This window comes from Sedimenticola hydrogenitrophicus (genome assembly GCF_029017505.1).
Taxonomy (GTDB): domain Bacteria; phylum Pseudomonadota; class Gammaproteobacteria; order Chromatiales; family Chromatiaceae; genus Sedimenticola; species Sedimenticola hydrogenitrophicus_A.
Genome location: NZ_JAQGEI010000038.1, coordinates 1 through 54,667, shown reverse-complemented (window position 1 = coordinate 54,667; position 54,667 = coordinate 1). Strand labels below are relative to the sequence as shown.

At 62.0% G+C, this 54,667-nt stretch carries 50 protein-coding genes and 1 pseudogene; 29 read left to right on the top strand and 22 right to left on the bottom strand.

The window, feature by feature from the left end:
- Positions 1-209 (top strand): DUF2283 domain-containing protein (locus O9K64_RS19695; RefSeq protein ID WP_275099815.1); only part of this gene is annotated, 209 nt, incomplete at its 5' end.
- 18 nt (positions 210-227) lie between these two features.
- Positions 228-638: a VanZ family protein gene (locus O9K64_RS19690; RefSeq protein ID WP_335342323.1), complete on the top strand. Its 411-nt coding sequence runs from the start codon at positions 228-230 to the stop codon at positions 636-638.
- A 39-nt stretch (positions 639-677) separates the two neighbouring features.
- Here O9K64_RS19690 and O9K64_RS19685 read toward each other — a convergent pair whose 3' ends face one another.
- Positions 678-1,175 (bottom strand): MOSC domain-containing protein, encoded by a 498-nt coding sequence (locus O9K64_RS19685; protein ID WP_275099814.1) that lies wholly within the window; start codon positions 1,173-1,175, stop codon positions 678-680.
- 146 nt (positions 1,176-1,321) lie between these two features.
- Positions 1,322-1,543, bottom strand: a complete 222-nt coding sequence (locus O9K64_RS19680) for a DUF1127 domain-containing protein (RefSeq protein ID WP_275099813.1) — start codon at positions 1,541-1,543, stop codon at positions 1,322-1,324.
- A 157-nt stretch (positions 1,544-1,700) separates the two neighbouring features.
- On the opposite strand from O9K64_RS19680, the gene O9K64_RS19675 reads away from it, so the two are divergent.
- Entirely contained in the window at positions 1,701-2,618 is a 918-nt protein-coding gene (locus O9K64_RS19675) for a LysR family transcriptional regulator (RefSeq protein ID WP_275099812.1), read from the top strand.
- Positions 2,619-3,164: 546 nt separating this feature from the next.
- Here the strand turns inward: O9K64_RS19675 and O9K64_RS19670 are convergent.
- The 11 genes from O9K64_RS19670 to had form a co-directional block, all read right to left on the bottom strand.
- Positions 3,165-4,358, bottom strand: a complete 1,194-nt coding sequence (locus O9K64_RS19670; RefSeq protein ID WP_275099811.1) for an acyl-CoA dehydrogenase — start codon at positions 4,356-4,358, stop codon at positions 3,165-3,167.
- Positions 4,359-4,810: 452 nt separating this feature from the next.
- On the bottom strand, positions 4,811-5,518 hold the full coding sequence (fabG, locus tag O9K64_RS19665; protein WP_275099810.1) for a 3-oxoacyl-ACP reductase FabG: 708 nt from the start codon (positions 5,516-5,518) through the stop codon (positions 4,811-4,813).
- Positions 5,519-5,528: 10 nt separating this feature from the next.
- Positions 5,529-6,443, bottom strand: a complete 915-nt coding sequence (locus tag O9K64_RS19660; protein ID WP_275099809.1) for a GNAT family N-acetyltransferase — start codon at positions 6,441-6,443, stop codon at positions 5,529-5,531.
- Positions 6,444-6,695: 252 nt separating this feature from the next.
- Entirely contained in the window at positions 6,696-6,938 is a 243-nt protein-coding gene (locus O9K64_RS19655; RefSeq protein ID WP_260295244.1) for a YfhL family 4Fe-4S dicluster ferredoxin, read from the bottom strand.
- A 26-nt stretch (positions 6,939-6,964) separates the two neighbouring features.
- Positions 6,965-7,807, bottom strand: a complete 843-nt coding sequence (gene bcrD, locus O9K64_RS19650) for a benzoyl-CoA reductase subunit D (protein WP_260295246.1) — start codon at positions 7,805-7,807, stop codon at positions 6,965-6,967.
- Positions 7,808-7,809: 2 nt separating this feature from the next.
- Complete coding sequence (gene bcrA / locus O9K64_RS19645) at positions 7,810-9,129, bottom strand: benzoyl-CoA reductase subunit A (protein WP_275099808.1); 1,320 nt, start codon at positions 9,127-9,129, stop codon at positions 7,810-7,812.
- 11 nt (positions 9,130-9,140) lie between these two features.
- The gene (gene bcrB / locus O9K64_RS19640; protein ID WP_275099807.1) at positions 9,141-10,433 is read right to left on the bottom strand and encodes a benzoyl-CoA reductase subunit B; all 1,293 of its coding nucleotides are present in this window, start codon (positions 10,431-10,433) and stop codon (positions 9,141-9,143) included.
- Positions 10,434-10,440: 7 nt separating this feature from the next.
- On the bottom strand, positions 10,441-11,601 hold the full coding sequence (gene bcrC, locus O9K64_RS19635; RefSeq protein ID WP_275099806.1) for a benzoyl-CoA reductase subunit C: 1,161 nt from the start codon (positions 11,599-11,601) through the stop codon (positions 10,441-10,443).
- 2 nt (positions 11,602-11,603) lie between these two features.
- Positions 11,604-12,374: a cyclohexa-1,5-dienecarbonyl-CoA hydratase gene (locus O9K64_RS19630; protein ID WP_275099805.1), complete on the bottom strand. Its 771-nt coding sequence runs from the start codon at positions 12,372-12,374 to the stop codon at positions 11,604-11,606.
- A gap of 3 nt (positions 12,375-12,377) precedes the next feature.
- Positions 12,378-13,514: a 6-oxocyclohex-1-ene-1-carbonyl-CoA hydratase gene (gene oah, locus O9K64_RS19625; RefSeq protein WP_275099804.1), complete on the bottom strand. Its 1,137-nt coding sequence runs from the start codon at positions 13,512-13,514 to the stop codon at positions 12,378-12,380.
- Positions 13,515-13,527: 13 nt separating this feature from the next.
- Positions 13,528-14,601 carry a 6-hydroxycyclohex-1-ene-1-carbonyl-CoA dehydrogenase gene (gene had / locus O9K64_RS19620; protein ID WP_275099803.1) on the bottom strand — a complete coding sequence of 358 codons (1,074 nt, stop codon included), beginning with the start codon at positions 14,599-14,601 and terminating at the stop codon, positions 13,528-13,530.
- A 206-nt stretch (positions 14,602-14,807) separates the two neighbouring features.
- Between had and O9K64_RS19615 the strand changes: the two genes are divergently transcribed.
- The 20 genes from O9K64_RS19615 (at position 14,808) to O9K64_RS19520 (ending at position 38,473) form a co-directional block, all read left to right on the top strand.
- Positions 14,808-16,571, top strand: coding sequence for a 2-oxoacid:acceptor oxidoreductase subunit alpha (locus O9K64_RS19615; protein WP_275099802.1), 1,764 nt, complete (start codon positions 14,808-14,810; stop codon positions 16,569-16,571).
- Positions 16,571-17,410: a 2-oxoacid:ferredoxin oxidoreductase subunit beta gene (locus tag O9K64_RS19610; protein WP_275099801.1), complete on the top strand. Its 840-nt coding sequence runs from the start codon at positions 16,571-16,573 to the stop codon at positions 17,408-17,410. The genes O9K64_RS19615 and O9K64_RS19610 overlap by 1 nt, the downstream gene beginning before the upstream one ends.
- Positions 17,407-17,925, top strand: coding sequence for a hypothetical protein (locus tag O9K64_RS19605; RefSeq protein ID WP_275099800.1), 519 nt, complete (start codon positions 17,407-17,409; stop codon positions 17,923-17,925). Before O9K64_RS19610 ends, O9K64_RS19605 begins: the two co-directional genes overlap by 4 nt.
- A 794-nt stretch (positions 17,926-18,719) precedes the next feature.
- Positions 18,720-19,124: a thioesterase family protein gene (locus O9K64_RS19600; RefSeq protein ID WP_275099799.1), complete on the top strand. Its 405-nt coding sequence runs from the start codon at positions 18,720-18,722 to the stop codon at positions 19,122-19,124.
- Positions 19,125-19,136: 12 nt separating this feature from the next.
- A complete protein-coding gene (locus tag O9K64_RS19595) occupies positions 19,137-21,875 on the top strand; it encodes a molybdopterin-dependent oxidoreductase (RefSeq protein WP_275099798.1) in 2,739 nt (912 codons plus the stop codon).
- Positions 21,872-22,525 carry a 4Fe-4S dicluster domain-containing protein gene (locus O9K64_RS19590; RefSeq protein ID WP_275099797.1) on the top strand — a complete coding sequence of 218 codons (654 nt, stop codon included), beginning with the start codon at positions 21,872-21,874 and terminating at the stop codon, positions 22,523-22,525. Before O9K64_RS19595 ends, O9K64_RS19590 begins: the two co-directional genes overlap by 4 nt.
- Complete coding sequence (locus tag O9K64_RS19585; RefSeq protein ID WP_275099796.1) at positions 22,522-23,421, top strand: hypothetical protein; 900 nt, start codon at positions 22,522-22,524, stop codon at positions 23,419-23,421. Before O9K64_RS19590 ends, O9K64_RS19585 begins: the two co-directional genes overlap by 4 nt.
- On the top strand, positions 23,418-24,017 hold the full coding sequence (gene padE, locus O9K64_RS19580) for an NADH-dependent phenylglyoxylate dehydrogenase subunit gamma (RefSeq protein ID WP_275099795.1): 600 nt from the start codon (positions 23,418-23,420) through the stop codon (positions 24,015-24,017). Before O9K64_RS19585 ends, padE begins: the two co-directional genes overlap by 4 nt.
- On the top strand, positions 24,014-24,307 hold the full coding sequence (gene padF / locus O9K64_RS19575; protein WP_275099794.1) for an NADH-dependent phenylglyoxylate dehydrogenase subunit delta: 294 nt from the start codon (positions 24,014-24,016) through the stop codon (positions 24,305-24,307). Before padE ends, padF begins: the two co-directional genes overlap by 4 nt.
- A complete protein-coding gene (gene padG / locus O9K64_RS19570) occupies positions 24,307-25,545 on the top strand; it encodes an NADH-dependent phenylglyoxylate dehydrogenase subunit alpha (protein WP_275099792.1) in 1,239 nt (412 codons plus the stop codon). The genes padF and padG overlap by 1 nt, the downstream gene beginning before the upstream one ends.
- A gap of 10 nt (positions 25,546-25,555) precedes the next feature.
- Complete coding sequence (gene padH / locus O9K64_RS19565) at positions 25,556-26,809, top strand: NADH-dependent phenylglyoxylate dehydrogenase subunit epsilon (protein WP_275099791.1); 1,254 nt, start codon at positions 25,556-25,558, stop codon at positions 26,807-26,809.
- A gap of 15 nt (positions 26,810-26,824) precedes the next feature.
- Entirely contained in the window at positions 26,825-28,153 is a 1,329-nt protein-coding gene (gene padI, locus O9K64_RS19560) for an NADH-dependent phenylglyoxylate dehydrogenase subunit beta (RefSeq protein ID WP_275099790.1), read from the top strand.
- A 195-nt stretch (positions 28,154-28,348) separates the two neighbouring features.
- Complete coding sequence (locus O9K64_RS19555; protein ID WP_275099789.1) at positions 28,349-29,659, top strand: phenylacetate--CoA ligase family protein; 1,311 nt, start codon at positions 28,349-28,351, stop codon at positions 29,657-29,659.
- Positions 29,660-29,669: 10 nt separating this feature from the next.
- Positions 29,670-29,876, top strand: coding sequence for a hypothetical protein (locus tag O9K64_RS19550; RefSeq protein ID WP_275099788.1), 207 nt, complete (start codon positions 29,670-29,672; stop codon positions 29,874-29,876).
- Between the two features lie 213 nt (positions 29,877-30,089).
- Positions 30,090-32,414: an aldehyde ferredoxin oxidoreductase C-terminal domain-containing protein gene (locus O9K64_RS19545; RefSeq protein WP_275099787.1), complete on the top strand. Its 2,325-nt coding sequence runs from the start codon at positions 30,090-30,092 to the stop codon at positions 32,412-32,414.
- Positions 32,415-32,668: 254 nt separating this feature from the next.
- Positions 32,669-33,562, top strand: a complete 894-nt coding sequence (locus O9K64_RS19540; RefSeq protein WP_260295286.1) for a helix-turn-helix transcriptional regulator — start codon at positions 32,669-32,671, stop codon at positions 33,560-33,562.
- 428 nt (positions 33,563-33,990) lie between these two features.
- Positions 33,991-35,196, top strand: a complete 1,206-nt coding sequence (gene pcaF / locus O9K64_RS19535; protein WP_275099786.1) for a 3-oxoadipyl-CoA thiolase — start codon at positions 33,991-33,993, stop codon at positions 35,194-35,196.
- A gap of 427 nt (positions 35,197-35,623) precedes the next feature.
- Positions 35,624-37,690 carry a CoA-binding protein gene (locus O9K64_RS19530; protein ID WP_275099785.1) on the top strand — a complete coding sequence of 689 codons (2,067 nt, stop codon included), beginning with the start codon at positions 35,624-35,626 and terminating at the stop codon, positions 37,688-37,690.
- Positions 37,691-37,839: 149 nt separating this feature from the next.
- Entirely contained in the window at positions 37,840-38,142 is a 303-nt protein-coding gene (locus tag O9K64_RS19525; protein ID WP_275099784.1) for a nucleotidyltransferase family protein, read from the top strand.
- Positions 38,143-38,164: 22 nt separating this feature from the next.
- On the top strand, positions 38,165-38,473 hold the full coding sequence (locus tag O9K64_RS19520) for a DUF86 domain-containing protein (protein WP_275099783.1): 309 nt from the start codon (positions 38,165-38,167) through the stop codon (positions 38,471-38,473).
- 388 nt (positions 38,474-38,861) lie between these two features.
- On the opposite strand, the pseudogene O9K64_RS19515 reads toward O9K64_RS19520, so the two are convergent.
- Positions 38,862-40,181, bottom strand: a pseudogene (locus O9K64_RS19515) (IS1380 family transposase); the annotation flags it as partial.
- A gap of 39 nt (positions 40,182-40,220) precedes the next feature.
- On the opposite strand from O9K64_RS19515, the gene O9K64_RS19510 reads away from it, so the two are divergent.
- From O9K64_RS19510 to O9K64_RS19495, 4 genes are all read left to right on the top strand, one after another.
- Positions 40,221-41,468, top strand: coding sequence for a CynX/NimT family MFS transporter (locus tag O9K64_RS19510; RefSeq protein WP_275099782.1), 1,248 nt, complete (start codon positions 40,221-40,223; stop codon positions 41,466-41,468).
- Positions 41,469-41,627: 159 nt separating this feature from the next.
- Complete coding sequence (locus O9K64_RS19505) at positions 41,628-42,488, top strand: flagellar motor protein MotA (RefSeq protein ID WP_275099781.1); 861 nt, start codon at positions 41,628-41,630, stop codon at positions 42,486-42,488.
- An 8-nt stretch (positions 42,489-42,496) separates the two neighbouring features.
- Positions 42,497-43,774 (top strand): peptidoglycan-binding protein, encoded by a 1,278-nt coding sequence (locus O9K64_RS19500; RefSeq protein WP_275099780.1) that lies wholly within the window; start codon positions 42,497-42,499, stop codon positions 43,772-43,774.
- A 253-nt stretch (positions 43,775-44,027) separates the two neighbouring features.
- Positions 44,028-45,005, top strand: coding sequence for an alpha/beta hydrolase (locus O9K64_RS19495; RefSeq protein ID WP_275099779.1), 978 nt, complete (start codon positions 44,028-44,030; stop codon positions 45,003-45,005).
- 40 nt (positions 45,006-45,045) lie between these two features.
- Here the strand turns inward: O9K64_RS19495 and O9K64_RS19490 are convergent, their stop codons facing one another.
- Positions 45,046-46,077: a patatin-like phospholipase family protein gene (locus O9K64_RS19490; protein ID WP_275099778.1), complete on the bottom strand. Its 1,032-nt coding sequence runs from the start codon at positions 46,075-46,077 to the stop codon at positions 45,046-45,048.
- 417 nt (positions 46,078-46,494) lie between these two features.
- Here O9K64_RS19490 and O9K64_RS19485 point away from each other — a divergent pair, with 417 nt between their 5' ends.
- On the top strand, positions 46,495-46,965 hold the full coding sequence (locus O9K64_RS19485) for a hypothetical protein (protein ID WP_275099777.1): 471 nt from the start codon (positions 46,495-46,497) through the stop codon (positions 46,963-46,965).
- A 251-nt stretch (positions 46,966-47,216) separates the two neighbouring features.
- Positions 47,217-47,543 carry a hypothetical protein gene (locus O9K64_RS19480; protein WP_275099776.1) on the top strand — a complete coding sequence of 109 codons (327 nt, stop codon included), beginning with the start codon at positions 47,217-47,219 and terminating at the stop codon, positions 47,541-47,543.
- 18 nt (positions 47,544-47,561) lie between these two features.
- Here O9K64_RS19480 and O9K64_RS19475 read toward each other — a convergent pair whose 3' ends face one another.
- The 7 genes from O9K64_RS19475 to coxB all read right to left on the bottom strand — a co-directional run bounded on the left by O9K64_RS19475 (position 47,562) and on the right by coxB (position 54,209).
- Positions 47,562-48,335 carry a ferredoxin--NADP reductase gene (locus tag O9K64_RS19475; RefSeq protein WP_275099775.1) on the bottom strand — a complete coding sequence of 258 codons (774 nt, stop codon included), beginning with the start codon at positions 48,333-48,335 and terminating at the stop codon, positions 47,562-47,564.
- A 190-nt stretch (positions 48,336-48,525) separates the two neighbouring features.
- Complete coding sequence (locus O9K64_RS19470) at positions 48,526-49,011, bottom strand: DUF2244 domain-containing protein (RefSeq protein WP_275099774.1); 486 nt, start codon at positions 49,009-49,011, stop codon at positions 48,526-48,528.
- A 72-nt stretch (positions 49,012-49,083) separates the two neighbouring features.
- Positions 49,084-49,776 (bottom strand): SURF1 family protein, encoded by a 693-nt coding sequence (locus O9K64_RS19465; protein WP_275099773.1) that lies wholly within the window; start codon positions 49,774-49,776, stop codon positions 49,084-49,086.
- Between the two features lie 107 nt (positions 49,777-49,883).
- Positions 49,884-50,759 (bottom strand): cytochrome c oxidase subunit 3, encoded by an 876-nt coding sequence (locus O9K64_RS19460; RefSeq protein WP_275099772.1) that lies wholly within the window; start codon positions 50,757-50,759, stop codon positions 49,884-49,886.
- Between the two features lie 41 nt (positions 50,760-50,800).
- Positions 50,801-51,355, bottom strand: coding sequence for a cytochrome c oxidase assembly protein (locus tag O9K64_RS19455; protein WP_275099771.1), 555 nt, complete (start codon positions 51,353-51,355; stop codon positions 50,801-50,803).
- Positions 51,356-51,481: 126 nt separating this feature from the next.
- Positions 51,482-53,077 (bottom strand): cytochrome c oxidase subunit I, encoded by a 1,596-nt coding sequence (gene ctaD / locus O9K64_RS19450; protein WP_275099770.1) that lies wholly within the window; start codon positions 53,075-53,077, stop codon positions 51,482-51,484.
- A 10-nt stretch (positions 53,078-53,087) separates the two neighbouring features.
- Positions 53,088-54,209 carry a cytochrome c oxidase subunit II gene (gene coxB / locus O9K64_RS19445; RefSeq protein ID WP_335342322.1) on the bottom strand — a complete coding sequence of 374 codons (1,122 nt, stop codon included), beginning with the start codon at positions 54,207-54,209 and terminating at the stop codon, positions 53,088-53,090.
- Positions 54,210-54,667: the final 458 nt, after the last annotated feature.

The following is a 54,667-nucleotide window of genomic DNA, read 5'->3' as shown; positions in this document are numbered from 1 at the left end:
TTGAAGATACCGACACCCTGTATATAGAGTTCCGTGACAACAACATCGCGGAATCGAGAGACCTGGATGAAAACACCATTCTTGATGTCGACGCCAAGGGAGGCGTATGCGCAATAACATTTGAGCATGCAAGCCAGCGGACTGACGTAAGCCGTCTGATAGTGAAAGACATTGTGGCATATATACCTGAAACCCGTAGATTGGGGTGAGGAACGAACCCTAAAATCATGCCGCACATACATCATAACCCGACCAAAATGCTGACCCTGATAAAAACCAACTGGATTTTCCTTACCCTCTTCACCCTGGCCGCCATAACGGCCCTGTCCCTCTGGCCGCTGAAAAATCTACCCCCGATTCCGGGAACGGACAAAACCCACCACCTGATCGCCTACGCGGCGCTCATGTTTCCCGTGGCGTTGCGCAAGCCGGACCGGTGGATAGTGCTCGGCCTGTTGTTTATTGCCTACAGCGGGGTAATCGAACTGTTGCAACCCTATGTGAACCGGTATGGGGAGTGGCTGGATCTGGCGGCCAATACCACAGGTGTGATTTGTGGTCTTATTGTCGCGGAGTTGATTAATCGACTTGTTCCGGCCAGCAGGATGGAGGAGGTGGAGCGGAGGCCGTCACGCTAGATGCCACGTAAACACAAAAGGCGCGTCGACCCGATGACGCTATCCCAGTGCCTGGATACGCACCAAATCATCGAGGCGAACCAGGCCCGCCCGGCACACCCGTGCGGTAATGCCACCATGGCCGCGCATGGCGTTATACCCACCGGCACCGAGCAGGCGTTCCATTTTGCTGCAGGGGTGACAGAGACCGCTAAATTCCAGGATTGCCTCGCCGATATGAAAGGACTTGCCTTTCAGCGCCAGCAGGTTGATGCCGGAAACCACGATATTGCGCCGTAACAGCGCGGGCGGGATGGGTTCCCGGTGGAGGCAGGCGGCGATAACATCCAGATGTTCCTGCTGCATCAATGTCACTTGCCTGGGGCTTCCCGCGCTTCCGCTGAAACGATCACCCTCAAGCCCGTGATCAAGATCGATCGTAACGGCCTCCAGCGTGATCATCGGCGCACCGCGCGCCGGCCTGATCCCGATCCACTCCACGCGACCTACCTGGGGCAGCGTATCCAGCAGAACCTGTAGGGGATTCGATTCGGTCAAACGACCTTCTCCCATGCAGCCCAACCCAGCTATGGGAAAAACCGGGAAACTGCCATTTTTCCGGGCTCTCCCCGAGAATCAGCCAGTCACAGCGTGGGCACAAAAAGCGTGTCCACCCTGCGATACTGGCGCCTCAATCCCTAAGCTTACTCCTTCCAGAATGGTTTGCTGCCCTCACGCTCCACATCCGCCCGACTGACGCCGATATCACTCAGCATGCGGTCATCAAGCTTGAGCAACGCCTGGCGTTGGCGTTGTCGCTCATAGGCGGCGTACAGCCATTGAAAAAAGATGCTCACCCGTCGCCTTAACCCGATCGGGCGAGTAACCGAAATCACTGGATTGAGATGCCTGGTCTGCGTCGTCATGATCGCTCCTTATCCCGATTGCCTGGCGATCAAGCTACGTCTCCGCCGATAGCCGATCCAATCGTATGATCGGATACCGCCCTTCGGGAATTGTGATGACACCGCCCGCCCGATATCTGCTTTAATTACTCCTCACCAAGATCCCTGCGAGGAAGCCATGGAACTCTATCAGCTCAAGACCTTCGTGAAGGTCGCCGATGAAGGCAATCTCACGCGCGCGGCCGAGCAGTTGTTTACCAGCCAGCCGGCCATCAGCGCCCATATCAAGGCGCTGGAAGAGGAGTTGGGGGTCGAGCTGTTCCAGCGCACCCCCAAGGGGATGCTGCTCACCCCGTCGGGCGAGCTGCTGTACCGGAAGGCGGCAAGCATCCTGGTCTCGGCGGACGAGCTGAAATCGGCGGCCCAGTCGCTGCGAGACGAGTTGGTGGGCGAACTCAGGCTCGGCGTGCATACCGATTTCGAGTTTGTGCGCATTGCCTCCCTGTTGAAAAACTTCGCGAACAGACATCCCAGGGTGCAGCTGCATTTCCTGGCGGGCATGTCGGCCACCAACATCCCCGATGTGCGCAAGGGCAATCTGGATGGCGGGTTTTTCTTCGGTCCGGCGAAGAGCGCCGACCTGGCCATCCTGGAATTGGCCCAAGTGCCGATCAAGGTGGTGGCGCCGGCCGCCTGGCGAGAGCAGGTGGAACAGGCAACTCCCGAGGCATTGTGTGCCCTGCCCTGGATCTATACCTCGCAAAGCTGCCCCTTCTACGCCCTGCGCAATCAGATGTTCGGCGATTATTCGTGTATACCCAACAAGGTGGCCTTTGCGGACAGCGAGGACGCGGTCCGGGAACTGATCCGGGCCGGTTCCGGGATCGCCCTGCTGCGCCGGGACGACGCCGAACGGATGGAACGGGAGGGGGTGGGCTGCCGCTGGTCCGGTGAGGTCCCCTCCATTGCGCTCAGCTTCGCCGTGCAGAAGCGACGCAAAAACGAACCTCTGATTCAGGCGGCGATTAGCGAGATCGGTGCTCTCTGGGGCATCGAGTCGGGACCCTCGACCGAGATCATGATCGATTCGGCCTGAGCCGGTGACGGTGTGGGCGCAAAAGGCGTGCCCACCCCACGATAATGAATGAGACCTTGTTGGGGTTGGCAAGCTCATCCCAACCTACGAACTGGAATGCACCGCTGGTGAAGTCCATTATTGCACCCGTAGGAGCGGCGCCCCGCCGCGATTTCGGCCCGGGGGCGGGCCTCCTACAGGCCGATCTTTGCAATGATCGGGATAAGTCCCACCCAGTATAAAAATGGGATAGCTTGGTAGGGTGGGCACGCTTTTTGTGCCCACGCGGAAGGTACGGCACGGGGCAAAAAGGTGGGCACAGACTACGTGCCCACCCTACGCGACTGGAATGCACCGCTGGTGAAGTCCATTATTGCACCCGTAGGAGCAGCGCCCCGCCGCGATTTCGGCCCGGGGGCGGGCCTCCTACAGGCCGATCTTTGCAATGATCGGGATAAGTCCCACCCAGTATAAAAATGAGATAGGGCCCAAAAAAAGGCCCCGGGGAATGGGGCCAAAATGAGAGCAGGGAAATACGCGATTAAATGACCGGCGATTGGCGTAGCCTCATGGCGCGAACGCCTGGATTCCGGTCTGGGCACGGCCCAGGATCAGGGCATGCACATCGTGCGTGCCTTCGTAGGTATTGACCGCCTCCAGGTTCATGGCATGGCGGATCACATGGAACTCGTCGGAGATACCGTTACCGCCGTGCATGTCGCGGGCCATGCGGGCGATGTCCAGCGCCTTGCCGGCGTTGTTGCGCTTCATCAGCGAGATCGCTTCCGGTGCCGCCTGGCCGCTATCGAACAGGCGTCCGAGCTGCAGGCAGCCTTGCAATCCCAGGGTGATCTCGGTCTGCATGTTGGCCAGTTTCAGCTGGATCAGCTGATTGGCCGCCAGCGGCCGGCCGAACTGTTTCCGGTCCAGGGTGTAGGTGCGGGCACGATGCCAGCAATCTTCCGCCGCCCCCAGCACGCCCCAGGCGATGCCGTAACGGGCGCGGTTGAGGCAGCCGAAGGGGCCGGCAAGCCCCTTCACGTTGGGCAACAGGTTCTGCGCCGGGACGAACACCTCGTCCATCACGATCTCGCCGGTGATGGAGGCACGCAGCGAGAACTTGCCCTCGATCTTGGGGGCGGAGAGCCCCTTCATCCCCTTCTCCAGGATAAAGCCGCGAATCACACCCTCGTCGTCCTTGCCCCAGACGATGAAGACATCGGCGATGGGCGAGTTGGTGATCCACATCTTGGAACCGGAGAGGGAGTAGCCGCCATCCACCGTGCGGGCGCGGGTCTTCATCCCCGCCGGATCGGAGCCGTGATCCGGCTCGGTCAGGCCGAAACAGCCCACCAGCTCGCCGGCGGCCAGTTTCGGCAGGTATTTCTCGCGCTGCTCCTCGGTGCCGTAGGCATAGATCGGATGCATCACCAGGCTCGACTGCACGCTCATGGCCGAGCGGTAGCCCGAATCGACCCGCTCCACTTCGCGGGCGATCAGGCCGTAGGAGACGTAGTTGAGCCCGGCGCAGTCGTAACCGTCGATGGTGCAGCCCAGCAGGCCCAGTTCACCCATTTCGTTCATGATCTCGTGATCGAAATGTTCGTGGCGGTTGGCCTCAAGCACCCGCGGCATCAGCTGTTCCTGACAGTACTTGTAGGCGGTGTCCCGCACCATCCGCTCCTCCTCGCTCAGCTGCTGATCCAGGAGTAAGGGATCTTCCCATTTGAATGGGGCTCTTGCCTGTGTTTTTGAGTTCATAGCCACTTTTTCCGGTTGTCTGAGAATGGTGGATGCGCTTCGCTTATCCACCCTACGTCTGCATCAATTGTAGGTGGGACAGGCCACGGCCGCATCCACCGGTTCCGAGGGGTCAGAGTCATTCATAGTAACTACTCACCCGACCTACAGCGATTGGCCTGCCTTGGCGGCCGATCTTGATGGCGCCTCGAATCCGGCTCCTTTTTCAGATTCAAGCCTGCCCTTGTCTGAGCGAAGCGAGTTTTGTCCATGGATGGACTTATGCCGCGGAGGCCATGGATGGCCGGGAGCGGCTTGGGCAGGCGCTGAAAATGGGGCCGGATTCGAGGAGACAAGCCATCGTGTGAGGCCGGCAAGGCAGGCCAATCAACCCGTGAGTAGTTACTATTAAAAAATCAAGCCAATTTGACGCTGCCCCCAACATTTTCGCCATCATCCTACCACCCGCCCTGTTAAATATATTGACCGCTGTCGACCTTGATTACTTCACCGGTAATCATGCGTGCCGCATCGGAGAGCAGGAACAGCACCGCGTTGGCGATATCCTCCGGCGCGGCCAGCTCCTTCAGCACGGTCTCATCCAGCGCCTTCTGCAGGAACTCCTCCGGCAGCTTTTTCGCCATCTCGGTCAGCACCATGCCGGGGGCGACCGCATTCACCGTCACCCCTTTGCCGCCCAGTTCCCGGGCCGCCGTCTTGGTCAGGCCGATCATGCCCGCCTTGGCGGCACTGTAGTTGGCCTGGCCGAACTTGCCACGCATGCCGTTGATCGAGGTGATGTTGACAATCCGCCCATAGCACTGTTCGCGCATGCGTGGCGCCAGCGCCCGGATCAGGTAGAAGGCGCCCCCCAGATTGATATTGATCACCGAGTGCCACTCTTCATCGCTCATCTTGACCAAGCTGCGGTCGCGGGTGATGCCGGCGTTGTTCACCAGCAGGGTCACGTCCTCCGGCAATTCGTCAACCACCGCCTGGACGCTCTCCGGATCACCAATGTTGACCTGGTGAAAGATGCCGGGGAGGGAACCGCTGTCCCCCGCGTTCAGGTCGAAGATATGCACCTCGGCACCTGCCGCGTTCAGCATCTCGGCGATGGTACGGCCGATGCCGGAGGCACCCCCGGTAACCACCGCCTTTTTGCCCGAAAAATCCCACATAGTCATGGCCTCAGAGTGCGCAGGAGAGTGACAGCTCCTGGGCGGGACGGAAGCCCGAGCCGGCCAGGAAACGGTTCAGGTCGAAATTCTCCCACTCCACTTCGGTGCGCACATGCTCCACCTGCAGCGAGGCCAGGTTGTCCATCAGCTGTGCCATCAGCGCGGATCCGATGCCGCTGCCCTTGTACTCCGGCCCCACCCCAAGGGTATCCACCACGGCGGTGGACTCGGCACAACCGAAGCTGCCGTAGTCGACCCGCGCCATGACGAAGCCGGCCACCAGGCCATCCTGCTCGGCCACCATGGAGACGCGGATACCGCTGTCGGAGATCACCTCCGCCACCTTCTGCTGCAGGTAGTCGGCGCGATCCTCTCCGGTGATGTGCCGGTCGATGCGGCGGATCGAATCGAGATCCGACGCGGCCAGCGAGCGCACCGGACGCAGCTCGGTGGCATCCTCTTCAGCCAGTGTCAGTGGCCGGGTGTCCCGGGTCAGCACGTTGCGCGCGGCCAGGGAGAAGCCGGCATTGGCAAAGTAGGCCAGCAGCTCCTGCTGATGCCAGTTGGCCTCGGTGCGCAGACTGCCGCAGCCACGTTTCGCCGCCTCATCTTTAAGCGCGTTCATCAGCAGCATACCGACACCGGAACCCTGATCACCGGGCTGTACGCCGAGGGCGTCGATCACCGCCACCGGCTGCTGGGTGCCGAATTCGCCGCTCAGTACATTGGCGAACAGAAATCCGCACAGCTGGCCGTTCACACTGGCCACGAAGCTGATATAGGTTGATGGGGAGCGTCCCATCGCCTGCAGGCGTTTATGGAAAAACTCCGGGCGCGCACTGCCCCCGAGATTCTTGTCCAGTCCGATGACCTGCTCAATATCACCGTCCTGCAATGGCTGTATCTGGCAATTTCTTTCCAACATCTCAACCCACCTCCGGGTATTTTGTTAAGCGTGCGGATGCACCGATGTGCACCGCCTGACCGCGGCCCTCAGGGCTTTCGGGTGAGAGGATTCCAAGACCGTCGGCGGCAGGAGGAGTGGTACAGGGATGTACCGTTCACGCAGCCGAGGATGCATTGCCGCCGCCGAGCCCCCAGGGATGGGTTTACGGCGTGTCTTGGAATCCTTTCGCCCGGAAGCTTTCCGCGCAGCATCAGAATCTGACAAGTAGAATTAGTGCAGCGTATCGTACTTCGCCTGCAGTTCGTCCCGGGTCTCCTCGAAATCCGGATTGGGCACGATGCAGTCCGGCGGGCAGACCAGCTGGCACTGCGGCTCGTCCTCGGCGCCGACGCACTCGGTGCACTTCATCGGGTCGATAATGTACATCGGATCACCGGCGGTGATGGCGTCGTTGGGACACTCGGTCGGGCAGGCGTCACAGGCGGTGCAGTCTTCGTTGATCATAAGGGCCATAGTATTCTCCTTACGTAAACAGTGGGTTAGGAAGCGATGGCCAGTGAGCCCTGCTCAGCCAGCTTGTCGTAGCGATAGGCACCCCAGATGGCGGCACCGATGGCGCCGGCATAGGGTGAATCGGGGTGGTTCACCGCCTTGGTCGGAATCTTCATCTTGACCATGGAGGCGTTGATCGAATCCATCAGCCCCTCATCCAGCGCCAGGCCGCCACTGAGGAAGGTGACCCCTTCGTCAGCCTTGATCACGCGCAACAGCTTTACCAGCCGACCCGCCATGGAGTCGTGGATACCGCGCAGGATATTGGGTGCGGAGATGCCGCGCGACACCATGTTGATGACGTCGGTCTCGGCCAGCACCGCGCAGATGCTGGAGACGTTCTCTGGGTCGTCCGCCTGCTTGGACAACTCGCCGATCTCGTTCTGGGCGATGCCCAGGTAGCGCGAGATGTTCTCCAGGAACTGACCCGAGCCGGAGGCGCACTGGCTGGTCATGCGATAGGTCAGCACCTTGCCGTGCTCGTCCATCTTCACCGCGCGGCCGTTCAGGGCCCCCATGTCCAGCACCGAGCGGGACTCGGGGTTGAGGTAGATGGCGCCACGGGCGTGCGTGGTCATGGAGTAGAAGTGACCGGTCGAAAACTCAATGTTCTCGCCCTCGCCGGTGGTGGCGGTGTACTGGATATCGGCCTCGGTCAGACCGGCCTCCTCGATCACCTCTTCGTAGGCGCGCCGCGCCAGCTCCATCGGGTCGCGCTGGCGGATCTTGTCGTTGCGGCGGGCGATCCATTCGATGTTGTCGCCGTCGACCTTGAACAGCACGGTCTTGATACAACCGGTTCCCACATCTATGCCAATACTTGTCGTCATGGTTATGCCTCCTCAACGGCACGGCGGGCAAATTCCGCACCGCCCAGTGCACCGGTATAAATTGAATCCGGGTTGATATTGATCTGCACGTCGCCATAGTTCTCCTGAACCAGCTCGCGCAGCTGCTTGACCGCCGCCTCGTTCTTGGCCACGCCCCCGGTGAAGGTGAACTCGTCGGTAATACCACCGGAGCGCGAGATGATCGACATGGCGCGCAGGATGATGGCACGATGCAGTCCGGCCATGATGTCCTCGCGCTTCTCGCCCAGTGCCAGGCGGTCACGCAACTCGGCACCGGCAAACACGGTACAGGTGGAGTTGATGCGCACCGTCTTGGTCGCCTTCATCGCCATCGGCCCCAGTTCATGCAAGCCGAGGTTCATCTCGTCGGCGATGTAACCGAGATAGCGTCCGCAACCGGCGGCGCAGCGGTCGTTCATCTGGAAGTTGACCACGATACCCTTGTCATCGATCTGGATACCCTTGGTATCCTGTCCGCCTATATCCAGCACGGTACGGGTCTTGGGGTACATCAGGTGCGCGCCCAGGCCGTGACACAGAATCTCGGAACGGATGTGCTCCTTGGGGAACGGCAGGCGCACCCGGCCATAACCGGTACCGACCACATAGGTTTCCTCCAGGTCCATGTCCAGCACGCTCTTGATCGCCTTCATCACGTCATCCGAACTGACGCTGAGGTCGGTCTCTTCCGCCAGCACGTTGGTCAGTGCGCGAAGGAATTTGCCTTCCATGTCGTCGTTCGGCGGACGATTCTCCACCTCGATGATCGACTTGTCGTAGATGTTGATCAGGGTATCGAAATTCATACCCATCTCCTTCGCGGTCTGTTCGGCGATGTTCATATACTCGGAACCGGCCAGATCACGGAAGAAGTCCGACTTGCGCACCACGCCCGGCGCGAACAGCCCCTGCAGCTTTTCGCACAGGCGGGCAAAGGCTACATCCAGCACCGCGCAGATCTTCGCCTTCTGCCCCGGGTAACGCAGGTCACCGGCGTTACCCGCGCAGGTCTGGTGCAGATCTTCCAGCTGCTCCAGGAACAGCTCCAGGCGGAAGTGGCGCTCCAGGTTCAACAGCAAGCGGTCGATTTTCTCGCCCTCGAGGCCGGAGAGTCCCTCCAGCGCGCGATGAAACAGGGTCAGGCGTGTACTGATGAACGCCTCCAGTTTGGCCACGCGGCTGGCGGTATCGTAATTGGAGCGGGAGTTGGTGATACCGCGCCCCAGTACTTCGCCAAACTCATCCATCACCACGGCCTTGGTAGTGGTGGAACCCAGGTCAATGCCTATATAACACTTCATGCTCTGGCCCCTCAAGCTGTTCTGGTTGAACGACGTTTCTGGTCGACCATCTGGAAATAACTCTCCAGGCGGTTTTTGACGTTGGCCGCGGAGAAGTAACGCGGATCCACCAGATCGGTCTCGATAAAGGCACCCGGCTTGCCGGTGCGTTTCTCAATTTCATTCATCATCATCAGCTGGCCGGCGGAGAAGCTGTTGCAGCTCTTGATGGAGTTGATGAGCAGACCGTCGGCCTGGTACTCATTCATGTATTTCTCGATCAGGTCGACACGGCTGGGCATGTTGCGGTTGGTGTAACAGCCCAGGCAGTAATCGGCCAGCGACTCCAGCGGATTGGTCGGGTCATGGCGGAAACCTTCATCATACACACCGCCGACCTTGGTATAGGTGCTGGCCACGACCACGGCGCCCTCGTCATAGAACATCTTCCAGAACTCGCGGAAGCTGGTCCAGTTGGGCGGACCCTCCACCACCAGGCGGTATTTCTCTTCGCCCATATCGCCTTCCGGGGTGACCGGACCCAGACCATCTTGCATCCGCTTCTCGATCTCGCCGCGCAGCAGCTGATAGTACTCGATGGCATCCTGGGTGCCGCGGAAGGCGGTGAAGATCGGGCCGATGTAGTAGACGCCGCCGAAGTAGGCGTCGATCGGCGAGCGCACATTCTTGGCACTCTCCAGCACCCACACCAGGTCATCCTCCGCCTTCGCGGAACGGGCCATGTTTTCCCGCAGCCGGTCGATATCGAACTTCACACCGGAGGTCTTCTCCAGTGCCGGAATCACCTCTTCCTTCAACTGTTTGACCACGAAATTGCGCATGTTGTCGGTGATCACGCCATCGCCGGTGTAGGGCACCTGCAGCATCACCGTGTCGCAGTTGTACTCCTTGCGCAGCAGCTCGAACCACTTCATGAAGGTGAAGCAGCCGGTATAGGAGAGCAGCAACAGATTGGGCGGCGGCATCACCTTGCCGTTGGGCGCGATGTTGCCCTTGGACATCATGCCGATATCCGCCTTCACATAGGTACAGACATCCTCGGAGTGGCCGCTGCGCTCGGCGTCCATGATCATGGCGCCGCTCTGTTTGCGCATGCCGTTGTTGATCGCATTGATCTCCGGCAGGTTATTGAGCAGGCCGAAACTGTTGATCAGTTCGTTCAGGTTCCCCGGCACGAATGTGGAGACGATCTTCTTGCCGGTCTCGGGTGCGCTGGTCAGGGCATCGTAGTTGCGTGCGATCATCGCTTTCTGCTTGAGCATCGACGCGTCTTTGATGGCTTCTGGCTTGGTTGCGGTATTCATAATGGTGTTAGCTCCACAGTTTGATCGAGTCGGCAAAGGTACCTGCCTGTTCACGGATCGGCTGCATCTGACCCGAGTTCTCTGCATACTTGAAGGAGATGTGCGGTACGTTGTTTTCGCTCATCTTGGCCGACAGCAGGGGGCGTTCCAGCAGGGCCGGATCACAGAAACTGGGGGCGGCGAAGATCACACCCTCGGCCTTGTTCTTGATCACCGAGTCGAGCAGGTACTGACCCACCTTCTCCTGGGTGTCGCAGTACTTGGCCGAGGAGTCGGCCGAGTGATGCAGGAAGGCATCGGCCAGGCTCTTGATCGGGTCGCCGTCGGTCGGCACCTCTTCCATCAGCCAGCGGTTGACCAGCATGTAGTCGTCATCCACCACGTAGCAGCCGGCCATCTCGATCGACTTGATCATGTTCAGCGGCGGCTGCTCGCAGAACGAACCGCAGGTGATGATGCGGCATTTATCACGAATCGGCTTATCCTCTTTCACCACCGCTGCCAGGTACTCTTTCAGCATGACGATATGCTCCTCCACCGGAAGGACCTGCCCGGCACGCATCACCAGATAGACCTCTGAACTGGGCACCTTCCAGGGCTCGGCGGAACGCATGGCGTAGACATCGCGCACCAGTTGCCGGTGCTCGTTATAGATGGCAATGGAGTTGTTCAGCGCCTCATCGGTAATGGTGTTACCGGAGAGCTTCTCCATGTCGTGACGCAGTTCCTGCATCTCGTTCTGGTAGTACTCGCCGCCGATATCGTCGCGGTAGTTCTGGGGCACATCGAAGTACTTGGCGTAAACGCCCGGCTTCATCAGCTTCCACATACCGGAGAGGTTGCGGATCACGTCGCAGATGCTGGGAAACAGCATGCCGTCGACAAAATCCAGCCGCCCGGTCAGTCCCAGTTCGATGGTGGAGCGGGGGATGCGACAGATATAGCTCTGATAGAAGGCGTCGCCATGAATCACTTCCAGGTTGTCACCGCCACCCAGGATTCCCAATGGCAGCATGCCGGCGGCATGAATGATCTCCTCCGGGATATAGACCGGCATGAACCCAACCACCTTGCGGCCGGGCACCGCCTCTTTCCAGGCACGTGATGCGGCGAAGGTGGTATCTTCATACAACTCTTCACAGCGTGCGATAATCTCTGCAGTACTCATGCTTAACTGTCCTCCCATTTGGCTGGACGTTTCTCGATGAATGCATTCAAACCTTCTACAGCATCATGACTGGCCATCAGACCGTCCAGATAAAGGGCTTCAACGCTTGCCAGTTTGGCCTTGATACGCGCCACCATGTCGCTCCGTACCGCCTGCACCGCGAAGCGCAGCGAGGAGGCCGAATGGGGCGCCAGAAATTTATCGAAATAGGCGATCGCCGCCGCCTGCGGGTCTGCCGCCACCTGGTTGACCAGCCCCATGCGCAGGGCCTCGTCACTGTTCACGCTGCGACCGGAAAACAGCAGGTCCTCGGCCTGCGCCTGTCCGATGCGCTCGGGCAGCAGGCAGGAGGCAGCCGGGGCAAACACCGCCAACTGGATCTCCGGCTGGCCCAGGCGGGCGTCGCTCGCGGCAAACAGCTGGCTGCCGGCGGCGGCCACTTCCAGGCCGCCTCCCAGGCACTGGCCCTGGATGGCGACCAGGATCGGCAGCGGGAAATCCAGCATGGTCTCGATCAGCCGGTGCAGTGAACGCAACATTTCAGCGCAACTGCCGGGCAGGTGCTCCTCCACGCTGGCGCCGAAGCTGAAGTGGGGACCTTCAGCGTCCAGCAGCACAGCGCGCAGCGCGGCCTGCCCGGCATATTGCTCGAAGGCCGACTGCAGTGCGCCGATCATGGCGGCATCCACAATATTGGCCTTGGGTCGGTTGAGGCGCAGCCGCAGCAGCGCCCCGTCCCGGTCCATCCAAACCTTGAGCGGCGAATCGCTCATCTCTCAGTCCTCCCTGCCCGGCATCAGGCTCTCGATCAGCTCGGGAGTCCAGGGGGTCGCCTCGGCCAGGGCCTGGCGCAGGGCGACGAAGTCGATCTCGCGACCCACCTCGCGGTTGCCCTCATTGAAGGCGCGGAAGCCGGTGCGGGCCTCGTTCATCATGTTCAGGGCCAACCAGGCGCGGGAGTTCTCCTTGTTGCGGTTCCAGGCATCCAGCTTCGGCTTGCGCAGCTCTTCCAGACTCTTGGTCATGCACTCGGGGAAGGTCTCGAGCAGCTTGGCGCAGAGCTCCTCGACCGCCTGGTCGAGCAGGCTAAGATCGATCTCGCCCTGCTTGATCAGCGCCTTGGCCGCCTTGGCCGCTTCGCCGCTCTTGAATTCGCCATGCACGATGCGGCCGTACTCATCCAGCATCTGGTCGGTGACCGCCATCGGATTGGCGACAAACTTACCGTCCACTTTCAGCGCCGGCACGATCTGCGAGACAATGCCGAGGCGATACGCCTTGTGTGCCGAGAAGGGTTCGCACAGGGTGCCGGAGACCATCGCCTGCTCGCAGCCGATCATCACCGGCAGGAAGTCGGTGGCGCCGCCGATGGCCGCGGAACCGTGCTTGGGACCGGCCTGGCCGAAGTTGGCCAGATCCTGGACCACCGAGTAGTCCGCCGCCATGCCGATCTCCTGGCCGCCGCCGATACGCATACCATTGACCCGGCAGATCACCGGTTTGTCACAGCCCAGCATGGCGCTCACCATGTCGTTGAACAGGCGCATGTACTGGCGGTACTCCTGGGGATTGCCGGCGTAGTACTCGGCGTACTCCTTGGTGTTGCCGCCGGTGCAGAACGCCTTGTCGCCGGCGCCGGTGAACACCACGGCGTTGACGTCGCGGGCACAGCTGGCGGCGCGGAAGGCGAGGATCACACCCTTCACCATTTCGGTGGTGTAGGAGTTGTACTGGGCCGGATTGTTCAGGGTGATCCACAGGTTGTAGAGCCCTTCCGCCACGCTGCCGTCACGGCGTTTGGCCGGACGCTTCTCCACCAACAGGCCCTCGAAGCTGAGCTCCGGCACCAGGTTGTGGTCGACCACGGCGGCCGGCTTGGAATCGTTGATAATGCTGCGCGTTGAATCTCTCATGAAAACGTCCCCTTTAAAGATTCGGAACCAGAATGGCACGCTCGGTCAGAAGGTGGCCCTTGGCCGCTTCGAACACCGCGTTGATATCGTTGAGTGAGTGGAGTTTTACGAACGGCTTCATCTGGATCCTGTTCTGCAACACCAGATCCAGTGCCTTCGGGTAATATTCCGGCAGACAACCCCAGTTGCCCTGCAGGCGGGCGCTGAAGGCCATCAGGTTGGAGAGCCGCAGCTCCAGCTTGGCCATGGTGAAACCGACCACCGCCAGGTGCGATCCGTAGGTCAGCAGGCTGAAGGCGGTCTCCTGGCCGGGCGTCGAGCCGGAGCACTCGAAGATCCTCCACTCGGTGGCGCGCAGGCCGTTTGCCTTCACATGCGCCTTGATCAGTTGTTTAATGGCGCGGGCGTCATGCTCCTTTGCATTCAGGGTCAGCTCGGCACCGAAATCCTTCAGCTGGTCCAGCTTGGCCTGATCCACATCGATGGCCACCACGCGGGCGCCCATGGCGTGGGCGATCTGCACCGCGTAACCACCGACACCGCCGACACCGATCACGATGGCCAGGTCGCCCTCGTTGATCCCGGCCAGCAGCGCCGCCTGGTAGGGGGTGGTCACCGCATCCGCCAGCACCGCCACCTCGGCCAGGCTCATGCCGGCCGCCTCCAGCTGTTTCTCATCCACCGGGCAAAGTCCGCGGGCAGGCACGCTGATATGGCTGGCGAAGCCACCCTGGATATCGTTGCCGGGCATCTTCTGACCGCGGCACAGGGTGCCCAGACCGCGTTGGCAGAGGTCGCACTCGCCACAGGGCATCACCGCCGGGATCACCACCGCCTTGCCCAGCAGCCCCTCGGCGCCTTCGCCGCAGGCCACTACCCGGCCGCTGATCTCATGGCCCAGGGTGAGGGGCAGTTCATGATTGGTACGGACACCGTCATAAAGAAAACCGAGGTCGGTATGACAGACCCCACAACCGGCCACTTCCACCGTGACTTCACCGGCAACCGGCGTTTCGAAGCTGCAATCCTGTTTAACGAAAGGCGCACCCACTGCGGTCATCTGCCAACGGTATCCGTTAATACTCATAGTCTGTGGTCTCCAAAATTCTTATTTCACGCACTAACGCCGCGCTAATGAATTATATTTCACTTTCACCTCTTGTCAACTTAAATATATGTACTATATTTCCTTTGACATAGCCGATTCCATGAAATATGATTCATTTCACTTGCAACTAATCGGGTAATTCCCAGCAAAATCCTGCGATATATATCATATATAAGGTATATCTAATGAATGATTCTGCATCCAACCCACTAGCACCCCCCCAATCCAAAGGGGCGCCCCGCTCCCTCTCCATCGCCATGCTCGGCAGCGGCGGCTCCGGCGTCATGACCGCGGGGCAGCAGTTGCTGGATGCCGCGGGACAGGCCGGCTGGTACGGCATGATGACCCGCTCGTCGGGCCCGCAGATCCGCGGCGGCGAGGCCGCCGCGCTGCTGCGCCTCTCGCCCCAGCCGGTAGAGACCCACAAGGGCCGTTTCGATATCCTGCTGGCCATCGACTGGCTCAACGCCGACCGCTTCGTCGGCGAGATCACCCTGGACAGCAACAGCGTGGTGATCGGCGACGTGGGTGGCCAGGTGCCCGAGGCGATCAGCGCCATGGGCGGCCGTTATATGGAGCTGCCCCTGAGTGAACTGGCCAAGGGGATCAGCGGCGGGCGTCCCAACATGGTGGCGCTGGGCGCCCTGGCCCAGCTGATCGGCCTGCCGCTGGAGGCACTGGAAAAGGGATTGACCAAGTCGCTGGCGAAGAAGGGCGAGGCGGCCATCGCGGCCAGCATGGCCGGCGTACGGGCTGGTATCGAGCAGGCTTCGGCCATTCCCGACATCCCGCCATTTCGTATCGACGCCAACAGCCAGCGGGAGCGCTGGAGCATCACCGGCAATGAAGCGGCCGGCCTGGGCGCGATCCGCGGCGGCATCCGCTTCGTCGCCGCCTATCCCATCACCCCGGGCACCGAGGTACTGGAGTGGCTGGCGCCCAATCTGAAGAAGGTCGGTGGCGTGCTGGTGCAGGCGGAAGACGAGTTGGCCTCGATCAACCAACTGATCGGCGGCTCTTTCGGCGGCACCCCCTCACTCACCGCCACCTCCGGCCCCGGCCTGGCGCTGATGATCGAATCGATCGGTCTGGCCGTCGCCTCCGAGACCCCGGTGGTGATTGTCGACGTGATGCGTGGTGGCCCCTCCACCGGGATCCCCACCAAGTCCGAGCAGAGCGACCTCAATATCGCCCTCTACGGGCTGCACGGCGACGCCCCGCATATCGTGGTGGCGCCGATGTCGATCGGCGACTGCCTGTTCACCACCCAGTGGGCGACCCACCTGGCCGAGACCCTGCAGACCGCGGCCATCGTGCTCTCCGATCAGTCGCTCGGCCAGACCCGCGCCCTGATCGACCGCCCGGCGGACATCGCCTTTGTCTCCGGTGGCCGCAAGATCACCCGCCAGGCGGAGGATTTTCGCCGCTACGTGGTCAACGAGTCCGGCGTTTCGCCCATGTCCATCCCCGGCACACCCGGCTGCCAGTACACCGCCGACGGCCTGGAACACTCGCCCACCGGCACCCCGTCGAGCCGCGCCGAGGACCATATCCAGCAACTGAACAAGCGCAAGCGCAAGCTGGACCGGTTCGACTATGGCAGTCACTGGGCCAAGGTCGAGGGCGAGGGTGACATCGCGGTCCTCACCTGGGGTTCCAGCACCGGGCCGGTCAGCGAGGCGATCGACATGCTGGCGGCGGAAGGCCGCAAGGTCAGACTGGTCAGCATGCGCCTGCTGTTGCCGGCACAGCCGGAACGACTGGCCGCCGCCCTGGCCGGGGTGACGCGGACCCTGGTGGTCGAGCAGTGTCACGGCGCCCAGTTCTATCACTATCTGCGCGCCCATTACGACCTGCCCGGCGAACTCCGCTCCATGGCGATCCCGGGCCCCCTGATGATCCGTCCCGATGATGTCTACAGCGAACTCAAAGCGTGGGAGCACCCCTGATGGAAAACGCAAACAGCTGTCCCAGCCTGAAACCGAACGAGTACAAATCCGGCACCAAGCCCGTCTGGTGTCCGGGGTGTGGTGACTACAGTGTGCTGCTCTCCATCACCAAGGCGATGTCCGAGCTGAACCTGGAGCCGGAAAACGTCGCGCTGGTCTCCGGTATCGGCTGTTCCTCGCGCTTGCCGGCCTACCTCAATGTCTACGGATTCCATGCCGTGCACGGCCGCGCCCTGCCGGTGGCCACTGGCCTCAAGGTGTCGCGCCCCGATCTCACGGTACTGGCCGCGGGCGGTGACGGCGACGGTTTCTCCATCGGCGGCAACCACTTCATGCACGCCTGCCGGCGCAACGTGGACATGACCTATATCGTCATGGACAACCAGGTCTACGGCATGACCAAGGGCCAGGCCTCCCCCACCACCGATCCGGACTGGGACAAGAGCAAGCTGACCCCGGACGGCACCAAGATCAATCCCTACTATCCGCTGGTGATCGCGCTGGCCTCCGGCGCCAACTTTATCGCCCGCGCCTCCAGCACCGATCCCAACGGCGCGGCCAAGGTGCTGGTGGATGCCATCCGCCACCCCGGTTTCTCCTTCGTGCACATGCTCAGCCCCTGCGTCACCTTCCGTCCCGAGCAGAAGGAGTGGAAGAAGATGGTACGCCCGGCCCCGGTCGAGCCGACCACCGACGCGGCCGTCGCGGCCAAGCGGCTGATGACCGACGACAACTTCTTCCTCGGTACCCTGTACAAGGGCAACCGTCCGGCCTATCAGCCGGAGCTGAAGAGCACGGTGGAACACCTGTCGGAGCTGGAGCAGGGGTTCATCCTGTGACCGCGCTACGCATCGCCAACAAGCCGGAACTGCTGGCACGTACCCTGACCATGCTGTCGGAGACCGTGGAGCGCTACGACCTGTTTGCCGACCAGATGGAGGTGGTGAACAACCCGCAAGCGGCGGAGATCTTCCGCTGGCTGGAACAGAAGCAGCGCGAGCGCACCCAGGTGGTTCAGGATCTGAGCGAAGGCCTGGCGCTGCCGCACATCCCGCCCTGGGACTACCACTGGGATGATGCCATCAATATCGAGGTACCGGGCCATGCCAGTGCCCACTACATGATGACGCCCTATCACACCCTGACCCTGGCGATCGATGTGGAGCAGAGCGCCGCCGACCTGTTCGACAACATCGAACGTGACACGGAGTTGCCCGAGGTGCGGAAGCTGGCCCACGGCTTCGCCCGCGAGGCGAATGCTTTTTGCGATTACCTGAAACAGAAACGGGAACATTATCCACTGCCGCAGGCGGGCTGGGACGAGGACGAGGATCCACCCCAGTTTCTCGAATAGCGGAATAGATGGTTTCTTATGCAACATTTTTATTAGGTTGTTTATAACGTGACAGATGCAGAGGATTCGTTGGGTTACGCGGCGCTCGGGTATTGTCGTGTTCTGGAAGCGTGGTGCCTGCGCGCCGCTAACCCAACCTACGAAACTGCAAGTGATTGGCCTGCCTTGTTGGTCGATCTTGATGGCGCCTCGAATCAGGCCACTTTTTCAGATTCAAGCCTGCCCTTGTTTGAGCGAAGCGAGTTTTGTCCACGGATGGACTTATGCCGCGGAGGCCATGGATGGCCGGGAGCGGCTTGGGCAGGCGCTGAAAAAGGGGCCTGATTCGAGGAAGCAAGCCATCGTGTGAGGCCGACAAGGCAGGCCAATCACCTACCAACCGGGTGAGTAGTTACATCCGTCATTGAGAAACGGTGTGGAGAAGCAGAGGTTTTTGCAGGGAAGGTTAGACCGTCAAGGACTTGTTGGGTTACGCGGCGCTCGGGTGTTGTCGTGTTCTGGATGCGTGGTGCCTGTGCGCCGCTAACCCAACCTGCGAAACTTTTATTTCCACAAAGGATTGTGTGCGACATACGGGTTAACCCAAAGATGCATCGGCACTGGCGGCAACAGTTCATGACTAATGTCATAAACAAGCAAGATCAGAACGAAAAGAGGTTGACGTAAAAACCATTTAGTTTATTTTGAAACTAATTAATAATAAGAAACACAGTTTTTAAAACCGTATCGGATTGCCACCGATAATCCGCGTACGGCACCCTTACTTGAACAATAAACAGAGAAAGGCATTGGCGATGAAAGAGAGCTTACAGGCAGGACTCGCAACAACCGATCGTTACGAGATCGACAAACCACGCACCGTGAACTTTGTCGGCGACGACTGCGCGGTCTACTCCACCCCCAGCCTGATCTACGACATGGAAGTGACCAGCCGCAACCTGCTGCTGGAGCATCTCGACGCCGGTGAGGACTCGGTCGGCACCCGCGTGGAGATGGACCACACCGGTGCCACCCTGCTCGGCATGTGGGTCGAGATCACGGCCACCATCAGCGAGGTCAAGGGCCGCATGGTGAACTATGAGTTCAGCGCCCGTGACGCCCTGGATAATGTCGCCAAGGGCAAGCACACGCGCTTTATCGTCGACACCGAACAGACCGCCGCGCGTCTCAAGGCAAAGGCCGCGAAAGCCACCAGCTAAAGGCAGACAGGCATGACCACTGAATCACCCACCGGCAAGACCAAGATACCAACCTACTGCTACCAGTGCGTGGCGGGGCCGGACCTGCTCAACGTGCGGGTGGAAGACGGTATCGCCACCGAGGTGCAACCCAACTTCGACGCGGCGGCCGTGACCCCGGCCGGCGGCAAGGTGTGCGTCAAGGCGTTCGGGCTGATTCAGAAGGTCTACAATCCCCATCGCATCCTCACCCCGATGAAGCGGACCAATCCGAACAAGGGGCGCGACCAGGACCCGAAGTTTGTCCCCATCAGCTGGGACGAGGCGCTGGACACCATCGCCGACAAGGTGAAGCAGATCCAGGCCGAGGGCAAGACCGACGAGGCGGGCTATCCCAAGATCGCCGCCAGCTTCGGTGGCGGCGGCACCCCCACCTACTACATGGGCACCTTCCCCGCGTTCCTCAGCACCCTCACCCCGATCGACATGGGTTTCGGCAGCGGCCAGGGGGTCAAGTGCTACCACTCGGAGCATCTCTACGGCGAACTCTGGCACCGCGCCTTCATCGTCGCCCCGGACACCCCGAAGTGCGACTACATCATCTCCTTCGGCATGAACATCGAGGCCTCCGGCGGCGTCTGCGGGGTCAAACGCCACGCCGATGCCCGCGCCCGGGGGGTGAAGCGGATTCAGGTAGAGCCCCACCTCTCCCAGACCGGCGCCGCCTCCGCCGAGTGGGTACCGATCAAGCCGAAGACCGACCCGGCCTTTATGTTCGCCCTGATCCACGTGCTGCTGCACGAGCAGCGCGAGCGGCTGGACAAGGTGTTCCTGCGCGACCGTACCGGCTCACCGTACCTGGTGGCGCCCAACGGCTACTACCTGCGCGACCCGGAGACGCAAAAGCCGCTGATCTACGACCTGAAAAGCACGCAGGCGGTGCCCTTCGACACCCCCGGCACCGAACCGGCGCTGGAGGGGCAGTACATCCTCAGCGGCATCGAGCTGGGCGCCGATGACGACCGCTGGGAGCACCGCGATATCAAGGTCACCACCGCGTTCGAGAAACTGGTCGAATACATGAAGCCGTTTACCCCGCTGTGGGCGGGACGGGTCTGCGACGTGGACCACAAGATCATCCGCCGCATCGCCCTGGAGTACCTGGACCACGCCCGCGTCGGCGAGACCATCGAGGTCGACGGCCGCACCATGCCGCTGCGCCCGGTCGCCGTCACCCTGGGCAAGACGGTCAACAACGGCTGGGGCGGCTACCAGTGCTGCTGGGCCCGCACCATGCTGGCGGTGCTGGTGGGCGCCCTGGAGGTGCCGGGCGGCACCATCGGCACCACGGTGCGCATCAACCGGCCCGCCTCCGACCGCAACGACAGCGTCAAGCTCTCCGAGGACGGTTTCCTCGCCTACCCGATGAATCCCACCGACAAGGAGAACTGGCTGGCCACCCCGGATGTGCGCAACGCCAACCGCACCCTGGTGCCGCTGGTGGGCAACTCCGCCTGGAGCCAGGCCCTGGGCCCCACCCATCTGGCCTGGATGCAGCAGGAGAAGGGGCCGGAGCACTGGCCGCAGGCGACCAAGCCGGCGCTCTGGTTCGTCTATCGCACCAATCCGGCGGTCTCCTTCTGGGACACCGAGCAGATCACCCGGACCATCGCCACGTTTCCGTTCACGGTCTGTTTCGCCTATACCCGCGACGAGACCAACCACATGGCCGACATCCTGCTGCCGGACCGCACCGACCTGGAAGGGCTGCAGCTGATCCGCATCGGCGGTACCAAATTCATCGAACAGTTCTGGGACCACCAGGGTTTCGCCCTGCGCCAGCCGGTCACCGAACCGCTGGGCGACACCCGCGACTTCACCTGGATCAGCACCGAACTGGCGAAACGCTGCGGCGTGCTGGAGAAGTACAACAAGGCGCTCAACCGCGGCGCCGCCGGCGTCGCCCTGAAGACCGACTATTACGACTTCAGCCTGGACGTGGACCAGGCCCATGACGTGGAGACCATCTGGGAGGCCAACTGCAGGGCGGCCAGCGCCGAGCTCACCGGCGGCAAGGAGAGCCAGGGCCTCGACTACTACAAGGAGAAGGGCTACCGCCTCACCGGCTTCCCGCGCATCAAGTGGTATCTGACCGCCAAGATGGAGGACGAGGGGGTGCGTTACGAACTGCCCTACCAGGAGACCCTGAAGCGGGTCGGCGTCCAGCTCGGCCGGCGCCTGCACGAGCGCGGCATCAGCTGGTGGGACGAACAGCTGGAGGAGTATGCGGCGCTGCCCGAGATGATGGACTTCCAGGCGATCTGGGAGGGCGCGCTGGAGCGCAACTTCGGCATCAATATCAGCGACTACCCGTTCTGGCTGGTCACCTCGCGCAGCATGCAGTACGCCTGGGGCGGCAACGTCTCGATCCAGTTGATCCGCGAGGTGTCGAAGAACATCGGCACCCACGGCGGCCTGGTGATGAACACCGGCCAGGCCCACAAGCTGGGGCTCAAGGACGGCGACCGGGTGGAGATCACCTCCCCGCTCAGCGCCACCCGCGGCATCCTGGTCACCCGTGAGGGCATCCGTCCCGATACCCTGATGCTGATGGGCCAGTTCGACCACTGGGCCACCCCGTTCGCCAAGGAGTTCGACGTACCCAGCATGAACGCCCTGGTGCCGATGCTGCTCGATCTGACCGACTCCAGCGGCTCCGGCGCGGACCTGGCCAGGGTCAAGGTCAAGAAGATTGGAGAGACCAGGAAATGACCCGTTATGTGATGGTCGCCGACATCAACCGCTGCGTCGGTTGCCAGACCTGCACCGCGGCCTGCAAGCAGACCAATGCCACCGCGCCCGGGGTGCAGTGGCGCAAGGTGCTGGATTTCGAGGTGGGCACCTACCCCAATGTGCGCCGCGCCTTCATCCCGGTGGGCTGCAACCACTGCCTGGATGCGCCCTGCGCCGACGCCTGCCCGACCCAGGCCACCTACAAACGGCCCGACGGCATCGTCGCCATCGACTACGACCGCTGCATCGGCTGCGCCTACTGTATCCAGGCCTGCCCCTACCAGGCACGGGATCGGGTGGATATCCCCAACAAGGCCTACGGCAAGGCGTTCGGCCAGATGAAGCATGAGCAGAAGGTACCGCACAGCGAGCGTCGCGCGGTGGCCCAGAAGTGCACCTTCTGTGTCGAGCGCATCGACTACGGCACCGCCAACGGCCTGATCCCGGGCATCGACCCGGACGCCACCCCGGCCTGCGCCAACAGCTGTATCGCCGACGCCCTGACCTTTGGCGATATCGAAGATCCCGACAGCAACGTATCCAAACTGCTGCGGACCCATGAATACTTCCAGATGCATGCGGAGCTGGAGACCGGCTCCGGCTTCTATTACCTGTGGGAGCGTAAATGATGCTGGCTCCAACCCTACAGAAACGCTGGGACTGGCGCGCCGCCGGTAACTTCATCTGCGGCGGCAGCGGCTCCGGCCTGATGATCATGGCCGCCCTGCTGACGCTCATCGGACTGCACGCCAGTGGCTACGCCCTGCTGGCCAGCGCCCTGGTCGCCACCGGCCTGGGCCTGGTGTGGCTGGAGATCGGCCGGCCGCTGCGCTCCATGAACGTGTTCCGCAACCCGCGCCGCTCCTGGATGACCCGCGAGGGCCTGGTGGCCACCGTGCTGCTGCCACTCGGCGTGCTCGCCTTCCTCAGCGAATCCACCGCCCTGTCGATCCCCTTGCTGATCATGGCCGCCGTGGCGGCGGCCCTGTTTCTCTACGCCCAGGCGCGTATCCTGCACATGGCCAAGGGGATCCCGGCCTGGCGTACCGACGCCATCAACCCGCTCATCGTCAGCACCGGACTGACCGAGGGTATGGGTATCGTGCTGATCTTCGCCGGCCTGGTGCAGGGCAACGTGGCGGCCCTGTTCAGCGGTTACGGCTGGATCCTGGCCCTGGCCCTGGTGTTCCTGCGCGGGGCGGCCTGGATCAATTACCGCTATTCATTGGCCAACAACGCCCCGGAGGCGACCCTGCAGGTACTGGACAGGGCGCATAGCGTGATCGCCCTGCTCGGCGTCGCCGCGCCGATCGTGTTGCTGTTCCTGGGCAAGAGTTACCCCGCCTATCAGCTGCCGCTGGCGGCGGCGGCCGGATTCTTCATGGTGCTGTGCGGCTGGTTCTGCAAGTATCAGATCATCCTGCACGCCGCCTACTCCCAGGGCTATGCCATTTCACACACCCCGGCGCGCGGCGGCGGCAAGCCCGGCCCCGGGTTGAAACCCGGCTGGAGATTGCCACAATGACCACGGCTGTAGAACAGAAAATCACCCACGAGGTGCGTCTGCACGGGCGCGGTGGCCAGGGCGCGGTGCTCGCCTCCAAGATCCTCGCCAAGGCCCTGGTGTTGAGCGGACAACACGTCACCGCCATCCCCTCGTTCGGCTTCGAACGGCGCGGCGCACCGGTGGCCGCCTTCATGCGCTATTCCAACCGGCCGATCCGCGCGGTGACCAATATCTACGCCCCCGATTACATCATCTGTATCGATCCGAGCATCCCCAAGGCGGTGGATATCTTTGCCGGGGTACAGCCCGACAGCACCCTGATCCAGGCCACGCGCAACTCGGCCGAGTCCCTCAGCTGCCCGGCGGCCGTCACCCGGGTGGTGCTGTGCGATGCCATCGCCATCGGCATGGAGGTGTTCCGGCGTCCCATCACCAACACCATCATGCTCGGCGCCTTCGCCAAGGCCACCGGCATCGTCACCCTGGACGGGTTGCGCGCCGGCCTGGAGTCGGCCAACTTCCGTGACGCCGGCCTGGAGCAGAACCTGATCGCGGTGGAGCGCGGCTTCAACGAATCGATCGTCAAACAGCGGCAGGGAGATACCTGGGTATGAGCAAGATGAGAGCCCATCCAAGGCCGGACATGAGCCAGGTGCCGGACGACCTCTGCCCGGTCGCCATCATCGAAAACGGCATGCTGCCGGGCGACTGGCGCGCCGAGCGGCCGGTGGTGGACCGCGCCAAGTGCGTCAAGTGCGCCGTCTGCTGGATCTTCTGCCCGGTGCAGTGCATCGTTGAGAAGCCGGCCTGGTTCGACATCAACTACGACACCTGCAAGGGCTGCGGCATCTGTGCCGTCGAGTGCCCGCACAACGCCATCCAGATGATCGAGGAGGTCAAATAATGGCCACGCCCGCGCTGAAGCTGAAACACCCCGGCTGCGCCCAGTCCATCGTCTGCGACGGCAACGAGGCGGCCGCCTGGGCGGTGGCCCTGGCCCGTCCCGATGTGGTGGCGGTCTATCCGATCACCCCCCAGTCCTCGCTGGTGGAGTACGTCTCCCAGTTCATCGCCGACGGCAAGATCGAGGCGGAACTGATGAACGTGGAGGGCGAGCACAGCGTGCTCTCCGCGCTGCACGGCGCCGCCCTGGCGGGCGGCCGCACCTACACCGCCACCTGCGGTCCCGGCCTCGCCTTCATGTTCGAACCCTACTGGCGCACGCCCGGCATGCGCCTGCCCATCGTCGCCTCGCTGGTGACCCGCGACGGCATCACCCCGCAGTGCGTCTGGGGCGGCCAGCAGGACGCCATGACCATGAAGGAGACCGGCTGGATCCAGATCTATTGCGAGACCGTGCAGGAGGTGCTGGACACCACCGTGATGGCCTACCGCATCGCCGAGCACCACGACGTGATGCTGCCGGTGAACATCTGCCACGACGGCAACTACCTCTCCTACGGCGTCACCCAGGTGGAGGTGCCGGAGCAGTCGGCAGTGGACGACTACCTGGGAGAGAAGAACATCAACTGGCACGTGGCCCTCGACCCGCTGCGGCCGATGGCGGTGGATCCGCTCACCGGCGGCGCCGGCGGTCCCGGACCGGCCAAGTTCGTCGCCTACCGCAAGGGGCTGTGCCAGGGCATGCAAAACGCCCTCGGCGTGATCGAGCAGGCACATGCCGACTGGGCCGAAATCTTCGGCCGCGACTACGCGCCGCTGGTGGAGGAGTACCGGCTGGACGACGCCGACTACGCCCTGGTCACCATCGGTTCCATGACCGGCGCCGCCAAGGATGCGGTGGACAGCGCTCGCGAGCGGGGCCAGAAGGTCGGTCTGATCAAGATCAAGACCTTCCGCCCGTTCCCCGTGGCCGCCATGACCCGGGCGCTGAAAAAGGTCCGGGCGGTCGGCGTGGTGGATCGCTCGGTGCACTACGGCTGGGACTGCGGCCCCCTCTACCAGGAGGTGTTGAGCTGTCTCTACCGCGCCGGCCAGCCGATTGCCGCCGGCTCCTTCATCGGCGGCCTGGCCGGCGCCGATCTCACCGAGGGTCACTTTGCCCGCGCCATCGAGCGCACCGCGCAGCTGCTGGCCGGTGACGAATTCGACAGTCCGGTATGGCTGAACGAGCATGATTGAGGAGCGCCCGATGAACACGACCCACTATCTCGTCGCCGGCGCCAGCCATGCCGGCCTGGAAGCGGTGCACCGCATCCGCCTGGTGGATGAGACCTCCCCCATCACCCTGGTGACCCGCGATGCCCATGCGCCCTACTCGCCCACCATCCTGCCCTACGTGGTGTCGGGGCAGAGCGCTCCGGAGCGGGTGGTGCTGCGTCCGGCGGACTATTTCCTACAGCACAATGTCACCCTGATCAGCGACAACGAACTGGTGTCGATCGACGAGACCGGCAAACAGGTCACGCTCAAGTCGGGCGACCGCTGGCAGTATGCAAAACTGCTGCTGGCCACCGGGGCCGATCCGATCATCCCGCCGATCCCCGGACTCAGCGAGACCCCGTACCATGTGCTGCGCACCATGCAGCACGCCATCGACCTGCGCGACCACGCCGGCAAGGTGAAGCGCGCCGTGGTGCTTGGCGCCGGCCTGATCGGTATGCACGGCGCCGAGAACCTGCGTCATGCCGGACTGGATGTCACCATCGTGGAGATGTGCGACCAGGTACTGCCGGGCTATTTCGATGCGCGCGCCGCGGCGGTGATCGAGCACGCCTTCAACGCCAACGGCATTCGTATGCTGATGGGCAGCCGGGTGGTGCGGGTGGAGCCGTTGGGCGACGGCTGCCGGATCACCCTGGAGAACGGCGACAGCCTGGAGGCTGATCTCTTGCTGGTCGCCACCGGCGTGAAACCGCAACTGGATTACCTCAAAGGCACCTCGGTGCAGGTGGACCAGGGCATCCTGGTGGACCGCCGGATGCGCACCGACGCGCCGCATATCTGGGCCGCCGGCGACGTCGCCCAGGCCGCCGATTTCTACGGCGAGGAGAAGGTGATGATGGGCATCCTGCCGGATGCGGTCACCCAGGGCGCCGTGGCCGCCATGGACATGACCGAAGACCACGCCCTGAAACCCTATATCGGCGGCGTGCCGATCAATACCTATACCTTCTTCGGCCAGCAGGCGATCTCGGTCGGCCAGAGTCTGGCCGACGCATCACTGGAAGAGCTGACCCGGGTGGATGAGGACCACGGCCGCTATCTGAAGATCCTGCTCAAGGAGAACCGGCTGCAGGGTATTTCCAGTATCAACCAGGAGATGGATGCCGGCATCATGTGGCAGCTGATCCTGCGCAAGGTCGATCTCACCCCGGTAAAAGACGCCTTTATCGCCCGGCCGCTGGAGACCGGCCGCGCCCTCATGTCCAGCACCTGGCGATAACGGGAGAACAGATTAATGACCGCCTACAACACCATCGCCTTCGATCCGTCACGCTGCGAGCTGTGCAATGACTGTGATGCCTGCATCACCGCCTGCGCCCAGGTCAAGTCGGGCAGCGACGACCCGCTGTACTCGCGCATCAAGATCGTCGCCGGCTTCAACGGTAACCCTCCGGAACTGGCGCTGTGCCGCCAGTGCGGCGACCCGGAGTGCGTCAAGAGCTGTCCTTCCACCGCGCTGACCAAAAACCCGGATACCGGCCTGATCGACTGGGAGAAAAGCCTCTGCGTCGACTGCCTGCTCTGTACCGTCGGCTGCAGCTATGGCGGCATCACCTACAATGCGACACTGAAGCATGTCGCCAAGTGCGACCTGTGCGACGGCGACCCGGCCTGTGTCAAGGCGTGCCCGAGCGGGGCCCTCAGTTACATCACCTCGGCCGGCATCTTCAACGAGCAACACGAACGCGAGGATCTGTTCGTGCCCGGGCTCTCCGCCTGCCAGGGCTGCAACTCGGAGATGATCATGCGTCACTCGCTGCGCAAGGTGGGACCGGACACGGTGCTGGCCACCCCGCCCGGCTGTATCCCCGGCATGGGCTCGGTCGGTTTCAACGGCACCACCGGCACCAAGGTGCCGGTGTTCCACCCGCTGCTGACCAACACCGCCTCGATGCTGGCCGGACTGAAGAAACAGTACAACCGCATGGGCCGCAACGTCACCGCCATGGCGTTGGCCGGCGACGGTGGGGCCGGTGATGTCGGCTTCCAGTCGCTCTCCGGCGCGGCGGAACGCAATGACCAGATCCTGTTTATCTGTGTCGACAACGAAGGCTACATGAACACCGGCATGCAGGCGTCCGGCAGCACTTCCTACGGCTCCTGGACCACCACCACGCCGGTCGGCAGCGAAATGAAAGGCAAGCGTACCAGCCAGAAGAATCTGGCCATGATCATGATGAACCACAACTGCGAGTATGTGGCCACCGCCTCCACTGCATTTGTCGAGGACTACTACGAGAAACTGGACAAGGCGCTGGCCGCCTCCGAGCGCGGCTTTGCCTATCTGCACATCTACTCGCCCTGCCCCACCGGTTGGCGCTTCCCCTCGTCGCAGACTATCGAGGTGTGCCGCAAGGGCGTGGAGACCAACTTTGCTCCCTTGTGGGAGTATGAACGGGGCGGTGACCTGCACTTCACCCACCCCATCGATAACCCCCTGCCGGTAGAGGCCTACCTGAACCTGAGTGGCAAGTACCGCCACGTCAACGCGGAGCAGCTGGCTTGCATCCAGCAGCAGGTCAATGAGCGGGTAAGGACCCTGAAACGCTATGCGGGTCAATAGGGGCGGAGCCGAATGGTACTTAGTTAAGCCAAGAAGCACCGTCATCCCGGCGCAGGCCGGGATCCAGACTGCTGAATGGTGGCAGCATTCCTGGATTCCGGCCTGCGCCGGAATGACGAGCATCGTGAAAGCCATTAAAGCCAGAGCCCTTTTGCGCGTTTGATGATGAAAACAAATATAGAGGAGTGTGACACCATGTCGAATACTGGTGCCGAGAATTACTATTATGATGCCGAAGCCGAGTGCATGCCACGCGGGCAACTTTTGCAACTGCAGTTGCAACGTCTGAAGACGCGCCTGCAACACGCCTATGACAACGTGCCGCACTACCGGGCGGCATTCGATGCCCAGGGGGTAAAACCGCACAACCTGGAGCGCCTGGAGGATCTGGCCAAGTTTCCCTTCACGGTGAAGAACGATCTGCGCGACGCCTACCCGTTCAACATGTTCGCCGTGCCCCGGGAGCAGGTCTCGCGACTGCACGCCTCCTCCGGCACCACCGGCAAGCCGACCGTGGTCGGCTACACCGAGGGCGACATCAACAACTGGGCCGACCTGATGGCGCGCAGCCTCTCCTGCGCCGGCGCCCGCCCCGGCGACATCGTGCACAACGCCTACGGCTACGGCCTGTTCACCGGCGGGCTGGGTGCCCACTATGGCGCCGAGCGGCTGAAGTGCACCGTCACCCCCATGTCCGGCGGCAACACCGAGAAGCAGATCGCGGTGATGAACGACTTCGGCTCCCACGTGCTGCTCTCCACCCCCTCCTACGCCCTCAACATCGCCGAGGTAGCAAGAAATGAAGGGGTGGACCTGGCGGCCGGCCCGCTACGCGTCGGCGTGTTCGGTGCCGAACCCTGGAGCGACGAGATCCGCGGCGAGCTGGAGAAACAGCTCGGCATCAAGGCGATGGATATCTACGGCCTGTCCGAGATCATGGGGCCGGGCGTGGCCTGTGAATGCACCGAGCAGAATGGCCTGCACGGCTGGGAGGATCACTTCCTGTTCGAGATCATCGATCCCGACACCCTGCAGCCGCTGCCCTATGGCGAGGCGGGCGAACTGGTGATCACCACCCTGACCAAGGAGGCGCTGCCGATCATCCGCTACCGCACCCACGACATCACCCAGCTGACCGATGAGCCGTGCGCCTGCGGCCGCTCCCACGTGCGCATCCTGCGGGTCACCGGGCGCAACGACGACATGATGATCATCCGCGGCGTCAACGTCTATCCGTCGCAGATCGAGTCGGTGCTGGTGGGCATCAACGGCGTCGCCCCCCACTACCAGCTGGTGATCCGGCGCGAGGGCATACTCGACACCCTGACCGTGGACATCGAGGCAGAGCCCGATTTCGGCGGCGACAAACAGGCGCTCGGCGCCGAGGTGAAACACCACATCAAATCGTTGATCGGCGTCACCTGCACGGTCAATGTGCTGGAGACCGGCGCGGTGCCGCGTTCCCAGGGCAAGGCGGTGCGGGTGCGCGATCTGCGCAAGAAGTGAGGAGCATAGCGTGGGCTTTTGCAACGACTGCAGTCACTGGCGCTTCGAGCAGAATGTCGTCTTGCGCAATGAACGCGAACAGGATGGCTTCGGCCTCTGCGAGCTGTTTGATCAGATGCGCGCCAACCCGTTACGCGCGCTGGTGCGCAGCGATGACGAATATGCCGAGATCCAGACCCGCGGCGAATTCGGCTGCAATCTGTTCGAACAGAAGTAATTACAGGGCTTCCGGCAAAGGGAGCAACACAGGGAATGGGCGTGACAGACAGGGGATGTCTGGCTACGCCCGACCCGCCTGCGACGACAGCGGCGGCCGGTGCAGGACAAAAAACAGGTAGGGTGGACAAGCGCAGCGAATCCATCCGGAAAGATCATATCGGAGCAGGCGGTGTCGGAGCTGACACCCGCCTGCCGGACAAAAGGAACCACTATGAGCATCAGAGACCGTATCGACGCCCTGCTGGAACGCATGCCGGATGCCCCCCAGTATCCCACCCAGGGCGCCGTCCTGTTTGTGGATCTGGAGCGCCGCAGCCAGCGCAAGGCCTACCTGCCGAAGGAGGTGCTGACCACCTTCCTCAGCGGTCGCGGCGGCAACATGTTCCTGCTCTACAACCTGCTCTCCGGCGACAACGTGGAACCACTCGATCCCGAAGTCCCGCTTATTTTCGGCAGCGGGGTCTTTACCGGCTACATGGCCTCCGCCACTCGCGGCAACGTCACCAGCCTCTCCCCGGAGAGCGACGCCATCCTCGACAGCAATGCCGGCGACTACTTCCCCGCCTTCATGCGTCACCACGGTTATGACCACCTGGTGCTGTATGGACGCAACCCCCAATGGACGCTGCTGAAGATCTCTTTCGAAGAGATACAGTTTCTGGACGCCACCCCCTACCTGGGAATGGATAACCTGGATATCACCGAGGCCATTCAGCGCGATTTCGAACGTACCGAACGCAAGGACATGGCACTGGCGCGCATCACCAGTGCCGGAGAAAACCAGGTGCTCAGCTCCGGCATCATGGGCGGCATCAAGGCGATCTGGGCACGCGGTGGCGCCGGTGCCAAGATGGGCTCGCTGGGACTGAAGGCGATCATGATCGACGGCGCGCCGGGCAAGATCGTCTCCTCCCGGGAGTTCAAGCTGGGCGCCAAGGAGATCAGCAACAAGGTGATCGGCACCAGCGTGATCCACAATGCCCTGAAGACCGTCGGCACCCCGTTCCTGTACAAACCGAGCCGTATCCTCGGCGCCATCGGCACCAAGAACAACCAGGAGAACACCTGGGTCGAGGATCTGGACGCCGACAACTTCGATGTCTACCGCACCGGCATGGATGGCTGCTACAAGTGCCCGGTGAAGTGCCGGCCACTCAACGACATGACCCCCGGGGCCACCGGCGGCTTCGGCGCCAATGCATTGAAAGGTGTTACCGGCAATGCCAGCTACGACACCGCCCAGGCCGAGGTACAGCATGAACATCACGCCGGCTATCGGGGCATCAAGGGCAATGACGTGTTCGACCGCTACGACAAGGGCGACGGCCCGGAGTATGTCACCGTCGGCAAGTTCGGCCCCAACATCGGCATAAAAGAACCGGAGCAGGTACTGCGCCTGAACAACATCCTCAACGACCTGGGGCTCGACTCCGCCGGCACCGGCGGCGCCATCGGCTGGGCCATGGAACTGTATCAGCGCGGCATTATCGACCAGAAGACCACCGGCGGCCTGGAGCTGAGCTGGGGCAACTATGAGGCGGTGGAGAAACTGCTGTTCATGCTGGCCAAACGCGAAGGCTTCGGTGACGTGGTGGCCGACTCCAGCCAGGCGGTGGCCACCGGCAAATATCCGAAGGAGGCACTGGACTACCGCATGACGGTAAAGGGGCTGTTCCAGTCAGACCCCCACGACAGCCGCATCCTCAAGGCGTTCGCCCTGGGCCTGGCGGTGGCCACCCGCGGCATGGACCACCTGCGCAACCGGGTGACCCTGGAGATCAATGCCCGCATCAACGACGACGCCGAGTTCAAGACCGCCCTGTATGGCGGCCAGGTGTCGGCCGAACCCAATCAGTACGGCGGCAAGGAGTACGCGGTACGTCGCTGCGAGGACACCTTTGCGGTCGGCGACTCGGTGGGCATGTGCCGCTTCACCACCAAGCTGTTCAACTCCCCGTCACTCACCGGGACCGAGGAGTTTGCCGAGCAGCTCAAGCTGCTGACCGGGATCGACATGAGCAGCGACGACCTGCTCAACAGCGGCCGCAACGTGATCGCCGTGGAGCGCATGATCAATGCCATCCGCGGCCTCGGCGACGTCGACGACACCCTGCCCCGGCGCTGGTTCGAGGAGCCCAACAGCGCCGGCCCGTTCAGCGGCGAGAAGATCGATCCGCAGGCGTTCGCGGAGCTGAAATTGCGCTTCTACGAGATCTCCGGGTTTGAACCGGACGGCCTGCCCAGCAGCGACTGGTGGGAGCGGCTCTCCCAGGTGCTGACCGGCTACAGCCTGAAGGTGCAACTGCCGGAGCTGCCCGGGGTGAAACGCCACAGCCTGGTCATCAACCGGCCGGTGAGGAATATCCAGGAGCTGAGACAACGCCTGATCAGCAGCCTGCCGCAGGCGGCCGAGGCGCTGCAGGACAGCTCGTTCGGCATTTCCATTAACGATCAACTGGTGGTCGCCTCGGAACAGGGGCTGGCCCTGCACAATGGCGACCAGGTGAGCCTGGTGCCGATGTTGGCGGGAGGGTAGCTAAGGACCCGCGCAAGAATAAGTTCCTGTATTCGGTCGCCCCTGGACCCCGCTGGCAGCGTTACGCTTTTTGCCAAGGGAACAGCCATTGCCTGCAAAGCGTGCCTTGCCAGCGTGGCCCAGGAACGCCCTCGGTACTACGGAATTATTCTTGCGCGGGCCCTAAGAGAGAGAGAAAGCGCGTGTGGAAAAGGTACAAATATCAGTATCATGTTAATATCAGGCAGGAGAGGAGACCAATAGGAACGTGACGCATGACTGAGATCGTCAACTCCCCCGCGGGGGAAGAGGTAAGCATTGAGGAGCTGACCGAAGTGGTCGGGGCGCGGGTACGCTCGGTACGCTCACGGCGTGGTCTGACGCGCAAAAACCTCGCCTTTCATTCAGACGTCTCAGAGCGTTACCTGGCCCAGCTGGAGCGTGGCACCGCCAACGTCTCACTGGCCCTGTTGTCGCGGATCGCCAAGGCCCTCGGGGTGCGGATCGGCTCGCTGCTGCCGGAGCAGGAGGAGAGCTGCATCAAGTACCCGCCGCTGGGCGAATTGATCGAAACCTTCACGCCCGAGGCACAGGAGAAGGCGTTCCAGCTGTTGCGCAACGCCTTTTCGCCGGGCCAGGGGGCCTATCGTGGCATCGCCCTGATCGGGCTGCGCGGCGGTGGCAAGAGCACCCTCGGTGAGCGGCTGGCGAAGCATTTTCAGGTGCCGTTCATTCGCATGCAGAACGTGATCGCGCAACTGGCGGGGATGGACATGGGCGAGCTGATCTCCCTCACCGGCCAGGGCAACTACCGCCGGCTGGAGCTGCAGGCGCTGCAGCAGACCATCACCGACTACCGGCACGTGGTGCTGGAGACCGGCGGCAGTCTGATCTCCGAGGCGGAGACCTTCCGGGTGCTGCGCGAGAACTTCTACACCGTCTGGGTGCGCGCCTTGCCGGAGGATCACATGAACCGTGTCATCGAGCAGGGTGACATGCGTCCCATGGCCGGCAACCAGCAGGCGATGGATGACCTGAAACTGATACTGGACGAACGTGAAGCGGATTACCGCCTGGCCAATTTCGAGATCCTGACCTCGGGCCAGACTATCGAGCAGAGTCTCGAAGTGCTGATCAAGCAGTGCGCGCCCTATCTGCAGGGCGGCTGACCGGATCGCGTTCGCTTTGAAGTTTGGCCGGCCCTGCCGGCCATCCCCTACCTTTTCCCCACAGTAAACTTCTATCTCCAAGCCGAGCCGGTAGGAGCGCCTCCGGCGCGAGCTGTTTTCGCCGCTGAGCCGCTACCCATGGGAAGAGCCCGTGCATCCCATCATTGCGGCCCTGTAGTCCGTGATTCAACCGCGCGAAGCACGCAAAGAACGCGAAGTAAAAAGCCGTTTTGTATGCTCCGATCGATCCCCTGCCGGGTTGGACCGGAGGAGCGGTTCAGGAGGAGCGGTACAGGGATGTACCGACAACGGAGCCGAGGATGAAAATATAGGCACGCCATCGTATCTCTTGGCGTACTTTGCGTGCTTCGCGGTCCCGAAACAACGAACGATTAACGCCATTTCAACAATAGGAAAGGATCACCACCATGCCCGAAGCCTTTATCTGCGACGCCATCCGTACCCCGATCGGCCGCTACGGCGGCAGCCTGGCCAGCCTGCGCAGCGACGACCTGGCCGCCCTGCCGGTGCGGGCGCTGATGGAACGCAATCCCGATGTCGACTGGTACCGGCTGGACGACCTGATCTACGGCTGCGCCAACCAGGCCGGTGAGGACAACCGCAACGTGGCGCGCATGACCGCCCTGCTGGCCGGTCTGCCCGACGCCGTGCCCGGCGCCACCCTGAACCGGCTGTGCGGCTCCGGCATGGATGCCGTCGGCAGCGCCGCCCGCGCCATCAAGAGCGGCGAGGCGCAGCTGATGATCGCCGGCGGGGTGGAGTCCATGTCCCGCGCCCCGTTCGTCATGGGCAAGGCGGAGAGCGCCTTCTCGCGCCAGGCGGAGATCTTCGACACCACCATCGGCTGGCGCTTCATCAATCCGCGCATGAAGGCGCTGTACGGCGTCGACTCGATGCCGGAGACCGCCGAGAACCTGGCCGTGGAGTTCGGCATCAGCCGCGCGGACCAGGACGCCTTCGCCCTGCGCTCCCAGCTACTGACCGGGGCCGCCCAGGAGGCGGGCCGGCTGGCCGAGGAGATCGTCCCGGTCAACCTGCCCCAGCGCACGGGCGACCCGATCCCGTTCGACCGGGATGAGCACGCCCGCCCCCAGACCCAAATCGAGCAGCTGGCCAAACTGCGCCCCATCGTCCGCCCCGAGGGCAGCGTCACCGCCGGCAACGCCTCCGGGGTCAACGACGGCGCCTGCGCCCTGCTGATCGCCTCCGAAGAGGCGGCCCGCCAGCAGGGGTTGACCCCACGCGCCCGTATCCTCGGCATGGCCACCGCCGGCGTGCCACCCCGCACCATGGGCTTCGGCCCGGCGCCCGCCAGCGAGAAGCTGTTGGCACGGCTCGGGCTGGGTCTTGACCAGATGGACCTGATCGAACTCAACGAGGCGTTCGCCGCCCAGGCCCTGGCGGTGACCCGCCACCTGGGGCTGGCGGATGACGACGAGCGCATCAACCCCAACGGCGGCGCCATCGCCCTGGGGCATCCGCTCGGCATGAGCGGCGCGCGCCTGCTCACCACCGCCAGCTACCAGCTGCGGCGCAGCGGCGGCCGCTACGCCCTCTGCACCATGTGTATCGGCGTCGGCCAGGGCATCGCAGTGGTGATCGAGCGGGTTTGATTAGCGCCATGCGGTGGATGCGCCCTTCGGGCTTATCCACCCTACCATCAGCCTCGAATGCAGGATGTAGGGTGGATAAGCCGGTAGGCGCATCCACCATAAAGCGGCCAGGCCGCTCCTGCAGGCGAGGATAAACAACCAGGGGTCGGAGTCAAGCCGCGCAGGACAGGGCATATATCCCGCCACTCGTTGGCGGCTTGACTACGATCAGCCTCGAATGCAGGACGTAGGGTGGATAAGCCGGTAGGCGCATCCACCATAAAGCGGCCAGGACGTATTTCCCACCACTCGTTGGTGGCTTGACTCCGACCCCTCCGCACGGACCCGCCAATAGGCAGGCCCCTGTGCCTGCCCGGAGCCAATTTCCAGGCGGGGCACCGCGGACGCAAAACAGACTAACCACTCATTCAGCACAGAGAACAACACTATGAGCAACCACCACACACCCGACCTGGACGGCATCACCGCCCTGCTGCAGACCCGCGCCGGCGATGGCCGCCAGTCCCTGAACGACGCCGAGCTGCGACAACTCCTGGAGATGGCCGGCCTGCCCCTTGGCAGCAAACAGCGCGGTGAACAGGCGAGTGGCCTCGAACTGGCCCTCTCCCTGACCAACACCCGCGAATTCGGCATGGTGATCAGTGCCGGGCTGGGTGGCGAGAACGGCGAGTTGCTGGCCGGCGCCCTGCGCAAGGGCCAGGGCGGCGTCCGCGCTGCCGCCGAGCTGACCAACGGCGAGGATCTGCTGGCCGCCTTCAAGGCCACCATCGCCTGGCGTCAGTTGCATGGCAGCGTCAGCGACCAGGCCCTGATCGACTGCTTCGATGCCTTCATCCGCCTGGGACGGCACTACGCGCCCGGCAACCCGGAGGCCCCGTTCGTACTTGATCGCCTGGAACTCAACCCGTTCAGCTTCCACAACGGGCGGATCACGTTCAGCGAGGGCGTCTGCGAATTCAGCCGCCCCGTCGCGGTGCTGGCACCGCGCCCGGCCACCAGGATCGGCAAGATGCTGCACCCGAAATCGATCGGCATCATCGGCGTCTCCGGCAGCAAGATGAACTTCGGCCGCATCATCCTCAAAAACATCCTGGCCAGCGGCTACCCGGCCTCGCAGATCACCATCATCCGCCCCAACGAAGACGAAATCGACGGCGTCAAGTGCGCCGACAACCTCGCCAGCCTGGAGCACAAGCTGGACCTGTTCGTGGTGGCCATCGCCGCCGACGCGGTGTTCGATCTGGTGGCCGAGTTGATCGCCAGCGACGCCGCCGAGGCGGTAATGCTGATCCCCGGCGGCTTGGGGGAGACCGCCGCCAGCCGCGGGCAGGCGGCGGCGATGATGAAGCGCATCGACGAAGCCCACCGCAGCGATACCGGCGGCCCGGTATTCCTCGGCGGCAACTGCCTCGGCATCGTCTCCCACCCGGGCCAGTACGACACCTGGTTCATCCCCAAGAACCGCCTGCCCCAGGGGCAGCGCAAGGCCGAGCGCAACTCGGCCCTGATCAGCCAGAGCGGCGCCTTCATGATCACCCGTCTGAGCCACAATCCCTGGCTCGATCCCGCCTACATGACCGCCCTGGGCAACCAGAACGACCTCACCCACGGCGACATGGTCAACTACTTCGCCGGGCTGGACGGTATCGACACCATCGGCGTCTACGCCGAGGGGTTCCGCGACCTGGACGGTCTGCACTTCGCCCAGGGGGTGCGCAAGGCAGTGCTCATGGGCAAGCAGGTGGTGCTCTACAAGGCCGGTCGCTCCGCGGCCGGCGGCAACGCCACCCTCGGGCACACCGCCTCCATTGCCGGCGACTTTGCCCTCCTGGAGGCGGTCATCAGCCAGGCCGGCGGCATCGTCTGCGATGACTTCGACCAGTTCAACGACCTGTTTTATATCGCCGACTGCCTACACGGCAAAACCGTCGGCGGCAACCGGCTCGGCGCCGTCAGCGGCGCCGGATTCGAGGCGGTGGGCATGGCCGACAATATCGCTGTGGATGAATTTTCGCTGGAGGTGGCCGCGCTTTCACCGCAGACCGAGGCGCGCATCGCCGAGATCCTCAAGGCCAAACGGCTGGGCGCCCTGATGGAGATCAGGAACCCGATGGACATCAACCCCGGCGCCGACGACGAGGCGCACCTGCAGTGTGCGGAGGCGATGGCCAACGATCCCAACATCGACGCCGTGGTGGTGGGACTGGACCCCATGTCCCCGGTGATGCGCACCCTGGTGGACAACAAGCTGCGCCCCGGCTACGACATCAGCGACGCGGAGAGCATCGCCCACCAGATGCCGAAGCTGGTGGCGGCACTGGACAAGCCGCTGATCGGCATTGTCGACGGCGGTGAACTCTATGAACCCCTGGTGGCCGCCATGAAGGACCGGGGCGTCTGCGTGTTCCGCTCCTGCGGCGCCGGCGTCAAGGCGCTGTCCAGCTATACCCGGGCGCGGTTGCGGGCGGAGGAGATCAAGCGGCGCTTTGGTTGATGGGTAACCCAGGTGTCGGAGTCAGCCCGCAAGCTGACTCCGACACCTCCCTTCCATTTCGTCTGCACTCTCCAGCCGAATGGATTTCAATCCTGTTTCTTTCTACAATCCCTGCTATAGGTGATTTAAACAGAAACGAGCATAGCGCCATGCCAACCCGGCTTCCCATCAAACAGACCGAACTGGCCGACTTTTGCCGCACCCACGGCATTCAGCGCCTCTCCCTGTTCGGCTCCACACTCAAGGGGACCGCGACACCGCAAAGCGATATAGATCTGCTGGTCGAGTTTGAGCCGGGCAACACACCTGGCCTACTCGCTCTTGCGGAGATGGAAGCGGAACTGTCAGAGCTGATGAAAGGAATAAAAGTGGATCTCCGCACTCCAAACGAACTGAGTCACCTGTTCCGCGAGAGCATCTTGTCCACCGCAGAAGTTCAATATGCCGCCTGAAGATCGTGTTCGGCTACAGCACATGCTGGAAGCAACCGAAACCGCAATCGGGTTTATGAAGAACCGGGAACGCCCCGATCTCGACCAAAACCGCATGCTGCTATTTGCAGTGATTCGCGCCATCGAGATACTTGGCGAGGCGGCAAATAGGGTATCCCCTGAAACACGCGCTCGATATCCTGAAATCCCCTGGCGAGCCGCCACAGCCATGAGAAACCGCCTGATCCATGGTTACTTCGATATCGACAAAGACGTGGTCTGGAGCACTGTCACCGGTGAACTGCCCGCTTTGGGATCACTGCTTACCAAGGTTTTGAACTCAGCTAAGTAGTGTCCATCCAGAAACGCACGAAATTAAAATTGTCGTCACCCCGGCGGAGGCCGGGGTCCAGGGGATTCAACAAATGAGTGGATTCCATCCTCAGGTCCGTAAACGGTGCATATATGGACCCACTCTGAGGTGGTCTAATAGATTTGTACAACCCAGTTAAGCATAATTCACTTAACTGAGGTAAACCTGAATCCGTAGCTTCACGAGCGCACTCGCTCCACAAATACCATTTCAGACGAACTCAGCAAAACCACCCGTGTTTTGTATCGGATAGCGCCATTTTCAGTCTGTTTTTTTCACGGTTAACTGAAAATGATAATGGCTTACCTTATTCGACTGACACCGATCCCATCCGACATTAACAAACAACAGGGAAGTACCCGTTTCGTTAGCCGTACGCCAGCGCTTTGTAGACGGCGCTGAAGGCATGCAGCGAGCGACAGCCTTTTCCAAACGACAGCTTGATCGAACGCGATGTTCTTACAATGCGCGCCGCCACATACATCAGTTCCTGCATCACTGTTTTAATCCGCCGTCTTTTCGCTTTGTTTCGCTTTGGCGAGTTGGGACCCAGCAAGCCGTTCTGACCCACCCAGCGCAAAATATTGTAGGCCAGCATGCTGGCACCCAATACCAGTGCATTGGTGGCGAATTTTCCCGATGGCAGGCGCTCGATATCAAGGTCTGTCTTGAATTCGCTATGAAACTGCTCCGAGGTACCGTGATCGGCGTAGAGTTGTATCACTTCTGGTTCATCAATGGATAAACTGGTCCACCAGCCTTCCAATTCAATCTCTGGCGTCAACAGCAGTTGCCCTTTCCTGTCGATGGTTCGCTCAACCAGGCGCATCACACGCCGCACCCTGTACTCATAGCCTTTCCATTGCCGTTGATGGTCGACACTGAATACGGCAACACGTTTTCCGTCACGCAGCGTTTCCCAGGTTCCATGCTGCTCGGCATAGGCAAGCCAGTCGTCCTTGCTTTCCTTTCGGGGGTTCCACTTGATCAGGAAGTCCACGGGTATTCTGTCGGTGAATGCCTGATTGTGTTCAAGAACCAGGTCAATATTTTCAATCGAGTCATTGCCGCCGTCGAGTCTGAGCAGCAGGGGTTGATCAGTGATTTGACGGGCGTGGAGCAATGCCCTGTCCAGCAGGGCCGGTGTGTCCCTCTGGCAATGTTGCTTGCCTGCGCGCAACTCAAATTCCAGGCAATAACCCTCTTGCCCCAGGTAAACCGGCATCGGGGCGTAACCATCGCAACCTTTGTAGGTTCTCGATACCCCCTCCTTGTGGCTGCCGCTGTTATCCATGGGTGTGACATCGGCATCCAGCGGAATGTGGCCCGTTTTCAAGGGCTCCAGCGTTGGCTGAATATGGATCAGGAAATCCCGACTCGCCTTTTCGACGATGGGCAAGAACGCCTCGGCATGATTGTCCATGCGCTGGCGCAGGGTGGCTTCGGACGGGATATCGCCGATATCCATGGCACTCATGAAATAGAATTCACTTTCAATCGTATTGATGGCTTCAAAGTCGTTTTTACCAAGGCACAGTATGGCGAGATAGCTCTTCAGCACATCGGAATGCTTTATGCCGTGCCGAAGAAGAATTTGTGCATCAACCTCACGCGTGAAATTTGTGTAGCGCTTGACGGCCTGACCAATAAGCGAAAAACGCCGGTGAAATAAACCGACCGTGCGGGTAAGATAGCCGGCCGACTCTGAACTGAATACCGAGGGCCCATGGAGCTTCCATCGAGGACCAACTGGGGCGCCGTCACCATTGCACTGGTGGCCGGCATTATTGCAGCGGCCCATTACGGCAAGGCACCGAGCGCTTTGCCGGAGATCCGCTCACAGATACCCATCAGCCTGATCGTTGGCGGCTGGATCATGTCCGTGTTCAGCCTGACGGGCACGGCGCTTGGCATCGCCGCGGGCACCTTCGCCGATCGTCTCGGGGCCAGGCGGTTGGCCATGCTCGGACTGGGCACCCTAAGCCTGGGCAGCCTGATCGGCGGCCTGGCCGGTTCCGGCGAGGTGCTGTTGCTCAGCCGCGTCATCGAGGGGTTCGGGTTCATCGCCGTGGCGGTCTCGGCTCCGGTGCTGATCATGCGAGCCACAGCGCCCAAGGATCTGCAGCTCGCGCTCGGCATCTGGACCACCTACATGCCGGCGGGCATGGCCCTCGCCATGGTATTCACCCCGCTGCTGGTTTCCGCCCTGGGGTGGCGGGTCCTCTGGGTATTGACCTCGCTCCTCACCCTGGCCTGGCTGTTCCTGATCTGGTGGAAAGAGGGCGACGGCAGCCAAGCGGGCAAGGCGGCCGCCCCACCCGAACATGGCCTGCTGGAGAATATCCAGCTCACCCTGCGCGCGCCGGGAGCCTGGCTGCTGAGCGTCGGCTTCGGCTTCTACACGTTACAGTGGATCTCACTAATGGCCTGGCTGCCCAGCTACATGGTGGAGGAGCGCGGCCTGTCCCTGGAGATGACCGGTCTGCTGACCGCGCTGGTGGTGGCCGCCAATATCCCCGGCAACCTGGCGGTCGGCTGGTTGTTGCGCTGGGGGGTGTCGCGCTGGTCCGCCCTGATGATCTCCGGCGCCGGCCTCGGCCTCACCGCCCTGGGGCTGTTCAACGACGGCTTCGCCGATGCGACCCGGTTTCTGTTGTGCCTGGCCTTCTCTTTCTTCGGCGGCATGACACCCGGCGCGGCACTCTCCGGCGCCCCCGCCGTCGCCCCCACCCGCGGGCAGATCGGCACCGTGAACGGTATGATGGTTCAAGGGTCGCACATCGGTCAGCTATTGGGACCGCCGGCCCTGGCGGCCCTCGCCACCTATACGGGGAGCTGGCAGGAGACACGCTGGCTCATGCTGGTCAGCGCCGGCGGTATCATCGTCATGGCGCTGCTGTTCCGTCACCTGGGGATCAGCGAACCGACCGGCCGCCGCCGGGCGGGTTCGACTGGGGCGGAGCCCGACAGCTGAGTCAGCGCCCTGAAGATCGGATTGGACCCGTTGTTCCACTCCGGTCACAGTTTCGCCCTCCGCCGGCGGCCACCCCCGCGCCACTCTTGGTGCCCCCGTTGAACCCGGTTCCGTCCCGGAGTATGGTGGCAGCTCGGCTTTCGGGAGGTTTCTCTAGAGATGAGCAATCCACGTCACTCCCTGCTCTGGATGGGCATCTATCTGGCGGTGGTCGCGGGCGTATGCCTGCTGCTGTTTGCACCGCTGCAGGCCGCCTTCATGGCCAACTGGGGCTTCAATTCCCTGATCATGGGCGCCCTGCTGATCGGTATCATCATCAATGCGCGCCAGGTGCTGATCCTGGAACCGGAGATCAGCTGGATCACCCTGTTCCGCACCGGGGAGGCGGGGATCTCGCTGGCGGAGAGCCCGCGCCTGCTCAAGCCACTGGCGCGGCATCTGCACGGCCGGCGCAAGGACCGTTTCCGCCTCTCCGCACTGTCGCTGCGCACGGTGCTCGACGGCATCCGCGCCCGTCTCGACGAGTCGCGCGAGATCTCCCGATACATGATCGGCCTGCTGGTCTTTCTCGGCCTGCTCGGCACCTTCTGGGGGCTGCTCGGGACCATCTCCTCGGTGAGCAGCGTGATTGCCGGGCTGGACGTGGGCAATCGCGAGTTCGCCGCCGTGTTCCAGCAGCTCAAGGCCGGGCTGCAGCAGCCCCTGACCGGCATGGGCACCGCCTTCAGCTCGTCGCTGTTCGGTCTCGGCGGCTCCCTGGTGCTCGGCTTCCTCGACATCCTCGCCGGGCATGCCCAGAACCGTTTTTTCAACGACCTGGAGGAGTGGCTCTCCGGCGTCACCCAGCTGATCGACGAACCCGGCAGCCAGCCCCTGTTCGAAGACGCCGATAATCTGGAACAGCGCCTGAGCCAGCAGATGCGGGAGAAGCAGGATCAACGCAGCCGATCTGCCCAGGAAGAGGGGCCGCCGGCGGATGACGCCACGGCGACAGCGCGGCCCGGTGCCGGGGACGACTGAGGCATCCCATGTCCGCCATCTCACGCCGCAACCGCCGCAGCGTCAATGTCTGGCCGGGCTACGTCGATGCCCTGGCCGCCCTGCTCATGCTGGTCATCTTCGTCCTGCTGGTCTTCACCTTCGCCCAGTTCATGCTGTCCCAGATCCTCTCCAGCCAGGAGACCGAACTGGGCGATCTGGAGCAGCGCCTCCAGCAACTGACCGCGGAGCTCGGCCTGGAGCAGCAGAAGAACCGGGCCCTGGTGACCAACGTCGAGGACCTTTCCGGACTGATCTCCCAACTCACGGAGGAGAAATTCGAACTGGCCGGCCGGATGGAGCAGCTGACCCAGGCGCAGGCGGCCGATCGCCAACAGATCGAGCAGCAGTTGCTCAACATCGCCAGCCTGCAGCAGGACATCGACCGGCTGCAGCAGCTACGCACCCGGCTGGAGGCGGAGATCGGCAGCCTCGGCGCCAACCTCCGCCAGCAGACCGATGAGGCAACCCAGCTGCGCGATCGCAGCAAGGCGCTGGAGGCGCGCCTGGCCGAGGCCAACGAGCGCACCTATCTGGCCCAGGTGGAGGTCGAACAGCGCGAGATCCGCATCCAGGCCCTCAGCGCCCTGGTCGGTGAACAGACCCGGGCCCTGGAACAGGAGCGCCGCCTCTCCGCCGATGCCCAGGCGGAGGTGACGCTGCTCAGGCGGATGATCGATGGGCTCAGATCCCAGCTCGAGGAGATCAACCAGGCGCTGGCCCAGGCCGAGAGGGAGAAGACGGCGCAGCAGGCCGAGATCAGCGATCTGGGCAAGCGGCTCAATGTCGAGCTGGCGCGGCGGGTCAATGAGCTGGAGCGCTATCGCTCGGACTTCTTTGGCCAGCTCAGCGGCCTGCTCAAGGCGAACCCGTACATCCAGGTGAAGGGGGACCGCTTCCTGTTTCAGTCGGAGCTGCTGTTCGATTCGGGTTCGGCCCAACTGGGCGAGGCGGGACAACGCCAGCTCGATGAACTGGCCCGGGTACTGCGCGATGTGATCAAGATCATTCCCGAGCAGATCGACTGGATCCTGCGCATCGACGGACATACCGACCGGTTGCCGATCAAGAGCGCCCAGTTCGCCTCCAACTGGGAACTCTCCACGGCGCGCGCCGTCTCCGTGCTGCGCCACCTGGCGGCACGGGGCATTTCGCCACAGCGCATGGCGGCCACCGGCTTTGCCGAGTTCCACCCGTTGAACCCGGCCGACAGCGAGGCGGCCTACCGCCAGAACCGGCGCATCGAGATCAAGCTGACCGCGCGTTAAGCGACACCAGTCACGGCCGGGACCCACCGTTTGCCGGCATGCGGCGCTGATTCTCTGCTAATCTCCTTAAGTGATGGAAGGAATAACCCGCGGACGGGATGCTGCACCCCTCTCACAACGCTCCTGTCCCAGGCGAGTTATCCCGCATCGTTGCATGCAGGCCGCCTGCGGGTATAGCAGTCAACCCAAGGGTTAAGCCGGCAGGGTATTGAACCTCTCCCGATAAGACGAACAGAACAGGAGGATAGGCGAGATGCTGTTCATCACCAATCGCTTCCCGAAGCAGAGCATCCGTTCCCGCGCCGGGCGCAAATTTGATTTCGACCTGGATAACAATGCGGCAAGCAACTCCATCTTCTTCTGCGAAAAGACCGGCGACCAGGCCTATACCGAGATCGGCAGTATTGACTTTCTCTCCCGGCTCAAACTCGCTCCACAGCGACAGCTACTGATCTACCTGCACGGCTTCTCCAATCTCCCGACCAGTGTGTTCCGCGCGGTTGAGGAGTTTCAGGCGCTGTGCGATGAGAAGAGACCGGACGAGGTGCTGGTGGTGCCGCTGATCTGGCCCTGCGACAACGATGTCGGCATCGTCAAGGACTACTGGGATGACCAGAAGTCGGCCGACTCCAGCGCCTACTCGTTCGCACGCATCCTGGAGAAGTTTGTCGCCTGGCGAAATTCCGAAAAATACAACCCGCAGGCCGACCCCTGCCTCAAGCGGATCAGTGTGCTGGCGCATTCGATGGGTAACCGGGTACTGCGTGAGACGCTGGCGGCCTGGAACCGCTATGACCTGGCGGACGGGGTACCGCTCATTTTCCGAAATACCTTTCTGGTCGCCGCCGACATCGTCAATGAATCCCTGCAGGAGGGCAACCGGGGCGAATTGATCTGCCACGCCTCGCGCAATGTGATTGTCTACTACGCCTCCGACGACCTGGCCCTGCGCGCCAGCAAGGCCTCCAACCTGAGGAACAAGATCGCCTCGCGGCGCCTGGGACACACCGGTCCGGAAGATATGCGGCTCACCCCGGCCAACGTCTACGCGGTGGACTGCGATGACGTCAACAACATCTACGACACTCCCAAGGGGCACTCCTATTTCAGGACCGGGAGGGTGGCGGGAACACCGGGCCTGGTGTTTGAGCACATCTTCGAGACCCTGGTATCGGGCCGCGTATTCCCCGACGAGGAGTTTCGCCGCACCACCATCATCCAGGAGACCTGAACGGCCGCCAGGCCCTCGGCGGCCAGCAACCCGGGAATGCTCAAGTGAAGAGTTCCAGCAGATCCACCGAGGTGCGCCGGCCCAGGTGGTGCCGGTTGCCGGCCAGCCAGGCCTGGGCGTAATCCCGGCCCTGGTCACGCAACATCTCCAGAAAAGAGGCGTGGGTATTCAGTCGGCTGGTATGGTTCAGCGAGTTCATCAGGTCATTGGCCTCGATGAGATGGATCTTGAGATCACGCACCTTGCGTTCGAGTCTGCCCAGCACATAGCGCGACCTGCCGTAACGCTCCTTGATATCGGCGATGGCACGCATCTCCCGCAGGAACGCAGCGCTGAAGCCGAGTTCCTGTGCCCGGGTCCGGATCTGCGCGGCGGTATCGGGATCGCTGGCATGCTGCAGCGGACTGAGCAACACGATAATGATGTCGTCGCTGTTGCTCTGGCTCAGCAGCGGGAAAATAGCGGGATTGCCGCTGTAGGCACCGTCCCAGTAAGGCTCCCCGTCAATCTCGATGCTGTGATGGACGGTGGGCAGACAGGCCGAGGCCAACAGTACATCGGGAGATAACTCATGGTTTTCGAATACCCGGATCTTGCCCGTTCTCACCTGCGTGGTGGCGATATACAGACGGATCGTTTCCGGCTCACTGAAGGCCGAAAAGTCGATCACCCGCTCCACCAGTTCGCGCAGGGGATTGAGTGCCAGCGGGTTGAACTGATACGGCGACAGAAACCAGCCCAGGGTCATCAGCGCCTGATACAGGGGGGAGTATTCAATACTGTGTCCCGCCTGCCTGCTCAGTTCATGATCCGAACTGACGAAACTCATGCTGGCCTGCGTGCCCAGCTCGGTCCAGAATTCGCCCAGCTTGTGCCGTGCCCCCGGCCTGCCACCCTGGGCATAGCCACAAGCCAGCAGCGCCGCATTCATGGCCCCGGCGCTGGTGCCGCTGACGCCCTCGAACCCCAGCCACTCCTCCTCCAGCAGGCGGTCCAGCACCCCCCAGGTAAAGGCACCGTGAGCTCCGCCCCCCTGCAGGGCGAAATTGATGACATGATTGCGATCCGCCATGACCTTATCTCCCGATGTTGCACTGCAGCATCGTGCATGCCCCCAAACTAACCGCCCCGCGATAGAAGGTCAAATGACTTTTTTCGATTCTGCCGCGCCTGGCCGGTATACCAGGACTAAAGAAGAATAAGCGTAACTACCCACGGGGTGATTGACCTGCCTTGCAGGCCTCACACGATGGCTGGATCAAGATCGGCCAACAAGCCAGGCCAATCACTGCAGACCAGGTGGGTAGTTACGAATAATCTTCACAACAGCCGTCGATAAAGGAAGATAAGTCTGATATATTCGGGATCGTTGTGACGCTACAACTGTTCAACTCGGCATGGGGCGAGGTCGGCCCGACGGCATCCGCAGGCAACTGATCGCCGCCCCTTTACCCATTGACATGGTTTCAGAAACACAAGGAAGCGTACCGTGAAAGGCATAATCATCGCGTTGGCCCTGATAGCCGCAGGCTACTACATCTACCACAATCACTCCCCCTTCCAGACCACGGTCACCGACCCCTACTATGCGGAGATCCGCATCAACCTGCGCGCTTCAAATGTGCAGCTGGTCGGCTTCGGAAAAATGAACTCGTTGGCGGACTGCACGGCCCGTGCGGCACTGGTCTGGGCAAACACGCTGAAAACCCTGGGCGAGGTGGAGGTCAAGTCAGACTGTAAAAAAGAGATCAGCGAACGTTACAGGAAACTGTTCGTGAACGAGAAAATCCCGGCCAGTTATATCGCTCTCGACAGGGGGACCGATGGTGAACGGGATGCGCGGTTTATTTTCTACGGCATCCCCTCCAGTTATGTCAGCAGAGAGTGCCAAACCATTACCCAGCGCATCCGTCAGGGCTACAAAGGCAAGGTATTCTGCGTGCAGGGCAGCGTCGGTTAGTGGGAGAGGGCATTGCCCGCCGGCATGCACAGGGGTGTGCCTGGCGGTATTGTCCAGCTTCATGCTCAAGCGTGCCGGGTGACCGGGGTCAATTTTTTTGCTGGGTCGCCAATGGTTCGCCTGGCGCACCGGCCCCGAGGTTTGTGTCGGACGACACACTATCCGGGCGCGCCTTCTGATACCCTGCACCCGTTTGCATGCGAAATCCGCCTGCACCGAGCACAAAAATGACCATCACCGGAGTTGTGAATATGAACGTTGTACAAGGAGTGACCTGTCTTTTCCTTATCACCGCGACAAGCTTGGCTCATGCCGACAATCTGACCGTGGATGCTGCCATAGGTGGCGGCATTGGCGGCGCCCTGGGCGGTGCCGCCGGTGCGGAGATCGGGGGTCGCGAAGGTGCCATCATAGGCAGTGCCGCCGGGGCCGCCATCGGTACCACGATCAATACCCAGGGCGACTACCCCGAAAAGCCGGCGCAACATCGCCGGGTGATCGAGGTCGAGCCACTGCCCAGCTACCGGGAACCCAGCCGGTTCTGTCCTCCCGGGCAGGCCAAGAAGGGGCGCTGCTGAACCTGACGGCGGGCGTTGTCAGGACTCGACGAACGCCCGCTCAAAGACATAACTCCCCAGCACCCCATTGCGGGACTCTTCGAATCCCCTCGCCTTGAGGATATCGCAGGTATCTCGCAACATACTGGGGCTACCGCAGATCATGAAGCGGTCGTTCTCCCGGTCAAACGCCGGCAGGCCGATGTCCTCGAACAGCTTGCCGCTCTCCATCAGGTCGGTCAGGCGGCCCTGGTTACGGAACGGCTCCCGGGTGACGGTGGGATAGTAGATCAGCTTGTTGGCAACCAGGTCGCCGAAGTATTCATTCCGCGGCAACTCCTCGAGGATCATCTTTCGGTAGGCCAGTTCGGAAACATACCGCACCCCATGGGTGAGGATTACCTTGTCATAACGCTCGTAGATATCCGGATCCTTGATGATGCTGAGAAAGGGTGCCAGCCCGGTGCCGGTGGCGAGCAGATAGAGGTGCTTGCCCGGCAGCAGGTGATCGGCGATAAGGGTTCCTGTGGGTTTCTTGCTGAGCAGCAACTCGTCCCCGGCCCGGATCTTCTGCAGTCGCGAGGTGAGCGGCCCATCCGGGACCTTGATGCTGAAAAACTCCAACTCGTCTTCGTAGTTCGCACTGGCGATACTGTAGGCGCGCATCAGCGGCCGCCCCTCGACTTCGATCCCGATCATGGTGAAGTGGCCGTTGTGGAATCGAAAAGAGTCGTTGCGGCTGGTCTTGAAACTGAACAGCGTTTCGTTCCAGTGGTGCACACTGGTGACCCGTTCGCGAATAATATTACTCATTGCGTATAGCCCTGCCCTGACAAATACCTATCGTTGATGATACTGACCTTAACGCCGGGCAGTTTGTTGCAAAAATAACTTGTTGGAATCAGCTTATACTGGAACCACAACCCCATATTTTCCAGTGTTGTCTGGACAAGCGCGGCTGGCCCGGTCGCGCTGCCGGAAACAGTTAACTCAGGTGATGAGGCTAGCGCTTCGAACTGCAGGCGGCCACGGCACGGGACAGATCATTGGCCAACGCTTCACGCTCGGACTCCACCAGGCAACCGCCTATCTCGACTTCCGACTCACTCGATTGCAGGTAGAGATGGGCGGTCGCCAGCCGGTTATCGCCCCGCTGCAGGTTGACCCGCGCCAGCGGCGGCCTGACCTGGAACACCGGATGATTGCCCCCCTGTATCACCCGTATCGCCGTCGGCTCGACCGCGATCACCTCGCGGGAGTAGACCTTCAGCGAAGTCCGGTAGAAGACGCAGGCGAGCACGATCAGCTCCGCGACAATAAACGGCAACACCAGCCAGGCACCCAGCGACCAGAACACCAGTCCGACACCCAGCATAACCACGGCAATCACATTGAACAACAGCTTGGCATGCCGCCACTTGAGAGAGTTGTTGGGACGGACAATGAACACCTCACCCTGCGAATCGGGCATTTCATAATGCATCACCATACCGAACCTCCTCCGTGGACCACCCTCCACGGTGGGCAATCCCGACCTCGCTCCGGCCACGCGCGTGGCCGGTCAACCCGGGTCGGTTCGCTTCAGATTGGTCACCAGGTAGATGACTACCAGGGCCAGCGCCAGCGAGAACCACATCAACGCGTAGCCCCGGTGGCGTTGCGGATTGAGCCAGGCGGCCTGCCGCTGCTGCCTGTATTGCTCGATGATCCGCACATCCTGCAACAGGACCAGTGGCTGCAGATCCACTGCCAGTACCTGGCGCAGCCAGGCAAGGTCGAGATAGGGCAGTTCCAGCAGCGGCGCGTCGGCCCGATAGCGTAACTCCCCCAGCCGCATCCCGGGACGCGGCGCGGCCACCAGCATGCCCCGCAGTTCCTGATCGCGCGGGCGTAAAGCCGGGTCGCCGAGCAGCGGTTTGCCCTCGGCGCTCGCGGCGACCCAGCCCCGGTTGACCAGCAGGTGCCTGTCGGACCCCGCCAGCTGGAACAGCGCGAACCGGTGAAATCCCAGCCGCCCCCCCAGGAGTTGATTGTTGAGCAGGATAACGGGAGTATCCCTGAACTGGCCGCTAACCTCTCCCAGCCGATTGATGAGCCGTGGATCGGTAAAATCGGTGGCGTTCAGGTCCAGCACCGGCTGGGCGCTGTTCTGCTCGAAGTGGGCTATCAACCGTGCCTTCGCATCCGCGCGCTGCAGTTGCCAAACACCCAGGGAGGTCAGCAGCGAAACCAGCACCAGGCTCAGCAGCGTCATCCATCGGGTCGGCCGGAAACGGTAACCTCCCGGGGCTATCGGCAGACCACGGATCGACCGCGGCGCGACGCTACGGCGCTGGGAATGGGGCTGGGGATGGGCCGGGCTCATAACCAGTAGACGAAGGTAAACAGGAGCAGCCAGACCACGTCGACAAAGTGCCAGTACCAGGCGCTGGCTTCAAAGGCGAAATGACCGAGCGGGGTGAAATGACCGGCGAGACTGCGCCCCAGAACGACCATCAGCATGATCGCCCCCACCGTTACGTGCAGACCATGGAACCCGGTCAGCATGATGAAGGTGGTACCGTAGATGCCGGAACCGATACCCAGATTGAGTTCGGTGAAGGCGTGCCGGTACTCGTAGGCCTGCAACGTGAGAAACAGCAGCCCCAGCGAAACGGTCAGGATCAGCCCGACGATCAACTGGCGACGCCGCTCCGCCTTGAGCCCCCAATGGGCCCAGGTTACCGTGGCCGCGCTGGAGAGCAGGATCAGGGTATTCAGCGCGGGAATCCCGGCGGCCTCCATGGGCGCCTTGGCCGCACTGAACTGACTGGGGTCGGGCAGTTGCAGCAGCGGCCAGGCAGCGATGAAATCGGGCCAGAGATACAGGTGGGTGCTGATCCCGCTGTCCTCGCCGCCCAGCCAGGGGACGGAGAGCACCCGGGCGTAAAAAAGCGCGGCAAAAAACGCCCCGAAGAACATCACCTCGGAGAAGATAAACCAGCACATGCCCCAGCGGTATGATCGCCCCACCTGCTGGTTATAGCTGCCGGACTGGCTTTCACGGATCACCGTTCCGAACCAGCCGACCAGCATCAGCACCATGATCAATCCGCCGAATATCATCAAGGTACTGCCGATGTTCGCACCGGTGAGCAGGCGGGCAAAGCCTACGAACAGCGCGCACAGCCCGATGGACCCGAGGATCGGCCAATAGCTGTTGTGCGGCAAGTAATATCTCTCGGTTGCTGAAGACATGTCCAAGTGCTCCGTTGTGGCTTGGAAAATCCGCGCCCGCCTCACGAGCCGGGCGCGGCTTCCCGGTTCAAGCTGTCGAACAGGGTATAGGCGATGCTGATGGTGCCCAGCTCGGGGGGCAACGCCCTGTCCACCATAAATCGCACCGGCATCATGCGCTGCTCTTCGGGAGCAAAACGCTGTTGCCGGAAACAGAAACACTCCAGCTTGCTGATGTAACCCGCCGCGGTTCCCGGCGCGATGCTGGAGACCGCCCGCACCGTCACCGCCTGATCCGTGGGATTTCGTGCCTGATAGCTCACCGAGTAGAGCCTGCCCGGTTGCACCCGCATCCTGGATTGGCTCGGACGGAACTCCCAGCTCCCGGCCAGGTTGCTGCCGGAGAGAAATTCCACCGTCACCCAACGATTGTCGTCGACCGCCGTCGCCGCGGCCGATACGATCCGGTTGACCCCCTTGCCATTGAGTCCGGTGATCTCGCAAAACACCTCATACAACGGCACCAAAGCAAAACCGAAACCGAACATGGCCAGGGTGATGCCGGCCAGCTTCAATGCCAGTGTCCGATTGCTCTGCTGTCGGGCCGATCTCGTCATGGGTCACAGATGGGTCAGGATAATGGCACCGAAAAATGTCAGTGCGGCCAGGAACAGAAGCAACGCCAACAGGATATTGTTGCGCCGGCGGTTGGACTGATGGTCATTGATTCGCGACTGCACGACTCAGATTCCCTCACGTTGCAACTCACCCTCCGTCAGCTTCGGCGGCTCCTGGAAGGTGTGATAGGGTGCCGGCGAGGGGACGCTCCACTCCAGTCCGATCGCCCCATCCCAGACCCGGGCCGGGGCTTTGCTGCCGGAACGTATGGCCTGGAAAACGATATAGACAAAGATCAGCTGAGTGAGTCCAAAGCCGATGCCACCGATGGACGAGACCTGGTTCCAGTCGGTGAACTGGATGGCATAATCCGGCACCCGTCGCGGCATCCCGGCAAGGCCGAGGAAATGTTGCGGGAAATAGAGCAGATTGGAGAACACGATGGAGCACCAGAAATGGATTTTACCCAGGCGCTCGTTGTACATATTCCCGGTCCATTTCGGCAACCAGTAATAGACCGCACCGAAGATCCCGAACACCGAACCGGTGACCAGCACGTAGTGGAAATGGGCGACCACGAAATAGGTGTCCTGGTATTGGAAATCGGCGGGCGTGATGGCCAGCATCAGCCCGGAGAATCCGCCGATAGTAAACAGTACCACGAAAGAGATCGCCCACAGCATCGGTGTCTCGAAGGTCATGGAGCCGCGCCACATGGTGGAGACCCAGTTGAAGATCTTCACCCCGGTGGGCACCGCGATCAGCATGGTGCTGTACATGAAGAACAGCTCGGCGGCCAGCGGCATGCCCACTGTGAACATGTGATGGGCCCAGACGATGAACGAGAGGAAGGCGATGGAGGCGGTGGCATAGACCATCGAGGCGTAGCCGAACAGGGGCTTGCGCGCGAAGGTGGGGATGATGGTCGAGACCACGCCAAACGCGGGGAGGATCATGATGTAGACCTCGGGATGACCGAAGAACCAGAAGATGTGCTGGAACATCACCGGGTCCCCGCCGCCGGCGGCGTTGAAGAAACTGCTGCCGAAATAGCGGTCGGTCAACAGCATGGTAACCACCCCCGCCAGTACCGGCATGGCGGCGATGAGCAGAAAGGCGGTCACCAGCCAGGTCCAGACAAACAGCGGCATCTTCATCAGGTTCATCTCAGGGGTACGCATATTCAGGATGGTGACGATGATATTGATCGCCCCCATCAGCGACGACAGGCCCATGAGATGAATCGAGAAGATCAGGTAGGGGAAGGCGTCACCGGTCATCAACACCAGCGGCGGGTACATGGTCCAGCCCCCGGCGGGCGCACCGCCTGGCATGAACAGGGTGCTCAACAGCATGCTGAAGGCGAACGGCAGAATCCAGAAGCTCCAGTTGTTCATTCGCGGGAAGGCCATGTCGGGCGCGCCGATCATCAGCGGGATCTGCCAGTTGGCCAGGCCGACAAAGGCCGGCATCACCGCACCGAAGATCATCACCAGCGCGTGCATGGTGGTCATCTGATTAAAAAACAGGGGATCGGTAAACTGCAGCCCCGGCTGAAACAGCTCGGTGCGGATCACCATCGACATGCTGCCGCCGATAAAGAACATCAGCAGCGCAAACAGCAGGTAGAGCGTGCCGATATCTTTGTGGTTGGTGGTCACCACCCAGCGCCAGAGACCGGGCGGTTTTTCATCTGCATGTGCGTGTACCGATTCGGTCATGGGGTTCTCCTCAGCGTGCTGACTTTATCTGGGCCGGCTGCACCATGTCTCTGCTATCGTTGCCGAAGGCATTGCGCTCATAGCTGATCACCGCGGCAAGATCCAGGTCGGACAGCTGGTCGGCGAACGCCTGCATCGCCGTACCCTGTTTTCCCTTCATCACGATCGCGATATGCGCATCCACCGGGCCGGTCGCCACCGGACTGCCCTTGAGCGCCGGGAATACATTGGGAATGCCGACGCCCCCCGGCTGATGGCAGGCGGCGCAGGTCTTGTTGTAGACATCCTCGCCCCGCTCCACCAGTTGCTCCAGGCTCCACTCCTGCTCCGCCATCGCCTGTTCACTGCGTTGCGCCACTTTCCGGCTCTCGACCCACTGCCGGTACTCCTCCTCGGTCTTGGCCTCCACCACGATCGGCATAAAGCCGTGATCCCGACCGCACAGCTCGGCACACTGGCCACGGTAGGTGCCGGGCTCTTCTATCCAGGTCCAGGACTCGTTGATGAAACCGGGAATGGCGTCGCGCTTCCAGCCCAGATCGGGCAGCCACCAGGCGTGGATGACATCATTGGACCCCAGCAGAAAACGAATCTTTTTTCGCGTCGGCAACACCAGCGGCTCATCCACCTCGAGTAGGTAGTGCTCGCCCTTGGGGGCACGGTTCTCGATCTGATCGCGCGGCGTCGCCAGCGCGCTGAAGAAACTGATCTCGTCGTCCAGGTAACGGTAGTGCCACTTCCATTGATAGCCGGTGACCTGAATGGTCAGCTCGGGGTCGCTGGTATCCTCCATTGCGATCAGGGTGCGAGTCGCCGGGATCGCCATCGCCACCAGGATCAGGCTGGGCACCAGGGTCCAGATCACCTCCACCAGGGTGCTCTCGTGAAACTTTGCCGCCACCGCGCCCCGGGAGCGTCGATGCCGGACAATGCTGTAGGACATGGCACCGAACACCACCACACCGATGACCACACAGATCCACAGGATGATCATGTGCAGGTCATAGATCTCGCGACTGATCGGGGTCACACCCTGGCGCATGTTGAGGGCGAAATCCGCCTGGGCCGGGGATGCCGCCAGCCCAGGCAGCACCATGAAAAGACCGGTAATTTTTCCTTTTATCCAGTTCAACGCAGCCTCCAACTCCAGCGATTGCGACTAGCAGCGATGGCTTTTTTTGGCCTGAACTTCACATGGTCAAATACTTGGGTGCGGTGGCCAAATCTGGCTACAGCTTTAGATGCTTACTCTGAAAGAAGCGAATGGGTGTCAGATGAGTAACAGGCGAGCCGGTAAACAACAGGGCGGTTGCCTTGCACCTGATGCTACTATCGAGCGAGCACCCTAATCATAGTCGATGAATGAAGTTATTCAATTGTTGGAATAGATCTTATTCCATTACTATCTACCGGTGTTTTATAAGGTTTTTTGATTACCATCCAGATTCGACCATGATCGAAATGGCACTTACTTAAGGCGAATTGCAGGATTTTCGTCATTCCGGCGCAGGCCGGAATCCAGGAATACCGCCACCATTAAGCAATCTGGTAGGAGGTAGCCCGAAGGCTACCCCCTCCCTGCGGAACGGC

Excerpts from the sequence above, each read along its gene's own strand:
- had (WP_275099803.1), bottom strand. The coding sequence starts at position 14,601 with ATGAGTATTAACGGATACCGTTGGCAGATGACCGCAGTGGGTGCGCCT.
- O9K64_RS19590 (WP_275099797.1), top strand. The coding sequence starts at position 21,872 with ATGACCCGTTATGTGATGGTCGCCGACATCAACCGCTGCGTCGGTTGC.
- O9K64_RS19555 (WP_275099789.1), top strand. The coding sequence starts at position 28,349 with ATGTCGAATACTGGTGCCGAGAATTACTATTATGATGCCGAAGCCGAG.
- O9K64_RS19545 (WP_275099787.1), top strand. The coding sequence starts at position 30,090 with ATGAGCATCAGAGACCGTATCGACGCCCTGCTGGAACGCATGCCGGAT.
- fabG (WP_275099810.1), bottom strand. The coding sequence starts at position 5,518 with ATGTGGGATTTTTCGGGCAAAAAGGCGGTGGTTACCGGGGGTGCCTCC.
- O9K64_RS19465 (WP_275099773.1), bottom strand. The coding sequence starts at position 49,776 with ATGACGCTGCTGAGCCTGGTGCTGGTTTCGCTGCTGACCTCCCTGGGT.
- padH (WP_275099791.1), top strand. The coding sequence starts at position 25,556 with ATGAACACGACCCACTATCTCGTCGCCGGCGCCAGCCATGCCGGCCTG.
- oah (WP_275099804.1), bottom strand. The coding sequence starts at position 13,514 with ATGAGAGATTCAACGCGCAGCATTATCAACGATTCCAAGCCGGCCGCC.
- O9K64_RS19510 (WP_275099782.1), top strand. The coding sequence starts at position 40,221 with ATGGAGCTTCCATCGAGGACCAACTGGGGCGCCGTCACCATTGCACTG.
- padG (WP_275099792.1), top strand. The coding sequence starts at position 24,307 with ATGGCCACGCCCGCGCTGAAGCTGAAACACCCCGGCTGCGCCCAGTCC.
- O9K64_RS19455 (WP_275099771.1), bottom strand. The coding sequence starts at position 51,355 with ATGACGAGATCGGCCCGACAGCAGAGCAATCGGACACTGGCATTGAAG.
- O9K64_RS19490 (WP_275099778.1), bottom strand. The coding sequence starts at position 46,077 with ATGGCGGATCGCAATCATGTCATCAATTTCGCCCTGCAGGGGGGCGGA.
- bcrB (WP_275099807.1), bottom strand. The coding sequence starts at position 10,433 with ATGAATACCGCAACCAAGCCAGAAGCCATCAAAGACGCGTCGATGCTC.
- O9K64_RS19585 (WP_275099796.1), top strand. The coding sequence starts at position 22,522 with ATGATGCTGGCTCCAACCCTACAGAAACGCTGGGACTGGCGCGCCGCC.
- ctaD (WP_275099770.1), bottom strand. The coding sequence starts at position 53,077 with ATGACCGAATCGGTACACGCACATGCAGATGAAAAACCGCCCGGTCTC.
- O9K64_RS19520 (WP_275099783.1), top strand. The coding sequence starts at position 38,165 with ATGCTGGAAGCAACCGAAACCGCAATCGGGTTTATGAAGAACCGGGAA.
- padE (WP_275099795.1), top strand. The coding sequence starts at position 23,418 with ATGACCACGGCTGTAGAACAGAAAATCACCCACGAGGTGCGTCTGCAC.
- O9K64_RS19475 (WP_275099775.1), bottom strand. The coding sequence starts at position 48,335 with ATGAGTAATATTATTCGCGAACGGGTCACCAGTGTGCACCACTGGAAC.
- O9K64_RS19680 (WP_275099813.1), bottom strand. The coding sequence starts at position 1,543 with ATGACGACGCAGACCAGGCATCTCAATCCAGTGATTTCGGTTACTCGC.
- O9K64_RS19655 (WP_260295244.1), bottom strand. The coding sequence starts at position 6,938 with ATGGCCCTTATGATCAACGAAGACTGCACCGCCTGTGACGCCTGCCCG.
- bcrA (WP_275099808.1), bottom strand. The coding sequence starts at position 9,129 with ATGAAGTGTTATATAGGCATTGACCTGGGTTCCACCACTACCAAGGCC.
- O9K64_RS19675 (WP_275099812.1), top strand. The coding sequence starts at position 1,701 with ATGGAACTCTATCAGCTCAAGACCTTCGTGAAGGTCGCCGATGAAGGC.
- O9K64_RS19470 (WP_275099774.1), bottom strand. The coding sequence starts at position 49,011 with ATGGTGATGCATTATGAAATGCCCGATTCGCAGGGTGAGGTGTTCATT.
- O9K64_RS19660 (WP_275099809.1), bottom strand. The coding sequence starts at position 6,443 with ATGTTGGAAAGAAATTGCCAGATACAGCCATTGCAGGACGGTGATATT.
- O9K64_RS19525 (WP_275099784.1), top strand. The coding sequence starts at position 37,840 with ATGCCAACCCGGCTTCCCATCAAACAGACCGAACTGGCCGACTTTTGC.
- O9K64_RS19460 (WP_275099772.1), bottom strand. The coding sequence starts at position 50,759 with ATGTCTTCAGCAACCGAGAGATATTACTTGCCGCACAACAGCTATTGG.
- O9K64_RS19670 (WP_275099811.1), bottom strand. The coding sequence starts at position 4,358 with ATGAACTCAAAAACACAGGCAAGAGCCCCATTCAAATGGGAAGATCCC.
- bcrD (WP_260295246.1), bottom strand. The coding sequence starts at position 7,807 with ATGACGACAAGTATTGGCATAGATGTGGGAACCGGTTGTATCAAGACC.
- O9K64_RS19500 (WP_275099780.1), top strand. The coding sequence starts at position 42,497 with ATGTCCGCCATCTCACGCCGCAACCGCCGCAGCGTCAATGTCTGGCCG.
- O9K64_RS19595 (WP_275099798.1), top strand. The coding sequence starts at position 19,137 with ATGACCACTGAATCACCCACCGGCAAGACCAAGATACCAACCTACTGC.
- O9K64_RS19600 (WP_275099799.1), top strand. The coding sequence starts at position 18,720 with ATGAAAGAGAGCTTACAGGCAGGACTCGCAACAACCGATCGTTACGAG.
- O9K64_RS19495 (WP_275099779.1), top strand. The coding sequence starts at position 44,028 with ATGCTGTTCATCACCAATCGCTTCCCGAAGCAGAGCATCCGTTCCCGC.
- O9K64_RS19480 (WP_275099776.1), top strand. The coding sequence starts at position 47,217 with ATGAACGTTGTACAAGGAGTGACCTGTCTTTTCCTTATCACCGCGACA.
- padF (WP_275099794.1), top strand. The coding sequence starts at position 24,014 with ATGAGCAAGATGAGAGCCCATCCAAGGCCGGACATGAGCCAGGTGCCG.
- padI (WP_275099790.1), top strand. The coding sequence starts at position 26,825 with ATGACCGCCTACAACACCATCGCCTTCGATCCGTCACGCTGCGAGCTG.
- O9K64_RS19540 (WP_260295286.1), top strand. The coding sequence starts at position 32,669 with ATGACTGAGATCGTCAACTCCCCCGCGGGGGAAGAGGTAAGCATTGAG.
- O9K64_RS19615 (WP_275099802.1), top strand. The coding sequence starts at position 14,808 with ATGAATGATTCTGCATCCAACCCACTAGCACCCCCCCAATCCAAAGGG.
- pcaF (WP_275099786.1), top strand. The coding sequence starts at position 33,991 with ATGCCCGAAGCCTTTATCTGCGACGCCATCCGTACCCCGATCGGCCGC.
- O9K64_RS19505 (WP_275099781.1), top strand. The coding sequence starts at position 41,628 with ATGAGCAATCCACGTCACTCCCTGCTCTGGATGGGCATCTATCTGGCG.
- O9K64_RS19630 (WP_275099805.1), bottom strand. The coding sequence starts at position 12,374 with ATGAGCGATTCGCCGCTCAAGGTTTGGATGGACCGGGACGGGGCGCTG.
- O9K64_RS19610 (WP_275099801.1), top strand. The coding sequence starts at position 16,571 with ATGGAAAACGCAAACAGCTGTCCCAGCCTGAAACCGAACGAGTACAAA.
- O9K64_RS19690 (WP_335342323.1), top strand. The coding sequence starts at position 228 with ATGCCGCACATACATCATAACCCGACCAAAATGCTGACCCTGATAAAA.
- O9K64_RS19530 (WP_275099785.1), top strand. The coding sequence starts at position 35,624 with ATGAGCAACCACCACACACCCGACCTGGACGGCATCACCGCCCTGCTG.
- bcrC (WP_275099806.1), bottom strand. The coding sequence starts at position 11,601 with ATGAGTACTGCAGAGATTATCGCACGCTGTGAAGAGTTGTATGAAGAT.